Source organism: Paraburkholderia sp. BR14374 (assembly GCF_040948685.1).
Taxonomy (GTDB): Bacteria; Pseudomonadota; Gammaproteobacteria; order Burkholderiales; family Burkholderiaceae; genus Paraburkholderia; species Paraburkholderia youngii.
In genome coordinates this window covers 1-56,388 of the sequence record NZ_JBFPKF010000021.1, presented here as the reverse complement: position 1 = coordinate 56,388, position 56,388 = coordinate 1, and the positions used below count along the sequence as shown (strand labels likewise).

The window sequence follows — 56,388 nt, the reverse complement described above, 5'->3', positions numbered from 1 at the left end:
AGGCTGCTTATACGGAATCCTCTGCAGCATGTCGCTGATGATGTTCAGCCGCGCGCGGCGCTTGTCGTTCGAGTTCGCCAGGTACCACGAGGCGAAGTCGGTGTCCGACGCCGCGAGCATCTCATCGCGGGCGCGCGAGTAGTCATACCAGCGGCTATAGGATTTCAGGTCCATGTCGGTCAGCTTCCAGAGCTTGCGGCCGTCGTTGATGCGTGCTTCGAGCCGGCGGGTCTGTTCGTCGGGGCTGACCTCCAGCCAGTATTTGAGCAGGATGACCCCGGAATGAACGATCGCCCGCTCGACGAGCGGCACCGCCTTGAAGAAGTCCTGCACGTCATCTTCGGAGCAAAAGCCCATCACGCGCTCCACGCCCGCGCGGTTGTACCAGCTACGGTCGAAGATGACGACCTCGCCCGCGGCCGGCAAGTGCGGCACGTAGCGCTGCAAATACATCTGGCTTTTTTCGCGTTCGCTCGGCGCCGGGAGCGCGACCACGCGGAACACGCGCGGACTGACGCGCTCGGTCATCGCCTTGATCGTGCCGCCTTTGCCCGCGCCGTCACGACCCTCGAACACGATGCAGATCTTCGCTCCGGTTTGCACGACCCATTCCTGCAGCTTGACGAGCTCGACATGCAGATCGAACAGCGCCTTGCGATACTCCTTGTACGACAGCGACCTGTCTTGCACGGGCTGCCCGTTTTCCGACTTCGTTTTGGCCATACTATTCTCCCCAGCGCGGACTGTTCCAGGGTACTGCGCAATGATCCATTCCCAAGGTAGAGCGCGGCGCGAAGCAGGGCCATACGACCTTGGTCCAATATCGTCGGTAGAGGGCGCGCTGTATGCTCTGGGCGTCTGCTCGCGCGAGCCCGATCCGACTGTCCTCGCGGTACCTCGTCCATATGCCGGCAAGGCGCGCGGGATAGTTCGACGCCATCGCCACGGGAGGCCTCATGGATGCCACCGGTCACACGGAGCGGGAAAACGTCGGCGACAGGGAGCCGGTCCTCGATGTCGTCGATCGAGTGTGCGAGTTGTGTTTCGGCCTCTTCATGGCGCTGACCTTCGTCGGTACCGTCTCGGCCGTTGGCGCGGGCGCGGATGCGGGGCACAAGATGTTCTACACCGCGCTCGGCTGCAATCTCGCGTGGGGTCTCGCGGACGCGGTGATGTTCCTCGTGCGCACGCTGGTATCTCGCGGCAGACGTATGACGGTTGCGCATTCCGTGCGAAGCGAGCCGGATGCGGCCGCGGGCGTTCGGGCGCTGCGCGATGCGATGGCGGCATGGCTCAAGCCGCTGATCGGCGACACGGAGCTCGAGTCCATCCGCAGGCGTGTTGCCGCGCGTCCGGATTTGCCGCAGCGCGCAGTATTCGTTCGCGACGATTTCATCGGCGCCGCGGCTATCTTCGTGCTCGTGGTTGCCGCGACGTTCCCGGTCGCGTTGCCCTTCGTGCTGTTCACGCAGGTGCCGACGGCGCTGATCGTCTCTCGCGTATTGACCATCGTGATGTTATTCGGCAGCGGCGTGGCGCTGGGCCATTACGCGGGATTTCGCGGCTGGCACGCCGGCCTTGCGATGGCGGTGGTCGGCGTGCTGCTGACCATGGCGATAATCGCGCTCGGCGGATGATCGATGAGCTCTGGCTTCGCGTTTCGCCCAGCATCCACACTGCGCTACCTGTAAGACCAAGGTCCGATTCCGCAGCGGTTTCAGCGTGACATCATGTATCTGCAAGCGTTGTAGTCGTCGCTCCGGTTACTTAAGAGCGACGCTTCCAATGCTCGCTACATGCGCTCGAAAGATCGACGCGCGGCGGTGGCATTGATGGTTCCTTGGGCGGCGATGCCGCTTCACGGCAGAGAAAAAAAGATCGAGGCTTCCAGACATCACGACTGGCGACTCGGATCGTAACCAGAACGGAGTCGAAAGTGAACAGACGGAACTTTGTGCACACGCTCGCGCTAACATCCATGGCAGCGAGTCTGGCTTTGGCGGGTTGCACGACGACCGGAGGCAGTGGCGAAAGCGCCACTACCGACGCCGCCAAACGGCAGGAGATCGACGCGGCCGTGAACGGTGCGCTGTCGAAATTGTTCGATACGGTGCAAGGCTCGCACGAGCTCGTATCGAAAGCGCAGGGCGTGCTGGTGTTTCCTTCGGTGAAGAAGGCGGCGTTCATCGTCGGTGGCGAGTACGGTGAAGGCGCATTGCGCGTCGGAGGAGCGACGGTCGGCTATTACAGTACCGCCGCGGCTTCGTTCGGATTGCAGGCCGGCGCGCAGTCGACCGCCGTGTTCTTCCTGTTCATGACGCAGGCTTCGCTCGACAAATTCCGCAACTCGAAGGGCTGGTCGGCGGGCGCCGATGCGTCGGTTTCGCTGCTGAAAGTCGGGGCTAACGGCGCGATCGATACCTCGTCGGCGACCGCCGAGGTCGTGGCGATGGTCTTGACCAATACGGGCTTGATGGCCGACGTGTCGGTGGCTGGCACCAAGGTTACGCGGATGAATTTGTAACCGGACGCGGCAAGCAGCGGCATTCGATCGATCGTCATGACGCCGTCATCGAGCGGCGCGTCGCATGCTTTGGCATGGCGACGCGCCGGTTATGGTTTTTGGCGGACCCATCTCAGCTGAGCTCCCTATCATCCCTCCCGGTGTTCTCACGAAACGCTGCGAACCAGATGCGCTCTTGCCTCGCGGCGACGCTGCCTTTGATCTGCACTGACCGTCCTGCTTATTCAATACCGGTAGAAAAGACGACGTCAGTCATCTGTCTGGCATAGATTATTTTTCGCGGTTGCTTGAAAGCAAATGATTCACCGCAAGAATAGTGGCGATAAAACGTTGACTTGCATCAAAAACATATTTGCAGGAAATTAATTAAATTAGAGGGCTGGCATTGCGCATACCCACTGGGTCGGTGATTTGCATTGCATGAAAATCTTACCGTTGAAGTTTCCATTTGAAAGCGCTATCGCGCAGAGACAGTATTGCGCGGCCAAACGGCGATGTTCCTGGTTTGCTAACTTTTGCCTCACGCCGCAATAATTAACTGCCTAACAAACTCAGTCGCCATTTGCCGGTTGATGGCGGACAATGCAAAAAACCGATGAGTATTTTCCCGAGTAAGTGGCATAAATTACGGTCTCCTGTCGGTAATTGATTCTGGATATCCTATACTGACTTCCAGCCACCAGAAGTGCGAAGTACCGATTGTGAAGTCAATTATTTGGTTCGAAGCCCAACGATAAAGACGTCGCAGTTGTACAGAATCCGTTCGCACTGGACCCGGAGGTACCAATGATTAATCTGATCGCGCATGGCAGACACCTGGCGATCGGGGTAGCGGGAATCCTCACGGCACTGCACGCGCAACCGCGCCACATGGGCCAAAGCAACCCGTCGCAGTTCGACAATGCGCGCAACGACGGTCCCCCACTATCCGGGCACGACCGTTCCAGACAGTCTTCACCTCGGCATCACCGGTTTCAGCGCACTCGCGGTATCACCGGCGTGTCGAGCCGGCAGAGTACCCGCGATCCCCACGAGCCGCCGTACGGGTTGCCGGTGTGGCGGCGCTATGCCGCCGCTTGCTCGTCATGGTTGCGAGGCGAAGGCGATAGCGGCACGCGGCGCATGCTCGACGCGAGAGTGCCGCTGTGCGAGACACTCGAAATGTTGCCGGTTCCGATCGTCGCGATCGATCAGCGGGACCAGATCATCTTCGCGAACGCGCGGGCGGCGCAACTGTTCGGCTACACGGCGGAAGAGCTGATCGGCGCGCCGAGCGCCAAGCTGTTTCCGATCGACGGGTTCAACGCCGATCGGTCGGGCCCGGGCAATCGTGGCGCGAAGCTGCAACTCGGCGTCACGACCACGCAGAGTCTGATCGCGCGGCGGCGCGATGGCGGCGGCTTTCACGCGGAAGCGCAAACCACCCGGTGCCGCGTGCTCGATCAGGAATTGCGGATCACCGCGATATCGGATTGCAGGGCGTGCGGCGAAGTCGATGGAAATACGAGGGATCTCGCGCATCTCGCGCGCGTTTCTTCATTGGGAGAACTCGCCGGATCGCTCGCGCACGAGTTGAAGCAGCCGCTTACCGCGATCCTCTTCAACGCGCAGGCCGCACGCAAATTCCTGGATTCGGAGACCACCAACGCGGTGGAGCTGCGCGAAGCGCTCGAAGACATCGTGGCCGACAATTGCCGCGCGAACGACGTGCTGCAGAAGATCCGCGCGTTGGTGCGCAAAGGCGATGTCGAATTGCAGTTGCTGGACGCCGGCAACGTCGTGCGCGACACCGCGATGCTCGTGCATAGCGATGCGTTGACACGCGGCGTGCAGACGAGCTTCGACATTCCGGAGAATCTGGCGCTGATTTGCGGCGACAAGGTTCAGCTTCAGCAGGTGATCCTGAACCTGCTGCTGAATGCTTTCGACGCGGTCAAGGCTTGCCCTGCCGCGGACCGCCGCGTCGAAACGACGGTGCGCGAGGAAGCGGACGGGATGATACGGATAACGGTAAAAGATTGCGGCCAAGGCCTCGACGTCGACAGCATGGAAAGGATTTTCCGGCCATTTTTCACCACCAAACCGCAGGGGCTCGGGCTGGGCCTGTCGATCAGCCGCACGATCGTCACGGCGCATCGCGGCCGGCTGTGGGCGGAAAACAACGAGGGCAAAGGGGCATCGTTTCACGTCACGCTTCCCGTCGCGACCGATATCCGACAGAGGCTCGTGCCCTGATCATCATGAACCAGACCAACACTCGCGTCTTCATCGTCGACGACGACGGCAGCGTGCGCAGCGCGCTCGCCCGCTTGCTGCGCGCGTCCGGCTACCAGGTCGAATGCTTCGACAGTCCCGAGGCCTTTCTCGAACGAGCCGATTTGACGAGCATGCCGGCCTGCCTCGTTCTCGATCTGCAGATGCCGGGAATGACGGGACTCGAAGTGCAGCGCAAGCTCGATCAGCTGCTGCCGATCGTCTTTCTGACCGGCCACGGCGACATCGGCTCGAGCGTCGACGCGATGAAAGGCGGAGCCGTCGACTTCCTGCCCAAGCCGGTGCGCGACTCGCTGTTGCTCGCCGCGGTGGATCGCGCGCTCGCGCGCGCATGTGTGGAAAGCAGGCGGCGCCACGAACGCGAGGAAATAGAAGAGCGCATGCGGCATCTGACCCGCCGCGAGCGCGAAGTGATGGAGCTCGTCGTGACCGGCCGTCTGAACAAACAGGTTGCGAGCGATCTGGGCGCGGCCGAAAAAACGATCAAGATTCATCGGGCCCGCGTGATGGAGAAGATGAAGGCGCGATCGATCGTCGAACTCGTTCATCTGCTGCGAAAGGGCGGCCTTTGTACGGCCGACGAAGAATAATCGCCCGGCTCCCGCGTTGCGCCGTCACTTTCAGCGGCGCTGACCGACACCGCTAGTGGACCAAAGTCTTATATCTCATTGGGGTTTCAACCAGTACGCTAAGGCATCAGAGGTCCCCTTTCCGGAGCGGCCGCGCGTTCGCGCTGTCATATGGTCAACCCTAACCAATTCGTTGCGGTGGTCGACGATGACGAGTCGGTGTGCCGAGCTATCAAGCGTTTGCTGCATTCCGAAGGTATCAGGGCGGAGACGTTTTGCAGCGGTGACGAGTTCTTGAATGCGCTTGCGGCAATTCCGTCGTATCGGCCTGCCTGCGTGATTCTGGACGTCCAGATGCCGGGAACCAACGGCCTGGAAGTCCAGCGTCAGCTCGCGCAAATGGGCGTGCCGGTCATCATGATTACCGCCTACGAAGATCTCTCCGTCCGCCAGGCCGCGCTCGCGGCCGGCGCGGCCGCATATCTGCGCAAGCCTTTCACCAGCGCGATTCTGTTCAAGGCGGTCGAGGTGGCCATCGGCGGTCCGCCGCCGACACCCTGAACGCGCGCCTTCGCACCGGAAGATATGAGACCAAGGTCCGATTGCCGCCGTTTCTTCGGATCACCAAACTGAACTCAGTCCAAGCGTCGAACCGAACGCCGGCTGCGCCGCGCGGAGCGCTGCAGCGTTCAGGGATAAAAGCGGGAGCGCAAGTGATGAAATCAATTTCGGTTTGTCTCGCGATTCTTCTCGGTGCCGCCGCGATGCAGGTGGACGCGGCGGACTTCGACGGCAGCAAGCGGCTGATGTGCGCGACGATCGACGCGCACGCCTGCGATCCGGGGATCGCCTGCACGCGCGCGTTGCCCGCGGATCTCGGTCTGCCGAAATTCCTCACGCTCGACTTCGACAAACGCGCGGTCGTCGGCCCCGCGCACACGACGCCGATGCTCTCGGTTACCAAAGAGGCGGATCAGCTCGTGATGCTTGGCAATGAGATGGGCTTTGGCTGGACGCTGGCCGTCGATTCGACGGACGGCGAGATGACGCTGATGATCGCGAACAGAAACGATGCCTTCGTGCTGTTCGGCAACTGCACGCCTTTGTAATCAGGCGGAGTGCGCGATGAAAACCGTACCCGTATGTTTGGCCTCGCCGCGGCCGGATTCTCGCGGCCCTCTCCCGTTGCTCGCCGTCGTCGCGGCACTGACGCTGCTCACGCTGCTCGCGTCGTGCAAGAAGGAAGCGCCACCGCAGGTGGCCGCCGTGCCGGAAGTGACCGTGATGACGGTCGTCCAGCAGGACACGCCGGTCGACTTCGAATTCACCGCGCAAACCCAGAGTTCGCGCGAAGTCGAGATCCGCTCGCGGGTGGACGGCTTCCTCGACAAACGCATGTACACCGAAGGCACGTTGGTCAAGACGGGACAGACGCTGTTCCAGATGGACCGCAAGCCGTTCGAGGCCGCGCTGCAGACCGCGAAAGGGCAACTGGCCCAGCAGCAGGCGCGTCTCGAAGTCGCCAAGGCCAATCTCGCGCGCGTGCAACCATTGGCGGCGCAGAACGCGTTGAGCAAGAAGGATCTCGACGACGCTGTCGGCAACGAGAAGCAAAGCGCCGCGGCGGTCTTCGCCGCGCAGGGCGAAGTCGATACCGCGCAGCTGAACCTCGGCTACACGACGATCAAGTCTCCGCTGAACGGGCTGTCGAGCTTCGCGCGTCAGCAGGATGGCAGCTACGTGACGGCAACCGGCAACAGCAGCTTGCTGACCTACGTGTACCAGCTCGACCCGATGTGGGTGAACTTCAGCATCTCCGAGAACGAGCTGCTGAAGTACCGCGACGAAATCGCGGCCGGACGGCTGCGCTTTCCGCCGAACGACAATTTCTCCGTGCATCTGATTCTCGCCGATGGCACGCCCTATGCCGAGCAGGGCCAGATCGACTTCGCGAACCCGGCGTTCAACACGGAAACGGGAACCTTCCTCGTGCGCGCGACCTTCGCCAACCCGAAATACACCTTGCGTCCGGGGCAGTTCGTGAAGGCCCGCGTCGGCGGTGCGATCCGGCCCAACGCGACGCTGGTGCCGCAGCGCGCGGTGTTGCAGGGCGCGAAGAGTCACTTCGTGTGGGTCGTGGGTAACGATGCGAAGGCGCATCAGCGGGTCATCGAAGTCGGCGAGTGGCAGGGCGACAACTGGTTCGTGTCCGATGGACTGAAGGCGGGCGAGCGCATCGTCGTGGATGGCGCGCTGCGCGTCACCGCGGATTCGCAGCTGAAGATCGTCAAGGAGCTGCCGGCGGCCAAGGACTCGGCGGCCGTGGCGACGGCTGCATCGCAAAGTGGCGCGGCAGCGGCGCCCGCCGCCGAGTGACGGGGCGCCCACATGAACATCTCGCGCTATTGCATCGACCGGCCGATTTTCGCGTCGGTCATCTCGATCGTCATTACGCTCGGCGGCGCGATTGCGATGTTCGCGCTGCCGGTCGCGCAATATCCGGACGTCACGCCGCCGCAGATCACCGTGTCCGCGACTTACCCGGGCGCGAGCGCCGAGGTCGTCGCGAACAACGTCGCCGCGCCGATCGAGCAGCAGGTCAACGGCGCGGACAACATGATCTACATGAACTCGTCCAGTTCGTCGACCGGCAGTTTTACGCTCAACGTGTTCTTCAACATCGGCACGAATCCCGAACTGGCCCAGGTCGACGTGCAGAACCGCGTGAATCTCGCGCTGCCTCAACTGCCGAGCTCGGTGCAGTCGCAAGGCGTTCAGGTCCAGAAGAAGTCGTCGGCATTCATGATGGTGATCGCGGTCTATTCGCCCACCGACCGCTACGACGCGACCTACATCGCGAACTTCACGAACATCTACGTACTCGACGCGATCAAGCGGATTCCCGGCGCGAACCAGTCGTCCATATTCGGTAATCCAGACTACGCGATGCGAATATGGTTGAAGCCGGATCGAATGGCGCAACTGGGCGTGACGGCCGCCGACGTGCAGAAGGTCGTCGCGAACCAGAACCAGCAGTTCGCGGTCGGCAGCATCGGGCAGTCGCCAACGGGCTCGGCGGTGCAGCAGTCGTTCGCGGTCACGACCACGGGGCGCCTCGCCGAGCCGTCGCAGTTCGACAACATTATCGTGCGCGCGGCGAGCGGCGGCGCGGCGATCGTGCGATTGAAGGACATCGGCCGCGCCGAGCTGGGCCAGAAGGACTACTCGATTCGCAGCCGCTTCCAGGGCAAGCCGGCCACGGTGTTGGCCGTGTATCAGCAGCCGGGCGCCAATGCGCTCGAAGTGTCGAAGCAGGTGCGCAAGACGCTCGCGGAGCTGAAGAAGTCGTTTCCCGAAGGCATGACCTACGAGATCGCGATGGACACGACCGAGTTCACGCGGGCGTCGATCTCGGACGTGATCCACACGTTCTTCGAAGCGCTGGTGCTCGTCGTGATCGTCGTGTTCGTGTTCCTGCAAAGCCTGCGTGCGACGCTGATTCCGATCGTCGCGGTGCCGGTGTCGATCGTCGGCACCTGCATGTTCATGCTGCTGGTGGGCTTTTCGATCAACATGCTGACCCTGTTCGGCATGGTGCTCGCGATCGGCATCGTCGTCGACGATGCGATCGTGGTGATCGAGAACGTCGAGCGCAACATGACGGTGCACAAACTGTCGCCGAAAGAAGCCTCGAAAATGGCCATGGACGAAGTCGCCGGACCGGTCGTGGCGATCGTGCTGGTGCTGTGCGCGGTGTTCGTGCCGGTTGCGTTTCTCGGTGGCATCACCGGGCAGTTGTACAAGCAGTTCGCGATCACGATCGCGATTTCGGTGGTGCTGTCCGGCATCGTCGCGCTGACCTTGTCGCCGGCGCTCGCCGCATTGCTGCTGAAGAGCGCGCACCACGAGAAGAAGGGCTTTTTCCGCTGGTTCGACAATCAGTTCGCCCGCATGACGGCGGGCTATACGCGCGCGGTCAAAGTCATTATCAAGCGCTGCATCATGGGGCTCGTGTTCTTCGTCGCGTTGATCGCGCTCTCGGTGCTGATGGTGCGCTCGATTCCGTCCGCGTTCCTGCCGCCCGAGGACCAGGGATATCTGCTCGGCGCGGTCATCATGCCGGACGCCGCGAGCCTCGACCGCACCGGCCAGGTATCGCAACGCATCACCGACTACTTCAAGGAGCGGGAAGGGGTCGGCAGCATCACCACGATCGATGGGTTCAGCCTGCTCGACAGTCAGAACAAGAACAATGCCGGCACATTCTTCGTCGGCCTGAAGAGCTTCGACGAACGCTACACGCGGGCCAACATCAGGACGCAGAATGCGCGCGCGCTTCTGCTCGACGCGTATAAGTACTTCTCGAACGTGCAGGAGGGCATCGTACTGCCGGTCAATCCGCCGTCGATTCCGGGGCTCGGCACGACGGGCGGCACGGAGGTGTGGATTCAGAGCAAGGGTGACGGCAACATCTCGCAGCTCGCGGGCGTGGTTGAGCAGTTTTTGCAGAGAGCGCGGGCGCGCAAGGAACTGACTCGCGTGACCTCGACTTTCAATGCGTCGTCGCAGCAACTGATGGTGAACGTCGATCGCGACAAGTCGGAGACGCTCGGCGTGCCGGTCGAAGACGTCTATAGCGCGATGCAGACGATGTTCGGCTCGCTGTACGTGTCGCAGTTTAACCGCTCGGCCCGACTGTGGCAGGTGATCCTGCAGGCGGAGCCGTCATATCGGCTGAAGCCGACCGATCTCGATCAGATCTTCGTGCGCAGCACCAACGGCACGATGGTGCCGATCAAGGCGTTGGCGACCTACCGCTATGTGACGGGCCCGGACCTCGTCACCCGCTTCAATAACTTCCCGGCCGTCAAGATCACGGCGAATGCCGCGCCGGGCTATAGCTCCGGGCAGGTGATCTCCACGCTCGAAGAGCTCGCCGCGCAGATGCCCGACGGTTACGACGTCGCGTGGAGCGGCGAAGCGTTCGAGGAGCGGCAGTCGGGCGGCACCTCCGGGCTCGTGTTCGTGTTCGGTCTCGTGATGGTGTTCCTGATCCTCGCCGCGCAGTACGAGAAATGGACGCTGCCGTTCGGCGTGCTGATGGCGGTGCCGTTCGCCCTCTTCGGCGCGCTGCTCGCGATCATGCTGCGCGGGCTGTCCAACGACGTCTACTTCCAGATCGGGCTGACGATGCTGGTCGCGCTCGCCGCGAAGAACGCGATCCTGATCTTCGAATTCGCGGTGCTCAACCGCGAGGGCGGCGCATCGGTCCTCGACGCGACGATGACCGCCGCGGAAGAACGGCTGCGTCCGATCGTGATGACCTCGCTCGCGTTCATTCTCGGCTGCGTGCCGCTCGCGATCGCGACCGGTGCATCGGCGAACAGCCGCCATTCGATCGGCACGGGTGTGATCGGCGGGATGCTGGGCGCGACGGCGATCGCGGTGTTCTTCATCCCGATGTTCTATTACCTGCTCGAATCGATGTCCTCGCGCTCGAAGGGAGGCAAAAAGTCGAAGCCGGACGCGCAGCACAGTGGCGGCGCGGGACGGGAGCCCTCGGCGGTGGCCGGGCCCGGTGCGTCGAGCGAGGCGCCGTCCGCGCCGCGGCAAGGTGAATGACATGCGCGGCGCGGCACCGACCCGTCTGCTCGCCTGCGTCATGCTGCTCGCGCTGAGCGGATGCCTGCTAGGCCCCAACTACCAACGCCCGCCGGTCGAGGTGCCAGCCACCTATCGCTTCGCCCAGGGCGAGGCCGCGGGCATCGCCAACGCCGTATGGTGGGAGCAGTTTCAGGACCCAGTGCTCGATCAGCTGATCGCCACCGCGCTGCAGGACAACCGCGACGTGAAAGTCGCGGCCGCCCGGGTCGACGAGTTTCGCGGGATGTTCGTGACCACGCGTTCCGGGCTGTTCCCGCAAGTCTCGGCAGGCGCCGAGGCGTCGCGCCAACGCGTCTCGCAGGTCGAAGCCGTGACGGTGCCCAAGGGCGTGAGCCCCGTCTACAACCAGTTCGAAGCGACCCTGGCGGTGTCCTGGGAACTCGATCTGTTCGGCAAGGTGCGCCGCGAAACCGAGGCGGCGCGCGCGAATCTGCTCGCCAGTGAAGAGGGCCGCCGCGCGACGATTCTGACGCTGGTCAGCTCGGTCGCTTCGGCCTATATCAATCTGCGCAGTCTGGACCGGCAGCTCGAGATCGCGAAGGAGACCGTGCAAAGCCGCGCGGAATCGGTGCGCGTGTTCGAGGCGCGTTTCCGCTACGGCGAGGTCTCGCAGATGGAACTCGCGCAAAGCCAGTCGGAGTATCAAGCCGCGCTGGTCACGGTGCCGCAGCTCGAAGCGCAGATCGGCCAGCAGGAAGACGCGTTGTCGGTGTTGATCGGCAGGAATCCCGGCGCGATTCTGCGCGGCCGTGAGCTGGCGCAGATGGGCACGCCGCCGATTCCCGCGGGGCTGCCGTCCGAACTGCTCGAACGCCGTCCCGATCTGCTGGAGGCCGAGCAGACGCTGGTCGCGCAAAACGCGCTGATCGGCGCGGCGCGCGCGTTGTACTTCCCATCGATTTCGCTGACCGGGCTGTTCGGTTCGGTCAGCGCGCAGTTCTCGAATCTGTTCACCGGACCGGCGCGCGCGTGGTCGTTTGCGGGCAGCGTCACGCAGCCGATCTTCACGGCGGGCAACATCACCGGCCAGGTGCATCAGGCCGAAGCGCGCCAACAGGAAGCGCTGTACTCGTATGAAAAGGCGATCCAGGTGGCGTTTCAGGAGGTCGAGGACTCGTTGCTCTCCGTGCAGAAGACACATCAGGCACTCGATGCGCAAAACCTTCAGGTCGAAGCGCTGGTCACGTATGCGCACCTCGCGAGGCAGCGTTACGAAGGCGGCTATACGAGCTATATCGAAGTGCTCGATGCGGAGCGCAGCCTGTTCAACGCGCAATTGAGCTATGCGCAGACACAAGGCGCGGTGCTGGCCTCGTACGTCACGCTCTACAAGGCGACGGGCGGCGGCTGGGTGGCCGAGGCGGAAAAAATGACTGCACCGCCGACCGCGCCGCAAGCGTCGCCAGCGATGGCGCCGGTCTCGCAGAACTTGACCGCGCCGGGTGGAACGTCGGGTGCAGTGGAGGCGAGATGACGGGCAACGAGCTGATCGCGTGCGAAGAGTGCGACCTGCTTCAGCTCGGCGCGCCGCCCGCCGCCGGCAATGCGTTGCGCTGCCAGCGTTGCCGCGCGGAGCTCAGGCGCGGACGCTCGAACGGGCCCGAGTATGCGCTCGCATTCTCGTGCGCGTCGGCGGTGCTGCTCGTGATCTCGAACGCGTTTCCGATCGTCGGTCTGTCGCTGAACGGCAATATCGTACAGACGACGCTCGCGGGTTCGGTGCGCATGCTGTACACCCACGGCGCGTGGCCGCTCGCGTTGCTGGTCGGCCTCACGACGATCGTCACGCCGGTGCTGCAAACCGCGGCGATGCTGTGGCTGCTGCTGCCGCTGCACTTCGGGCGCGCGCCGTGGCGCCCGGTCGAGTTCTTTCGCGTGTTTCAGCTCGCGCGGCCGTGGGGCATGACCGAGGTGCTGATCCTCGGTCTGCTGGTCGCGCTGGTCAAGCTCGCGCATATCGCGAAGGTGGTGCCGGGCACCGCGCTGTGGTCGTTCATCGCGCTGATGCTGCTGCTCGCGGCTGCGGCGGCGACGTTCGATCCGCGCGAGGTGTGGTCGCGCATCACGGCGGCGCATGGCGCGCAAGCTTGGCAATTGCCGCCGATCCGCGTGCGCCGCAACGCCATCACGGCGTCTGCCTACGGGCTCGTGCTGTGCGAAGAATGCGGCCTGCTGCTCAAGCAGCCCGGCGGCGCGGGCAAGCATGTCTGCCCGCGCTGCAAGGCGCCGTTGCATCAGCGCAAGCCCGCGAGCCTGTCGCGGACCTGGGCGTATCTGGTCGCCGCGATGGTGCTCTATATTCCGGCCAACGTGCTGCCCGTGATGGACACGAGTTCGCTGTTCGGTTCGCAGAAGGACACGATCCTGAGCGGCGTGGTCTATCTGTGGGTATCGGGCTCGTGGCCGCTCGCGGTGCTCGTATTCATCGCGAGCATCGCCGTGCCGATGCTGAAGATTCTCGGCATCGGCTATCTCGCGTTGTCCACGCAGCTTCGTTGGCAATGGCTGCCCGGGCAGCGCACGCGGATCTATCGGCTGATCGAGCTGATCGGGCGCTGGTCGATGCTCGATATCTACGTGATCACGATGCTGGTCGCGCTGGTGCAGTTCCAGGCGCTCGCGACGATCAAGGCCGGCCCGGCGGCGGTCGCGTTCGGCGCGGTCGTCGTGCTGACCTTGCTCGCCGCGATGGCCTTCGATCCGCGCCTGATGTGGGACGCTATGGAGACCGAACGTGTCCACTCCGACTGAAGAGCCCGAGCTGCCCGCCGCCGAGCCGGTACCGCGCTCGCGCTGGCGGATGCAACTGGTCTGGCTCGTGCCGATCGTCGCGATCCTGATCGGCGGTTGGCTCGCGGTGAAGGCGGTGATGGAGCGCGGCGAGCAGATCAGCATCAGCTTCAAGACCGGCGACGGTCTCGAAGCAGGCAAGACGAAGCTCAAGTTCAAGGACGTCGACATCGGCGTGGTCGAAGCGGTATCGCTGACGCCGGACCACAAACGCGTGGTGGCCAAGGCCGAGGTGACGCGTGACGTGTCGGACCTGCTCGTCGACAACACGCGCTTCTGGGTCGTGCGTCCGCGCATTTCGGGCGGCACGGTGTCGGGGCTCGGCACGCTGCTGTCGGGCTCGTATATCGACGTCGATGTCGGCAATTCGCCGAAAGCACGACGCAGTTTCGTCGGCCTCGAGGAGCCGCCCGCGATCGCGAGCGACGTGCCGGGGCACGAGTACACGTTGCACGGAGTTGGACTCGGCTCGCTCGACGTGGGCACGCCGGTCTTTTTCCGCAGAATCCAGGTGGGCCAGGTCTCGTCGTTCCACCTGGACCCGGACGGCCGTGGCGTCACGGTGAAGGTGTTCGTCAACGCGCCCTACGACCGGTTCGTGAGAACCGACACGCGTTTCTGGCACGCGAGCGGTGTCGACATGTCGTTCGACAGCAACGGCTTGCGCCTCGAAACGCAGTCGATCGTGTCGATCATCATCGGCGGGATCGCGTTCGAATCGCCGCCGGGATCGCAGGTGGAGACGAGCGCCGATAGCGGCACGCGGTTCGAGCTGTACCCGAGGCGCGCCGACGCGATGGAGCAGCACGATCGCATCGTCGACAAGTACGTGGTGAATTTCACCGATTCGGTACGGGGTCTGACGGTCGGCGCGCCTGTTGATTTCCGCGGTGTCGTGATCGGCGAAGTGACGGCGATCTACACGCGCTTCGATCCGAAGACGCGCCAGTTCAGCATTCCGGTCGAGATCAATCTCTATCCGGAGCGGTTCACGTCGCGCTATCGGAACGACGGCGCTGGCGACGGCGGACGGCTTGCCGCGGACCCGCGCGCGCTCGCGGACTTCCTCGTCGAGAGAGGCTTGCGCTTCCAGTTGAGAAGCGGCAATCCGCTGACGGGCCAGCTCTATCTCGCGGTGGATTTTTTCCCCGACGCGCCGAAGGCGTCGATCGACTGGACCAAGACGCCGCCCGAAATGCCGGCGACTCCGCGCACGCTGCAATCGCTGCAGGACTCGGTCACGCGTCTGCTGACCAAGATCAACAACATCCCGTTCGAGGATATCGGCAAGGACGCGCGCTCGACGCTGCGCACCACCAACGCGATGCTCGGGCAGCTCCATACCCAGATCGTGCCGAAAGCGTTCGACACGCTGCTGTCGGCGCAATCCACGCTCGATTCGGCGAATGCCGCGCTGCAGCCGGATTCGTCGCTGCAGCAGTCGACCGAGGACGCGATGCGTGAACTGACGCGCACCGCGGCGTCGCTGCGCACCTTGTCCGACTATCTGGCGCAGCATCCGGAGTCGCTCGTGCGCGGCAAGTCGGAGGGCAAGAAGCCATGACAGATGCGACGGTCCGCTTTTTAGCCCGCCTCACGGCCTGCCTGATGCTCGCGCTCGCCGCCGCTCTGCTCGGCGCCTGCAAGTCGCCGGCGACGAACTTCTACACGCTGAGCCCCGAGGAATCGCTGAGCGGCACCGGCGTGAGCCGGCCGATCGCGGCCGTGATCGGTCCGGTCACGATTCCCGAGATCGTGGACCGGCCGCAGATCGTCACGCGGATCGGCAACAACGAGGTCGAGGTCAACGAGTTCGACCGCTGGGCGCAGCCGCTCGGTGGCGACATCGGCCGTGTGATCGCGGCCGATCTCGGCGCACTGCTGAACTCGCAGCAGATTTCGGTGTTCGATGCGGTACGCGATCCGTCCGTCGTCTGGCGCGTGCGGATCGACGTGATGCGCTTCGAGTCCGTGGCGGGGCGCGACGTCACGGTCGACGTGCTGTGGTCCGTACGGCCGCCCGGCAAGCTCCGCGCCGTCACCGGTCGCTCGGTCGCTCGCGAGAGCGTGTCCGGTCCCGGCTTCGAGCCGATCATCGCCGCGCATGATCGCGCGCTCGCCTCGGTGAGCCGCGATATCGCCGCCGCAGTGCAGGCGAGCCCCGCGCAATGACGCGTCGCGCTGCGTCACTTCGACACGCACAGCGCCCGAACCCGGGTGCAGCGTCGGGTCGCGCGCATAATAAGACCTTGGTCCGATTGCCACAGGCCAGGGCCAAATCCACGATTCAATCGATGCACGGCGCGTGCGTCCGCAGCGATCGTGACGCGCACCTTTCAGGAGTCTTCCGATGGACGCTGAAACGCTGTTGTCACAAAGCCAGGACATTGCCTCGAAAATCACCCGCGTGCTGCAAAAGCGCACACAAATCGCGCAGCAGCATCTGAACGAACGGGTCACCGAAACGCTCGGCCTCGATCACGATGGCGCACCGACTGCAAGCGCGATGCCCGCGCCATTCGATCCGCTCAGCGCGTGGCAATACACGGTGGATGCCGCACAGCGTTCGCTGCTCTTCTGGGACACGCTATACCGGCGCGGCAACGAATTCGTCGAACGCAGCGTCAGCGGTCCGACGCCGGTGCTGCATTTCGAGTACGACATGCTGCTCGACGGCCGCACGTTCGAGCGGCCGGTCAACTATGCGCTGCTGCAACTTCGTCCGCTCGAAGGCGTGGGCGTCGACGTGCGCAAGCGCCCGTATCTGATCATCGATCCGCGCGCGGGCCACGGCCCCGGCATCGGCGGCTTCAAGGACGATTCGCAGGCGGGCATCGCGCTGCGCGCGGGCTATCCCGTCTACTTCGTGGTGTTCTTTCGCGACCCCGAACCCGGTCAAACTCTGCTCGACGTGTGCAATGCCGAGCAGCGCTTCGTGCGCAAGGTGCGGGCGCTGCATCCGGACAGTCCGAAGCCCGCGATCATCGGCAATTGCCAGGGCGGCTGGGCGGCGATGATGCTCGCCAGCTCCGACCCCGAGGAGACCGGCCCGATCGTCATCAACGGTGCGCCGATGTCGTACTGGAGCGCCGCCTGGAGCGAAGGCGAGGGCGACAACCCGATGCGCTATTCGGGCGGCATGCTGGGCGGCGCGTGGCTCGCGTCGTACGCGGCGGATCTCGGCAACGGCAAGTTCGACGGCGCGTATCTGGTGCAGAACTTCGAGAACCTGAACCCCGCCAACACGTTCTGGGACAAGTACTACCACCTGTACTCGAACGTCGATACCGAACCGCCGCGCTTTCTGGAATTCGAGCGCTGGTGGGGCAGCTACTACCTGATGAATCGCGAAGAGATCGAATGGATCACGCGCAACCTGTTCGTCGGCAACAAGCTGTGGTCGGGCGGTGTGACGAACAGCAGCGGCCAGGCGTTCGATCTGCGTGAAATCCGCTCGCCGATCATCCTGTTCGCGTCGATGGGCGACAACATCACGCCGCCTCAACAGGCGTTCAACTGGGTGGCGGACCTGTACGGCAGTACCGAGGAGATCAAAGCGCGCGGCCAGGTGATCGTCGGTCTGACGCACCAGAACATCGGGCATCTGGGCATTTTCGTGTCCGGCAAAGTCGCGAAGAAAGAGCACAGGCAGATCGTCTCCGTGCTCGAGACCATCGAGACGTTTCCGCCGGGACTCTACGGCATGGCCATCAACGAGACCCGCAACGCGGCCGGAGAGCTCGATTACGAAGTGGAATTTCATGAGCGGCGGCTCGAGGAGATTGCCGCGCGCTTGAACCGCTTCAGCCGCATCGACGAAAAGCCGTTCGAAGCGGTCGCGGCGGTGTCCGATATGAATCAGCGCATGTACGAACTGTTCGCGCAGCCGTTCGTGCAGGCGATGTCGAACGAAACGAGCGCCCGCATGCTGCGCCAGTTCCATCCGTTGCGCTGGCAGCGCTGGGCCGTTTCCGCGATGAATCCGTGGCTTGGGTGGCTGCCGGCGGCGGCGCAATCGGTGCGTGAGAATCGTCAGCGGGCCGGCGCGGATAACCCGTGGAGCAAGCTCGAACACAACGGCTCGCAAATGATCAGCGCGTCGCTCGACTATTACCGCGCGATGCGTGACGCGGCGACCGAGGCCAGCTTCTTCAGCGTGTACGCGAATCTGTATGCGACGTACCTGAGCAAGCCCGCGGCCGATGGCGCGCCCGCGCAGGCCGGCGCGATCGATCCGCGCGAGCTGCCGTTCGTGCGCACGGTGTTGGATGCGATCGGCGACGGCGGCTACACGGAGGCGCTCGCGCGCGCGGCCTTCCTGTTGTCGCGAAGGGGCGAATCGTTGCCGCTCGCGCGCTACGAGCTGCGCAAGGAGATCGCCGAAAGCTACGCGGAGTACCTGCCTGACATCAGTAGCGATCACTGGCGGCGCATCCGGGGCGAGCAGGAAATCATCGCCAGCCTCGAACCGGACAAGGCGATTGCGACGCTGCCTAAGCTGCTTTCCCATAGCGAGGACCGCGAGCGCTTTCTGCAACTGCTCGACAAGCTGGCGAGCGATGAGCGCGTGTTGAACGCGTCGCCCGACGCCGCGCAAAAGGACGCGTTCGAACGCATCCGCGCGGTGCTGGGTTCGCGGGTGAATCGCAAGCGCGACGCCCGTTTGCCTGACCCCACGCGCATGTGAACGAGCGGCGCGTTGCGCGGCCGGACGCAAGCGTGACGCAACGGTAAGCACGGCGCAGGTAAGCCGGGCGCATCGCGCGTCACGAATCTAACGGGTTGTACACACGAGGAATAAGCCGATGGAAAAGCACGCGAAGTATCAGCGCCTGATCGAGTTCTGCCAGACGCTGCCGGCGATGCCGACAGCGGTCGCGCACCCGTGCGACCAGAGTTCGCTGCAGGGCGCCGTCGAAGCGGCGAGCATGGGCCTGATCGAGCCGGTTCTAGTCGGGCCGCGCGTCCGTATCGAAGCGATCGCCGCCGAGCACGGCATCGACATCTCGGACTTCACGATCGTTGATGCAGCGCATAGCCATGCCGCTGCCGCCGCAGCCGTACAACTGGTGCGCAAAGGCAAGGCCGAGGCCATGATGAAGGGCAGCCTGCACACCGACGAACTGATGGCCGAGGTGATTCGCCGTGACACCGGCCTGCGCACCGAGCGGCGCATCAGCCATTGCTTCGTGATGGACGTGCCCGCGTACGAGAACGCGCTGATCATCAGCGACGCCGCGATCAACATCGCGCCGACGCTCGAAGAAAAGGTCGACATCCTGCAGAACGCGATCGATCTCGGGCACGCGCTGAAATTTGAAGAAGTCCGCGTGGCGATCCTGTCCGCGACCGAGAGCGTCAATCCGAAGATTCCATCGACGGTGGAAGCGGCGGCGTTATGCAAGATGGTGGACCGCGGGCAGATCACCGGCGGTCTCGTCGACGGTCCGCTTGCACTCGACAACGCGATCAGCCTCGAAGCCATGCGCATCAAGAAGATCGAATCCCGGGTGGCGGGACGCGCCAATGTACTGGTGGTGCCGGACCTCGAAGCGGGCAACATGCTGGCGAAAAGCCTGTCGTTTTTGGCCGGCGCTGACGCGGCGGGCATCGTGCTCGGCGCGCGCGTGCCGATCATTCTGACGAGCCGCGCGGATTCGCTGTCGACGCGTCTCGCGTCGTGCGCGGTCGCCGCACTGGTGGCGAAGGCAAGGCGCGAGGCCGCCAAGGTGGTCGGGTGACGCCATGTCGGATGTGATCCTCGTATTGAACGCAGGCTCGTCGAGCCTCAAGTTCCGAGCCTTCGACGCGCAACACGCGCAACTCGAGCTGATTCTGCGCGGCCAGATCGAAGCGCTTTACACGAACCCGCGTTTTCGCGCGACCGATCGCGACGGCAACGTCAGCTCGCACGAATGGGGCGACGGCCATCGCCTCGGCCATCAGGGCGCGATCGAATATCTGGGCGGCTTCTTGCGCGAGCACGGCAGCGGCAATCAACTGAAGGCGGTCGGGCATCGTGTCGTGCATGGCGGACAGCGCTTTACCGGCCCCGTTCTCGTGACCCCCGAGGTCATCGACCAGCTTGACAGCCTGAGCCCGCTCGCGCCGCTGCATCAGCCGCATAACCTCGCGCCGATCCGCATCCTTGCGCAACTGCGTCCCGACCTTCCACAGGTCGCGTGCTTCGACACCACGTTTCATCGCACGCAGACCGAGACCGCGCAAGCCTATGCGCTGCCGCCGTCGATTACCGACCACGGCGTGCGGCGCTACGGCTTTCACGGGCTTTCGTACGAATACATCGCGAGCGTGCTGCCGCAGATCGCACCGGACGCGGCGGCGGGGCGCACCGTGGTCGCGCATCTGGGCAACGGCGCGAGCATGTGCGCGATGGTCGCGGGCAAGAGCGTGGCCAGCACGATGGGCTTCACGGCGGTGGAAGGCCTGCCGATGGGCACGCGTTGCGGCAGCCTCGACCCCGGCGTGATTCTTTATCTGCTCGACGAGCTGAAGATGGATTCGCAGGCGATCGCGGACCTGATTTACAAGGGCTCGGGGCTGCTCGGCCTGTCGGGCATCGGGGGCGACATGCGCGTGCTGCTCGACAGCGACGACCCGCGCGCGCGCTTTGCCATCGACGTCTACACCTACCGCATCGGGCGCGAACTCGGCAGTCTCGCGGCGGCGATGCAAGGTATCGACGCGCTGGTGCTGACGGCCGGCATCGGCGAGCACGCGGTCGAGATTCGCGAGCGCATCGTGCGCGACGCCGCGTGGCTCGGCGCCGAACTCGACGACGCGGCCAATCGGGCGAACGGGTCGCTGATCACGACCGCTTCGAGCAAGCTGGCGGTGTGGGTCGTGCCCACCAACGAGGAACTGATGATTGCCCGCCATACGCGCGCTATCGCCCCATAGAGGAGTTTCGCCATGTCTATCGAGCAACCGCGTTTGATTCTCGAAGGTGCGAAGGCCCTCGTGACCGGCGTCGCCAACGAGCATTCGATTGCCTATGGATGCGCGAAGGCGTTTCGCGAGCTCGGCGCGAGCGTCGCGCTCACCTATGCGAACGACAAGGCGCTTCCTTATGTGGAACCGATCGCCAAAGCACTCGATGCCGAGATCTTCATGCCGCTCGACGTAACGGGCGAGGACGAAATGGAGGCCGTGTTCGACCGGATCGAGAAAACATGGGGGGAGCTCGACATTCTCGTTCACGCCGTTGCATGGGCGCCCAAAGCGGATCTGCAGAGCGGCTTGCTGCAATCGTCACGCGAGGGCTTCCTGAGCGCGATCGATATCTCGTGCCATTCGTTCGTGCGGATGGCGCGCCTCGCCGCGCCGCTGATGAAAGACGGCGGCACCATGCTGACGATGAGCTACTACGGCGCGAACAAGGTGGTGCCGAATTACAACCTGATGGGCCCCGTCAAGGCGGCGCTTGAAGCCTGCGCGCGCTATCTGGCGTTCGAGCTGGGACCGAGGGGCATCCGCGTGCACGCGATTTCTCCGGGACCGCTGCAGACTCGCGCCGCTTCGGGCCTGAGGGATTTCGAGCTGCTGCTCAACGAAGCGGTGCAGCGCGCGCCGCTCGGCGAACTGGTCGACATCATGGACGTCGGCTATACCTGTGCGTTTCTGGCCACGCCGTATGCGCGGCGGGTGTCCGGTTCCACCTTGTATATCGACGGCGGATTGAACATCGTTGCTTAGGGGTCTGGAGGAGCAAGCATCATGGCTGAACTGTTTCTTGGAAACGTCGAGGAAAGCGTCTCCGACGAAGAGATCGGCGAGTTCCTGATTCGCTACGGATTCCCGCGCTTCAGCTCGATCCAGCGGGTGCCCGGCACGGGTTCGCGTCCGGGTGCGGTGGTCGTCTTCGACGACGTGCCCACGGACGGGCTGCGCATACTGCAAAGCCGCGTGCATAACCTGTTCTGGAAGAACCACACGATCGTCGCGCAGCTGCTGCCGGAGCGCGACGAGTCGTAACGGGCGACGGGAGCCGGAGATGGGTCTGTTGTCGTGGCTGACGAAGCGCACCGCTGCCCAGGAGAGCGACGATCAGCAGGCGCAGGAAATCGTCGAGCGGATCGTCGGGCTCTGTCCGTCGTTGCGGCTCGCGCGCAACTATGCGTCGCGCCTGCGGCCCGCCGTGCAACACACGCTCGCCTATCTGGACCGGCTCGCCGATGAAGTGCCCCCCGCGCGCGAAGCGAGCGCGGCGGCGTGGGCGACCGACCCATACATCCACGCCTTTTTCGCCACACCCGACGACGTCTGCCCGGTATTCAACCGCTCCCACGAGCTGAATCAGTTCTTCAGCGACCATCCCGTCGCCGATCCGGTATTCGCGGTGCTCGGCATGGCCTTCGACGAGCGGCGCGTTTTCGGCGTCGGCCAACGAGGCGAGACGACCCAGACCGACCTCGCGCAGACGACCCTCAACTTCAGCGATCACCAGGTGCGCGTGTGCGGCGAGTCCGAAGCCGCGTTGCGGCATGAAATCCTGTTGCGGATCGTCGATCAGCTCGTGCTAGAAGGCCTCGGCAAGATCGAGGCCGAGACCTCGCGGCAGGACGCATTGGAACGCGAAAGAGCGCTGCTGAAAACGCGTCTGACGATTCTCGAACGGCAAGGGGCGGGCGTGCGCTCGCTGCTGGGTAGCGACGCGTCGTCGAATTACGCGGAGGTGGCGAAGCTGCAGGCGCAGATCGAAGAGAACGATCAGGCTCTAGCGCAGCTGGGCCTGAAGACCGAGGCGCTGGAGCGGCATCTCGACGTGATGTGCGGTGTACTGCAGGCGCCGGACGCGCATGTCTACGTGCGCAAGAGCAAATACCGGCTCGACCGGATGAACGTCGTCGTGGAAGAGGGAGATACACGGCCCGCGCATGAAATCGAGTTTCGCCTTGCGCACCTGCCGGCAAGTCCCAATGCGATGCGGGTTTTCTCGACGGTGCGTTTCCGACGCGCTGATTTTTCGCCGCCCCTCAGCGACCTCGCGCAAGCGCACCGCCTGATCTGACGCTTGCCGTACCTGCTATTTGCCTGCAACCGGCTCCACGGCGATGGCCACGGCCTCGGTATAGACCGCTTGCATCTGGTCGCCTTTCTTGATCCGCTTCAGCTGTTCAGGGTCCTGCACGACCAGATCCACCAAATTGCCTTGCGGGCCTTTCAGCGTGACCACGCCGCTCTGGTGATCGACCGCGATCACGTTAGCCATGATCGTGACCTGGCGTGAGGCCGAGCCGCCGGGTTTCGCGCCTGCCGGTGTGCGATCGAGCGTCTGCGTTTCGTTGGCGGTCAGCGGCGCGTTGCCTTTTTTCAGCATGAGGGTCAGCGCCTGCGAATACTCGGCCTTGACCACGTCGCCGACCTTGATCTGATCGAAGTTGCGCGCTTGCTCGCCGACCACGACCTGCACGACCTTGCCCTTCGGGTCCTTCAGCAGGACGGTGCGCGTTTCCGGCTCGATGCCGACGACCGTCGAGGTGGTTTTGACCGTCCCCGACACCGTGACTTTGCCGGGCTCGCTCTTGACCGTGACCGGTGCCTCCGTCTGACCGAACCCCGTATTCGCGACACACACGAGCGCCGCCGCGATGATCAGTTTGCGGTTAATCATTCTGTTCCCCTTGCGTGGTCAATTGACGGTGTAACCCCGGCCCGACATGCATGCGGCGAAAGCGCGATTGAACGTGTCCATCGCGCCCTGTGTTTGCGCCTGCGAATTTGCCGCGGCCGCGCGCCGGTTCTGCCGCGCGCGCGATCCGCCGACCATCGTGCCGGTCGCCGCGCCGATCGCCGCACCCTTGCCGGCGTCGCCCGCAATCGCGCCGATGATCGCGCCGCCGGCCGCGCCGCGCGCGGCGCCCTGCACGCGCTCGCCGCCTCCCACCGCGGGGCCGGAAGGCGGGGGCGGGGCGTTGGCGACCTGGGTCGGATCGATGCCGGTATTGTTCTTCGCCCACGCATAGCAGGCCCCTTCGTCCTGCTGCTGTTGCTGCGGGCTCTGCCCTCTGGCCGGATACGCTATCGGCCTCGATTGCGCGATGCCTTCGAGCGATAGCGACGCAGTCAACGCGGCAATAACGGCATATTTCGTCGATTTGTTCACGACAGCTCCTTGCGTGGGCACACGCGGGTGCGAGTCGCCGGCTGCCTCTGGTTCAGGCGTGAGGGCGCAACCGGCACCCGTGAATGGGAATTCTGATGGGACCGGTTGCCGCGCGGTGGATGCGCAGCAATGGCAGGTTCGCTTTCATCATGCTGTCGCGCGCCTGTCGCGCGCAATCGGACCAAGGTCGTATTTGCAATATCGTTTGTGATTTCCAAACTGTATTCATGCAACAGGTGCAGGTCGTTTCCATTGCTTCGGAGAACTGTCTGTCGAAGATTATGGCCGTGGACTGCCGCGTAGCGATGCAGCCCGAGGCCGCTGACGAAGCGCAAGGGGAAGCATCGATGGACCGCGATTCGCGTGCGCGTGCACGCACCATCCCGTTTGCAACGGCGCTCGACGACGAGCCGAGGCGCGCGCGACGCGTCAGCCATGTGCTGGGCGCCGCGCTTCTGGCGTGCTGCGGCGCGTTCTCCACTACGGTGTCGCTGGCGCAGGCGCCGGCCGCGAACGCCCCCGCGAACGCGGCCAACGTGCCCATTCCCGCGGCGACGCTCGACAAGCTCGTCGGACCGATCGCGCTGTATCCGGACGATCTGATCGCGATCATCCTGCCTGCATCCACCTATCCGGTGGAAATCGTGCAGGCCGACCGGTTTCTCGACCAGTACAAGAACAACAAGTCGCTGAAGCTCAACGACGCGTGGCACGATCCGGTGAAGGCGCTGCTGAATTACCCCGACATCGTCAAGAACATGAGCACCGATCTCGACTGGACGATCGATCTCGGCGAAGCCGTGGTGGCCGATCAGGGCTCGGTGCTCGAAGCGATTCAGCGCTTCCGGCGCCAAACGCAGTCGGCGGGGCATCTGAAATCCGACGACAAGCAGGTCGTGGTCGTCGAGAAGGAGGTGATCAAGATCCAGCCGGCCGATCCGCAGGTGATCTACGTGCCGCAGTACAACCCGCAGACCGTCGTGGTGGCCAGTGCACCCGTGACCTACGCGTATGCGCCCACGCCATATCCGGCCTACTACTATCCGTACGCGCCCGGCGCCGCGCTCGCGACGGGGCTGATCTGGGGCGCGGCGATTACCGCCGCCTGGAACGGCGGGCACTATGAAACGCATTACGGGGGCGGCGGCAACAACAACATCAACATCAACCGCGAAAGAAACGTCGAGCGCGGCGATAGAACCGTTAACCGGGGCGACAGGAACGTCGAGCGCGGCAATATCAACAGCGGCAATGTCAACACGGGCGACATCAACCGCGGCGGTGGTCGCGGGCAGGGAGGCGGTACCTCCGCGTGGACCCCGGACAAGAAGCCGGGTCAGGTCAGCGGTATCTCGGATCGTTCGGCGCGCACGCAGCGGGTCGGCGATCCGCCGTCGCGCGGCGGCGGCGCGGGTGCGGGTGCGGGCGGTGGGTTGGCAGGCGGCAACCGCGGCGGAGCGGGCGGCGTTGCCGGTGCGAACTTTGCCGGCGGCGGTGCTGGCGGCGGTGCCGGCGCCAACTTCGCAGGTGGCGGCGCTGGCGCGCAAGGGCGGCCGCAGCCGTCCCAGCGTCCGACCGCGTCGACGGGCGCGCGCGGCGGCGATGCGTTCAGCGGCTACGGCTCGGCGCGCGACGCGCAAGCCAACAGCGCGCGCGGCGCGGCGAGCCGCCAATCGGCGGCGCGTGGCGGCGGAGGCGGATACGCCGGTGGCGGTGGATTCGGCGGCGGTGGCGGCGGCGGATTCTCAGGCGGCGCGCGCGGCGGTGGCGGATTCACGCCGCGGGCCGGTGGTGGCGGCCGCGGCGGCGGACGGCGATAAGGAGCAGCCATGAGCGGGCAGAGCATCACCGGAAAGCGCGCACGCGACGTTTCGCGGCGACGCGTGGCCTCATCGCGGCGGCTGTGCGCGATGGTGCTCGCGCTGTCGGTTCCGTTGGCGGCATTCGCCGCAGGGCAGCGCACTTTCGCCACCCCGGAAGACGCGGTCGCCGCGCTGTCGAGCGCGCTGAAGACCGACGACGAAGCGTCGCTCGTCGCGATCTTCGGCGAAGCGCACAAGAGCCTCGTGGTGTCGCCGGATCAGGCGGAGAACGAGGCGAACTGGGCCAAGGCCAGCAAGGAGCTCGACGCCTATCACGTGCTCGACGACAGGGGACCGAACAAACGGATTCTGCTGGTCGGCGACGAGGCGTGGCCGATGCCGATACCGATCGTCAAGGAGGGCGGCGGCTGGCGCTTCGCGACCGAAGAGGGCGAAGAAGAACTGATCAATCGACGGATCGGCTCCAACGAACTCGAAGCGATCCGGGTGCTGGAGGCTTATCTCGACGCGCAGCGCCAATATGCGTCGCGCGACCGGAACCACGACGGCCTGCACGAATACGCGCAGAAACTGGCCAGCACGCCGGGCAAGCAGGACGGTCTCTACTGGCATACCGACGAAAACAGCGACGAAGAGGAAAGTCCGTTCGGCCCGCTCGTCGCGGCCAGCTCCGAATATCTGAAAGGCCACGCGGCGGGCGATCCTTACCGGGGCTACCACTTCCGCATTCTGACGCGGCAAGGCAAGAACGCACCGGGCGGCGCGTTCAGCTACGTGATCAACGGCCACATGATCGCGGGGTTCGCGATGGTCGCTTATCCGGCGCAGTACGGCAAGAGCGGCGTGATGACCTTCGTGGTCAGCAACAACGGCGTGATCTACCAGAAAGACCTTGGCCCGCATGCGCCGCCGGTGACCGAATTCAACCCGGATCACACGTGGCAGCGCGTCAAGGATTCGCTTTGAGCCGCCCGGGGTCGGAAGTGGCCATGCCCGCGCCGCGCGCCCGTGCTTCCGTCGGCACCGCTTTCGTACTCGAGGCGCTACGTTGAACCACCCACCTGGCGTCACCGGCCTCGCGTCAGCCACGCCACCCGCGCGCGGGTGGCGCTCCGCGTTTCCGCCCGCGCAATGGCTGCGAAGCTATCAGCCGCGCTGGCTCGCGAAAGACGCGGTCGCCGGTGTGACGCTCGCGGCCTATGGGATTCCGGTATCGCTCGCGTATGCGTCGCTCGCCGGCGTGCCGCCGCAATATGGCATCTATGGCTATCTGGTGGGCGGCCTCTGTTACGCGCTGTTCGGTTCGTCGCGCCAGCTCGCGGTCGGCCCGACCTCGGCGATCTCGATGCTGGTCGGCGTGACGGTTGCGACGATGGCCGACGGTGATCCGGCGCGCTGGGCTTCGATCGCCGCGCTCACGTCGGTGCTGATCGCGTGCATGTGCGTGATCGGCTGGCTGCTGCGCCTGAGTTCGCTCGTCAGCTTCATCAGCGAGACGATTCTGCTCGGCTTCAAGGCGGGAGCCGCGCTGACGATCGCGATGACCCAGTTGCCGAAGCTGTTCGGCGTGAAAGGCGGCGGCGAATTTTTCTTCGAACGGATCGCCGTGCTGTGGGGGCAGCTTCCGCTGACCAACGTCAGCGTGTTCGCCTTCGGCCTCGTTTGCATCGCGTTGCTGCTGCTCGGCGAAAAGCTTCTGCCGGGGCGTCCGGTGGCGCTCGCCGTGGTCGCTGCGTCGATCGTCGCGCTGTCCGTCACGTCGCTGGCCAGCCGCGGCTTTACGCTGGTGGGTGCGCTGCCTCAGGGCTTGCCTGAATTCCGTCTGCCGGGGCTGCGGGTAAGCGATGTCGATGGCATCATCCCGCTCGCGTTCGCGTGCCTGTTGCTCGCCTATGTCGAGAGCGTGTCGGCCGCGCGCGCGCTCGCGCAGGCACATGGTGACGAGATCGACGCCCGCCAGGAATTGCTCGGTCTCGGCGCGGCCAATCTTGCCGCGGGATTGTTCCAGGCGTTTCCGGTCGCGGGCGGGCTGTCGCAATCGTCGGTGAACGACAAGGCCGGCGCGAAAAGCCCGCTGGCGCTGGTCTTCGCGTCGCTGGCGATCGGCTTCTGTCTGATGTTCCTCACCGGGCTGCTCGCGAATCTGCCCAACGTCGTGCTGGCGGCGATCGTGCTCGTGGCCGTGAAAGGCCTCGTCGATGTCCGCGAATTGCGTCATGTGTGGCGCGTGAGCCGCTTCGAATTCGCGATTTCGATGGTCGCGTTCGCGGCGGTGCTGCTATTGGGCATCCTGAAGGGCGTGATCGTCGCGGTGCTGGTGTCGATGCTGCTGATCATCCGCCGCGCCGCGCATCCGCATGTCGCGATGCTCGGGCGTATTCCCGGCACGCGCTATTTCTCCGATCTCGAACGTCATGCCGAGAACGAGACGATTGCGCATGTGCTGGCGGTGCGGGTCGAGGCGTCGCTGCTGTACTTCAACGTCGAGCACGTACGCGAGACGATCTGGCGCATGATCCGCGCCGCGCCCGAGCCGGTGCGGCTCGTGATCTGCGATCTGTCGGCGTCGCCGGTCGTCGATCTGGCGGGCGCGCGCATGCTCAAGGCGATGCACGTCGCGCTGCAGGCGGCGGGCACCGGGATGAAGGTCGTCGGCGCTCACGCGGACGTGCGCGACCTGCTGCGCGCCGAGGGGCTCGAGGTTCGTGTCGGCCACATCAGCCGACGCGGCTCGGTGGCCGACCTCGTCGACGCATTCCAGCAAAACGGCGATCTCGCGGACGAAGCGGGTCGCGGATGATCTCGAGGAGAAAACCAGATGTCACGTCAATTGCTTCCCGGCGCGCGCGCGCTCACACACGACGCCGTGCACCCCCTCACGATCACGCAGTGGTTGACGGCAGCGGCGCTGCTCGCCAGCCCCGTCTTGTGCCATGCAGCGAACCTGAACTTTCTGAAAGACACGCCCGTCACCTACATGCACGAGGCCGACCGCAAAGCGCTCAACGATGCGGCGCAAAAGGCGCTCGATACGAAAAAGGATGGCGAATCGTACGAGTGGAGCAATGCGGGCACCGGCAATTCCGTTTCGATCAAGGGCACGGTGACGCCGCAGGATACGACGAAGGACGGCGATCGAACCTGCCGGACCGCGACGCTGACCGCGATTGCGAAAGGACAGACGCAAACCTGGACGCCGATCGTCTGCAAAACCGGCGATGGACCGTGGAAGGTACTGAAGAGATAAGCGCCTGCGCGTCACTCGATACGAACCATTTGCGCTGTTGATGCATAATTTGCCCAGCGTTTCGCGGCTCATGCACAAGGCAGACACATGGAACACTCTTACGCTCACGACGATACCGGCAATCTGATCCTGCTCGAACACGTCAACCTGAAAATCCCCAACCAGATTCTCGCGACCGCCTTCTACGTCACCGGCCTCGGGCTCACGCGCGATCCGTTCGTGATGACCGGGGTCGAGAATATGTGGATCAACATCGGCCGCTCGCAGATTCACTTGCCGCACGGGGCGGCGCAACGTTTGCGCGGCAGTGTCGGTCTCGTGGTGGGCGAACTCGACGCGCTGGTGAAGCGTTTGCGCTCGGTCGAGCCGCTGCTCGCCGGCACCGGGTTCGGGTGGACGGAGCGCGCAGGCAGTGTCGAAGTGACGTGTCCCTGGGGCAACCGCTACGAGTGCCTCGATCCCGTCGATCGAGCCGCGTCGGCACCGTGGTCGCAAATCGATCTGGGCATCGCGTTCGTGAAGATGGATGTACCGGTCGGCAGCGCGCTGCCTATCGCGCGCTTTTACCGCGATATGTTCGATGCGCCCGTCGACATCGAAGAGAAGCATGGCTTGCACCGCGCGATGATCGACATCGGCACGCATCAGCAACTGCTGTATGCGGAAACGACCGAGCCCATTCCTGAATACGACGGACACCACATCGCCATTTACACGGCGGCTTTTTCGGAGCCGTTCAGGCGGCTCGCCGAAAAAGGCCTCGTATATGGAGAGGAGCCGCATCAATACCGGTTTGCCGACCTCGTCGATCTGGCGTCCGGAGAGCGTTGCTTCAGGCTCGAGCACGAAGTGCGCAGCCTGCATCACCCGCTTTACGCGCGACCTCTGGTTAACCGCAATCCGGAACAGACGAACCGGGACTATCTGCCGGGTGCCGATTGGCGCGGCGGGCGGTTCTGATCGGCTCAATGAGCGGTCTATTCAGTGATAAAACTCATGAGCGTATTCGCCACGCCGCCTGTTCCGTTTCGACGCGTAGTCCACGCATCGCAACGTAGGTGAAAACGATGACCAGGGCGGCAGTGACTGGCGACAACGGTGCGCGCCGATCGCTTGCCACTCCTTACCGCTTTACTCTAGAAAATCCACAACACATCGGCTACCCTTAATCGAGCCGGTTTGCCGCGGACCCGTGCATCACTTCTCCCCCTCTGCGAAGCCGACCCGTCCTGACAGAGCTGAACAACGATTCGAAGCCGTACGCTTTTGTTGTCTGCGAGGGTTGCGCCACCGTGTTCTTTCACGCTGTCGTCCGCGTGGATCCATGTCGCACTCCTGCGCTGCAATTCATAGGAATCTAAAAAGCTAGGAGACGCTCATGCCATTCAACCGTATTCAGGGAATTGTCGGCCTGCCACTGCTCGCCATCGCGTTCGGCTTGCCCGCGGCTCATGCCGCCGACGAAGTACAGAACAGCACGACCATCACCGCGGCGCCGGTACCTTCGACGCTTCAGCCCGTCACCCAGGATCAGCTCGATCGCGCCGGCAGCATGACGGCGGTCTGGCTGCATTCGAACGGCTCCTATGCGCAGACGCGTTATTACCCGGGCTCGCAGATCAACAGGACGAACGTCGCGAAGCTCAAACCGGTGTTCATCTTCCAGACGGCTGTCAACGAATCGATGGAAACGGCGCCGATCGTGAAGGATGGCGTGATGTTCCTGACCACGTCGTTCAATCATGTGTACGCGATCGATGCGAAGACGGGCAAGGAGTACTGGCATTACAAGCACAAGATGGGTCCGGTCACGACGTTTTGTTGCGGACCCAACAACCGGGGCGTCGCGATTTCGGGTGACCGGCTCTATATGGGCACGCTCGACTCCAAGCTCGTCGCGCTCGACGCCAAAACCGGCAACGTGCTGTGGCAAACCCAGATCGCCGATCCCGACCAGGGCTACTCGGAAACGATGGCACCGGCGGTCGTCGACGGCAAGGTGCTGATCGGCACGAACGGCGGCGAGTACGGCATTCGCGGCTTCGTGAAGGCGTACGACGCGAATTCCGGCCAGTTGCTGTGGACTTTCTACACGATTCCCGAAACCGGCCAGGAAGGCGTGTGGGCGACCAAAGACGCGACCGGCCGCGACGAGAAGCGCGACATCGACGCAGAGAAGAAGCAGTTGGCCGACAAGGGCGGCGACTTCTACAAGACGCTCGGCGGCGGCGTGTGGATGACGCCGGCGATCGACCGGAAAACGAACACGGTGTACTTCATGGTCGGCAATCCGTCGCCGGACCTGTATGGCGCGATCCGGCCGGGAGACAACCTCTATACGGACTCGCTCGTCGCGATCGATCTCGACACCGGCAAGTACAAATGGCACTACCAGTACGTGCCGCACGACGTCTGGGACCTCGACGCGGTGAGCCCGCCGGTGCTGATCGACGTGCGCGACAACGACGGCAAGATGATCCCCGGCATCGTGCATGCGGGCAAGACCGGTCACGTGTACGTGCATGATCGTGCGACCGGCCGTCTGATCCGCTTCTCGCAGGCGATGATTCCGCAGGAAAACATGTGGACGCTGCCGACCGCGGCCGGCGCGCGCATGTTGCCGGGCGCGAACGGCGGCGTCGAATGGTCGCCGATCGCGTTCGATCCGCAGACGCGTCTCGTCTACGCGGCCAACCTACATCAGCCGATGACGTACCAGGTCGAGGACGCCGCCTATCCGGGCGGCAGCAAGCTGTGGCTCGGCGGCGCGTTCAAGGTGATCCCGTCCGAGGCGCAATGGGGCAAGCTGTCGGCCGTCAACGTCGACACCGGCAAGGTCGCGTGGGACTACAAGACAGACCAGCCGCTGATCGGCGGCGTACTCGCGACGGCGGGCGGCCTCGTGTTCAACGGCGAGGGCAACGGCCTGTTCCGCGCGTTCGATGCCGCGAACGGCAAGAAGCTGTGGGAGTTCCAGTGCGGCGCGGGCGTCAACGCGCCGGCCGTGTCGTACACGCTCGACGGCAAGCAATACGTGGCGGTCGCGGCGGGCGGCAATACGCAGCTCGACTACAAGCGCGGCAATAGCGTCATCGTATTCGCGGTGCCATGAGGGGGCCGGCGCCGCGGGGAGCGCCGGGTGGGGCGCGCGCTGCATGGGTGGCGCTGCTGTGCGGCGGATTGATCGCCGCATGGCTGCCGTCGGGCGCGCACGCCGACGCCGAGGCGGGCAAGGCGAAAGCGCAGGTGTGCGTGGCCTGTCACGGGCCGATGGGCAATTCGACCAATCCGGACTATCCGATTCTGGCCGGCCAAACCGCGCGCTATATATATCTGGAACTGAAGGACTTCAAGCAGGGACGGCGCAGCGATCCGCGCATGTCGCCGATGGCGGCGAACCTGTCGGCCGCGGACATGCAGGACCTCGCCGACTACTTCGCCGCGCAGAAGCCCATATTGGTGCAGTTCAAAGCGGATGGCGCCAGCATAGAAGCGGGCAGCAGGAAGGCCGCCGAGGTGTTGTGCACGATGTGCCACCTGGGCGGCTTTTCCGGGCAGAACGAGATTCCGCGCGTCGCGGGCCAGCATTATCAGTACATCGTCAAGGAGTTGCAGGACTTTCGCTCGCACACGCGCACCAACGATGCGGGCAACATGACCAGCGTGACGCGTAATCTGACCGACGACGACATCCATCATCTGGCCGCCTATATCAACAATCTGCAGTAGCGGGGGAAGACACGATGACAGACATGATCACTCGGCCACTTGTGGCCGCCGTTCTGCTCGCCGCCGCGTTCGGCGCTTGCGTGCCCGTGCTCGCGCAGGACCAGGGGGAAATCAACCGCCAACTGCTCGCGGCCGCGAAGGACGACGATCAGCAGTCGGTCGTCGCGGCGCTGCAGCGCGGCGCGTCGGTCGATGCGATGAACCGGATCGGCGACACCGCGCTCGTCACCGCGTGCAAGAAGGGCGATACGGCGATGGCGCGCACGCTGATCGAGCGCGGCGCGAACGTCCAGCATGCGAACGCGCCGGGCGATACACCGCTGATGGCCGCCGCCTACGGCGGCTTCGACGAGATCGTCGCGCTGCTGCTCGCGCATGGCGCCGATCCTCTCGCGACCGATCGCGTCGGCAAGACCGCGATGGAATATGCGGCGGGCGAGGGGCACACGAAGGTCGTCGGTCAATTGCTCGATGCCGGCGTCGACGTGAACCGGACCTACAAGAACGATCTGACTGCGCTGATGTGGGCGGCCGGCTACGATCGCGCGGAGACCGCCCAGCTGTTGCTCGCGCGCGGCGCGAACCGGTCGTTGAAGGACAACCGGGGAATGACGGCGAAAGACATCGCGGTGCAGACGAAGTCGGCGCGGGTCGCGGGGTTGTTGTCGGCGAGTTAGCGGCTGGAATCAAGCGCGCAAGGCCGGCCGCGCTTGCGCCAGAATCGCCGGCAACGCCTCGAACGAATCGATCAGCGCGTCGCAACGCGGCATGTCGGCGCCGCTCGCGCTGCCATAGCCATAGCTGACGATAAAGACCGGCAGACCGGCCGCGCGCGCCGCCGCGACATCGACCGATGAATCGCCGACCAGCACGCAACGTTCGGGCTCGGCGTCGAGCAGCCGGCACGCGTGCCAAAGCGGTTCGGGCGACGGCTTCATGCGCGCCACGGTGTCGCCCGCGACCAGCCCGTCCAGATGAGCGGCGAGCCCCGTTTTGTCGAGCAGCGCCGCCGCCAGCGCCTGCGGCTTGTTGGTCACGCACGCGCAGCGGTACCCGTGCTGCCGCAACGCGTGCAGCCCGGCCATCACGCCGGGATATACCCGACCCAGCTGCGCGTTGGTCACCGCGTAATGCCGCTCGAATACGTGCTGCGCGTGCTCCAGTTCGACATGCTGGCCGAGGCCCGCCGCGTTCAGCGAGCGTTGCACGAGCTTGCGCACGCCGTTGCCGATGAAGCCGGTCACCATGCCTGACGGCAGCGGCTCGGCGCCGAAGTCTTTCAGCATCAGGCCGGTGGCCGCGACGATGTCCGGCGCGGTATCGACCATCGTGCCATCCAGATCGATCAGGACAGCATGGTAGCCGCGGTTCATCGCCATGACGCGCTCGCGTTCGCGTTCGCCTGGTCCGCGTTCAGTGCGCCGCGCGCGGCCGAATCGGGACGCCGCGTGGCGTCTTCATGCCAGCGACGCAGTGTCGCCAGATCCACCCAGCGATGCCATTCGCCGCGCACCATCGGAACGATCGGCGCATGCGGATCGCCGAGATGAGGCAACACGGCCAGCGCGCCATCGAAGTCCTCATGCGCGGTAAAAGTGCTCGGCGTGACGACGACCGGCACGCGCGCGGCGCGCGCCGCGAGAAACCCATTGCGCGAGTCCTCGAAGGCGAGGCAGGCTGCGGGCTGCAAGCCGAGCTGTTCGAGCACGTGTCGATAGACGTCGGGGGCGGGCTTTTTCGCCGGCGTGGTGCCGGCGTCGCCGATCGCCGCGAAGCGATGGCGCCAGCTGGCGCCGAAATGCGCGTGCAATAGCGCGTCGAGGTTGGCGGGCGTCGTGGTCGTCGCGATCGCCACGCGCAGGCCAGCCTCGTTCGCCTCGTCGATCAGACGCGCGATGCCGGGTCGCAGCGGCACGCCGCGCTCGCGCACGCGCTCGGTGTAGTGGCGCGTCTTCAGTGCGTGCAGCGCGTCGACGGCCTCTCGCGCTCGCGGGCCCGCGGCTTCCTCGCAGTCGACCGTGCGCCAGTAATGCAGCAGACGCTCCTTGCCGCCCGCCACTTTCAGCAGGCCCGAATAGAGCGCTTCGTCCCAGAACCAGTCGAGGCCCGCTTCCGCAAACGCGGCGTTGAACGCTTGCAGATGAGCGGTCTCGGTGTCGGCGAGCGTGCCGTCGACGTCGAAGATAAGGGCTTGCATCGTGCGGTCCTCGCGAGGGTGGGTGCCGTTCAGACACGCACCACGATAGCCGAGCCATCCACCGATTCAAATTCAGAGATTCTTTCGCCGTCGATAAGCATTGCATTAGGTGCCGACGAGCACGCCGCAACCTGCGCGCCGCGCCGCGTCATTTGCCCAGCTGCGGATCGGTCACGAAGCCCAGCTTCGTCAGCCCGCCGCTTTGCGCCGCCGACATCACGATCGCGACCCGCTCGTACGGCACCTTGCGATCGGCGCGCAAATGCAGCTCCGGCTGCGGCGTCGCGAGGGCAGCTTGCGCGATGCGCGCGCGCAAGCCGTCGTCGGTCACGGGCTGACCGTCCCACAGCACCGTGCCGTCCGCTTGCACCGCGACGTCCACATGCGCGGGCTTGACCGCTTCCGGCTGACTGCTCGCATGCGGCAGATCGATCCTGACCGCGTGTTGCAGCGCCGGAATGGTGACGAGAAAAATGATCAGCAGGACCAGCATTACATCGACGAGCGGCGTCATGTTGATCTCGTTCATCAGACCTTGATCGTCGTCGTCGGAGAAAGGGCTCATTGCCATTCGAGGTCTCCGTCGCGGGTTGCGCTCGTCGCGTTGGTGCCGCGCGGCACCACGCGCATCTGCGGCCCGGCGCTCGACGGCAATTGCGCACCGGTCACGAAGTACGCATGCAAGCCGTGCGCGAAGCGCTTCAGGCGCGCGACGATCGAGCGGTTCGCGCGCGTCAGGCCGTTGTAGCCGAGCACGGCCGGTATCGCGACGAAGAGCCCGAACGCCGTCATGATCAGCGACTCGCCGACCGGGCCGGCAACATGATCGATAGAAGTCTGACCGGTCTCGCCGATCACGATCAGCGCATGGTAGATGCCCCATACGGTGCCGAACAGCCCGACGAAAGGCGCGGTGCTGCCGATCGAAGCAAGAATCGCGAGGCCGCTTTGCAGACGTGCGATCGTTTCGTCCATCGTGTCCTGCAGACGCCGGGTGATCCAGTCGGACACATCGATGCGGTCGTGCAACTGCTGCTGCGTCTGCCGATGATGTGTCGCGGCTTCATGGCCCGCCAGCGCGAGCGCGAGCAGCGGGTTGTCGTGCGCGCTCGAATCCGGGTAGCCGAGGGCGTGCAGTCCGTCGTCGAAGCGGTCCGCGCTCCAGAAGCGCGCGTCGCTCTGGCTGGTCACGCGCCTGAGGCGGACCACTTGCCACAGCTTCACGATGATCACCGTCCACGACAGCACCGACATGATCACGAGCACACACAGAATGCCGCGCGTGACGAAATCACCCGAATCCCATACGTTTGCGAGTCCGTAATGTTGCATGGCGAGTTCCTTCGGTTGGTGTCGGTGGTCTGTTTGGCGGTCCGGTTACGTTTGTTCGGTCACTCGGTCAGTCCGAATACGAACGACTGCGAGTACGCGGCGCGCACCGGCGTGCCGTTTTCGGTGTAGGGCTGGCAGGCGCCCGCATGCACGGCGGCGAGCGCCGCGTCGTCGAGTCGAGCCGAGCCGCTGCTGGCTTGCAATTGCGCCGTTTCAATATGCCCGCTCAGACCGACGACGAAGCGCACGATCGCCGTGCCATGCTCGCCGCGCCGCTTCGCGACGTCGGGATAGTCGGGCTTCGGAATCGAGCAGTCGACGTGCGACACGTTGCGCGGCTCGGTCGACGCGGGCGCAGCCGGATGAGCGGCGGGAGCGGATGCGGCCGACGGCGCGGCGGCCGTTGGCGCGGCGGGCATGGCGGCCTGCGGCGCCGCCGATGGCGCGGCGGTTTGCGTGACGGGTTGCGTGGTGCTTTCGCGTGTCGGAGAAGGTGTCGGCACAGGCTTTTCCACACTATGCGTCACCTGCGCGCGCGGCGGCGGCGCCGGTTTGGGGTGCACGGCGGGATGCGTGACGGCTGGCGTGGGTGCCGGCGGGGCGATAGCGGCGGGCGGGGGCGGCGCGGGTGATGAAACAACCGGAGCGGGAGGCTCGGGGCTCAGCAGCAACGCGGTGATCGTGCGTGGCTCGACCGGACGCTCGACGATCCGGTTGCGTGCGCTCAATGCGATGGCAAGCAGCAGCAGATGCGCGACGATCACGGCGCCCAGCACGATCGCCGCGCGACGGTAGCCGGCCGCGGGATTCGCAGAACTTGCTGGGTGCACCACGGCAACTTGCAGCATCATCGCCACCTCCGCGGTCATTGTCCTCCGTGGACCCCGCTTTTCAAACCCGCGACGGCCGGCGCGAAGCAATTCGGGAAAATCTCCCGCCGATCCGCGTTGTCAAACAATCACCCGGTGGGCTACCTTGAAACGATGACGCGAACCATCGCGGCGCCGCCATATCAACACGGAGTACAACGATGCTGGAGACACGGATTCCCCCCCGACCGCCACGCCGTTCCCTCGCGCTGGCTTGCGCGCTCGTGCTGGCCGCGAGCGCCGCGCATGCCACGGCCGCGCCGCTTGCCTACGTGACGAGCGAGAAGGCCGGCGTCGGCGTGATCGATCTCGACCAGATGACGCTTGCACAGACCTTTCCGGTCGGCGCGGACGGCCCGCGCGGCCTGAGCCTGAACGCCGACGGCACGCGTCTATTGGTCGCCAACAAGAACACCAACGATCTCGCGGTGATCGACACCGCCACCGGCAAGGTCGTCAAGCGCGTGAGGATCGGCAAAAACCCTGAATATGTGCGGGTGCGCAACGGCTACGCGTACGTGACCTACGAGCCCGGCGAGGACGGCGGGCCGCCGGGAGCGAAACCGGAAGGCAAACCCGACGCGAAAGGGGACAACAAGCCCGAAGCGAACGCGGGCGGCAAGCCCGGCGCGGACGACGACGCGAACAAGCCGCCCGCTGAAATCGCGATCATCGATATGAAGAGCTGGCAGGTGATCCGCTCGGTCACGAGCGGCCACGAAACCGAAGGCATCGAATTCTCGCGCGACGGTCAGATGATGCTGGTCACCAACGAAGGCGACGATACGGTGTCGATCTATCATGCACGAACCGGCGCGCCGATCAGAACCGTGAAGCTCGCGGCGGGTGGCCGGCCGCGCGGCATCCGGCTGTCACCCGATGGCAAGCACTATGTGGTCACGCTGGAGTCGCTCAGCAAACTCGTCGTGATCGATGCTCACACATTCGAAGTGGTCAAGACCGTCGACACCAAACTTGGGCCCTATGGCGTCGCGTTCGGGCCGGACGGTCAGCGGCTTTTCGTGGCTGCTGCGCGCGACAAGGTGGTGCAGGTGTTCGACGGCCACACCTTCGAACATGTCGCCGATGTGCCGGTCGGCCAGCGCTGCTGGCATTTCAGCTTCACGCCGGACGGGTCGAAGCTGATGGTCGCGTGCGGCCGCTCCGACGCGGTGTACGTGCTCGACGCGAAGAGCTATCAGCCGCTCAAGCAGATCGGCGAGCTGCCGCTCGCGTGGGGCATCGTCACTTATCCGCATAGCGACGGGTCGATCGAATCGCATTGAGCGAGATGCTGGCGAAGAGGCTGTTGCAGATCTTTTCGAGGTCTGTTGGCTTTGCGTTGCTGAGTTGGTATTGACTTCCTGTCTTGTACCGCTGTACGAGAACGGGCACAAATGAGCCGCCTGAGATGGGCGGCTTTTTTACGTGTGCTGGGCATGCTCAACAACTCGGGGGGCAAGTCTCCTGTCCTGACTAAATCCCGATTCCGCACACGCAGAAATATGCAATAGAAACGAGTTATCCGAAACCAATAGCGTCAATTTTTGTAAAAGCGGGCTTATCCCGAATTAAAGTCGTTGACCGCGGTCCGTTTCGATGGTTAATTCTCGTAGCAATGCCAGAAAAATCATGAGGAGTGCAATGGAGGAGCAGATGCAGCAAAGCAATGGGACAGATTGGACAGTCGAGGAAGAATGCGGAGTTTGCAGCATTATCTTTTCTATTTATTCCAAGTTCCCGCCGATGCCGTCCGCACAGGCCTTGAACATGGAAACCGGTGAGTTCTTTCCGTTTGAGAGGGTTCGTAAGCTGAAAAGCGGGTATGCCATGGCCGAAGCGCTGGGCGTTGCATGGGCGTGCAATTGTCGCGAACGATCAAAGAAGCGTTTCGATGAACAGTTCACGCTTCGGGACCCGAACGGGCGCGCGCTTTCCGATACTCTCTATACGGTCCGATTCCCATCGGGCGAGTTGAAGATGGGGTCACCGATCACGCGGGACGTACACAGCGGCACAAGACGGACGGCGCGCAAGCGGTGCGAATCTATCTTGGACATCGCCAGTCAGCGTAACAATTGTCTATCACGGTAACTCATAAAATGGGGTAAAAATGGCTGATCCGCTGCACGAATGCGTGACCAATACAAACGCTAATTCAAACGTCAATGTTTATGTGACACGCTACTGCAAGCCATGGAAGTTATCGGCCGGAGGTATTGAATTTCTGAAGGGCTGGGAGAAATTCAGTGCGGTCATATATGACAAGGATGGAAGCGGAAAAGGCAATGCGACTATCGGTTATGGTCATCTTGTTCATATGGGGCCGATATCAGGAGCGGTATCTGAGAAGCCATTTTTAAATGGAATTGCGGAGGCAGATGCCGATAAAATGCTCCGCGCTGATGTTGAAAAGGCTGAGCGAATTGTCAATAACTGGATCAAGGTCCCTTTACACCAGTACGAGTACGACGCCCTGGTGTGTTTTATATACAATCTACAAGGCCATGGCGCCAACCTCCTCGATTTCGTTAACACTGGTGATTATGACAAGGTTGGCGACAAGATGAGAACTTACAGCCATGACCATTAGGGTCGCTTAGTTAAAGGTTTGCTCAGGCGTCGTCACCGTGAGGCAGAAATGTTCGAGGCAGGGATCTATGACTCATCACACTAAACTTATCGCGGCGATTGCATTCTGGCCGATCTTCTCGATAGCGGCCACCGTTTATTCGGGGAAGTTCGATTACAAGCAGATCCAATCATCGGCCGCGTATTTCTCCGGCCACTCGGAAAAGGAAATTGATCGTTTGTGCAAGAGCGGAGAGCATGCGACGAATGATGATCTAGCTCAATGCCAACACAGGGAATTTGAGCGTGCAAAGGTGCGGCTGGATGACAAGCTTAAAGCTGTTACGGCGCGATTTGAGAGGGGAGATAATTTTTTAAAAACCTATGATGAGAAACCATTGGCGATGCCATATTTCGTTTCGGCGCAAGTTTCCTGGATGAAGTTTCGTGACAGTCAATGTTATGCCGAAACATATATGATGGGCGAGGCGGCAGAGCGCGATATATATTTTTGGGGATGTATGACTGACATTACGCAAACGCGCGTAAACGAGTTGGCTAAATTGCTCAAGGATTGGAGTGTTCGCTAAAAATCAGTTCCGTTTCGGCGAAGCTATTTGAAACGGGAATTTATGATGCGCGGCACTAGGGCGAACTGGTTGCTTTATAGCGAAGACGACTGGTCCGCGCCGGTTTGCCGGCATTGCGCTCGTGCAGAACCCCCAAGCGCCCGCAAGACCGAAGCCATCCGATCCCACCACGCAATCCACCACTACTTCCACCCATATCTCATCCCCACCCAAAACCCCCTCGGCGCCCCCGGCCCGAGGAACTGCTCGTTGACCGGATTCGCGCCGTTGAACGTATTTCCCGGCCCGGTAAAGAAGTTCGCCCCCAGCGCGCCGAAGCTCGCATAGCGTTTATCGAGCAGGTTCGACACCGATGCGAAGACCTGCAACTGTTTCGTCACCTGATACGAGGTGTCCATATCGATCAGCAGATAGCCGGAGATCTTGCCGTTCACGTCCTGATTGTTCTCGTCGCCCTGCGCGTAGATGCTGCCGCGCCACGTCAGGTTCGTGCCGATTCGCCATTTCGAGGTGGTCGCGTAATCGAGCCGTAGTTTGACGGTCGTCGCCGGAATGCTCGGGATGTGGTCGCCGGGATGCACGGTGATGTTGCCGTTCGCGTCGGCGCTCGAATTGCTGCGGCTGCTTTCGACCCATGTCGACTGGTAGGTCGCGTTGACGTAGCTATAGCTGCCGGTCACCGTGAGCGGACCATATTTCGTCTGCCCTGCCAGTTCGACGCCTTGCCGGCGCGTGCGCCCGACGTTCTGGAAAAAACCCTGCGAACTGCCCGCACCGTTACTGCTGATGAACTGGATGTCGTTGTCGAGCGTCGTGCTGTAAGCGGCGGCGCTCCATGTCGTGTTGCCGCCGATCCTGCCGCGCGCCCCGACTTCATAGGTCTTCGAAATGACCGGCTGCAACGGCGGATCGGAGATGAACTCGTTCGGCAGCGAACATGGCGCGTTCGGATCGGCGCAGGCCAGCTCGATCGCGGTCGGCGAGCGCATGCCCTCGTTGTAGGTCGCATAGGCGGTGAAGGCCGGCGTCGGATTCCAGTTGATGCCGACCGCCGGATTGAAGCGCGAGAACGTATGGTGGCCGTTGAGCTGCGGCTGCGTGCCGGATTCGTCGCCGATCGTCGCATCGGCCCAGTTGTAGCGGCCCGACAGCGTCAGCGACCACTGCGGCGTCAGCGACAGTGTGTCCGTCAGGTAGATGCCGTAGTTCGTGTTGTGCGTGTTTGCGTTGGTTTGCGGTTGGAAATTGCCGATGCCGACCGTCGCGCGCGAATCGGTGAACATCGCGTCCTGAGACGACTGCGTGAAGTGCGAATTGGCGGCATCGACGGCCATGCCCGCGATGAACTGGTTCTTCATGCCGCCGAGCTTGCCGAGCAGCGTCAGTTGCAAGCTCGCGCCGTAGCTGTCGGTCGTCACGGTCGATTGCACGTTGGTCGCCTGCAACGTATCGACAGCGCCGTCGTCCCCGATCTCGCCGAAGTTCTCGTTGACGTTGCTGCTGGTGTTGGCATTGCGAAAGTGCCGGTAGTACGCGTTGCCGCTCAGCTCGACGTTGTCGTTGAAGTAATGATCGCCCGACAGCGTCAGGTAGCCGACGCTATTCTGATTCCGGTCGGGATACGTGTACGGTTGCTTCGGGTTGTTGAGGAACGAGCGCGGAATGGTTTGCACGCCGTGCAGATCGTTGTCCGCGCCACCGGCCGACAACGACAGCGTGGTGTCGGCGTTGGTATAGCGCAGCTTGCCGAACGCCTGGCGGATGCGGCTCTCGTTCTGCTCGGCCCAGCCGTTGTCGTTCGCGGCGTTGGCGGTGAAGTAGTAATCGAGGTTCTGGCCGATCGTGCCGCCCTGTTCGATCTGCGCGGCCTTGCGTCCCCACGAGCCGCCCTGTATTTCGGCCTCGCCGACCGGGTTGTCCTTGCCGTTTTTCGTCGTGATCGCCAGCGCGCCGCCGAGCGTGTTGAAGCCGAAGGTCGGATTGGAGCCGGGGATCAGCTGCATCGTGTCGATTGCCTGTTGCGGTATCAGGTCCCAGTTCACGACGTCGCCGAACGGCTCGTTCACGCGCACGCCGTCGACGAATACCGACAAGCCCTGCGGCGTGCCCAGCAGCGGCGATGCAGTGAAGCCGCGATAGAACAGGTTCATCTGATACGGATTGCCCTGAGCGTCGGAGATCGAGACGCTGGGCAGATTCGCCGCGAGGTAGTCGGTAAGCGTCTGGCGTCCCTGCCGTTGAATATCGGCCGCATGGACCGTCTGCACGTTGGCCGGCACTTGCGTAAGCGGCGTGCCGATGCCGAGCAACGGCGTGGTGCCTACGACGACGATCGGTGCGAGGGTCGTGGTGGGTGTCGTGTTGTTGTCGGCGTTGTCGTCGGCGGCCTGGGAAGGGGCAGCGGAAGACGCCGAAGCCGAAGCCGGCGCCGACGCCGACGCCGCGACCGGCGGCTCGGCTTGCCCCTGCGCCCATACGCCCATGGACAAACCGGCGAGCGCGCCACCCACACAGAAGGTGATGCCGGCGCGCCGCTGAAGCCGGCGTTTGCGGCGTGCTTGAGATCGCATGCTCATCGTTGTTGTCTCCTGCCGGCTTGTTATGCGCGCGTGTCGCGCGTTGTTCGACGTTGGTGTAAAGCTTCGCATACGCGTCTGTAAGCCGCGCGGGAGCTTTTCCCGATCTGCCGGGGAAGCGTTCCCAAACTCGCGCGAAACCCGCTGCGCGTGCCGTCGCTGAGTAGAATGCAAGCGTCATGTCAAGCGAACCGATCCATTCCTCCTCTGCTGGCCGCCCACCGCCCTCGTCACCGATATGGCGCGACCTCGGCTGGGTCGTCGCCGTGACCGTGCTCGCGGCGGCGCTCGGCGCCGCCTTCGATCTGAGCGAAAAGATCTACCGGTTCACGCGCGGCATGGAGCGCTTCCAGCTCGACGAGTTGCCGGGCACGCTGTTCGTGCTTTCGATCGCGCTCGCATGGTTCGCGTGGCGACGCTACAGCGATGCGCGCCGCGAAGCGCGCCATCGCCGCATGCTCGAGGAACAGGCCGAACGACTGCTCGCCGACAACCGGCGCCTCGCCAGTCAGGCGCTGCAGGCGCAGGAACTCGAGCGCCGCCATATGGCGCGCGAGCTGCACGACGAGCTGGGTCAATACCTGAACGCGATGGCGCTCGACGCGGCGCGCATCCGCGATCTATCGGGCGAGCGCGAGCCGGAGATTCATCGCATCGCGCTCGGGCTGATACAAAGCGCGACGCATGTGTACCGCGAGATCGGCGGCATGATCCGCCGCCTGCGGCCGATCGGTCTCGACGAATTCGGCTTGCCGACCGCGCTCGAACATTGCGTCGACGGCTGGCGCGAGCGTTTGCCCGAGGCGTCGTTCTCGGTCACGATCGAAGGGGATTTCAGCGGCCTCAGCGATGCGCTGACGATCACACTGTATCGGCTCGTGCAGGAAGGGCTGACGAACGTGTCGAAGTTCGCGCGCCGCTCGCGCGTCGAACTGTTCATGGTGCGCGCGCCGCGCGAAGACAACGGCACGCAGATCGACGAGATTGTCGTCACGATGGCCGACGACGGCCCCGGCACCGATCTGACGAAGCCGCGCAGCGGGCTCGGGCTGATCGGCATGCGCGAGCGCGTCGAGGCGCTCGGCGGCGAGTTTCACGTCGCGAGCGAGCCGCAGCGCGGTTTTCTGTTCTGCGCGCGCGTATCCGCTCAAGCGGGGCTGGCCGAGCCCGTGAACTGAAGTCCGAGGCGACTTGCCATCTGCGCGAGCTGTACGCCGTTGTCGGCGCCGAACTTCTGCCGGATTACCGATTGATGGTTGGCCACCGTCTTTTGACTCAAGCCGAGCTTTTCGGCGATGCTCGGCAGCGTGTAGCCCTGCACGAGCAGCCGCAGCACTTCGAACTCGCGCGCGGACAACTGACGCCCCGGCGGCCCTTCGTTGAACGCGGTGCGCAGCGCGAGCGCCTGCGAAATGTCCGGGCTCAGATAGCCGGCGCGCCGGGCGATCGAGCGCACCGCTTCGACCAGCACGTCGGGCGCGCTCGCCTTGGTCACGTAGCCGAGCGCGCCTGCGTCGAGCGCGCGGCGCACGAAGATCGATTCCTCGTGCACGCTGAAGATCAGCACGCGCGCATCGGGCTCGCGCGCGAGCATGCGCCGCATCGCTTCGATGCCGCTCGCGCCCGGCAGCGACACGTCCATCACGACCACATCGGGCCGCAGCGCGCAAAAACGCTGGTAGGCCTGCGCGGCGTCGGCCGCTTCGCCGCACACCTCGACGTCGTCGTTCAGTTCGAGCAGACGCCGGTAGCCTTCGCGCACGACCGCATGATCGTCGACGAGCAGAACGGAGATGGTGTCGGCACTCATGATTGGGCTCCGGGTGATGCTCGGTTGTCGCCGGCGGCGTCAAGCTCGCGGGCCGCCGCCGCGAGCTTGCGCGAGTTGGCGTCGTTGCGGAACAGGATCGGCTGTTCGCGCGCCGCTGCTGTCGCCGCGGATTCCGACGCCGCGTGCCGCACGATCTTGACCACGTTCTCGTGAAACGGCGATTTGTCGCAGACAGGGTCGGCGTTGGCCGCATCGCCGGTCAGCAGGTAGGCCTGGCAGCGGCAGCCGCCGAGGTCGTGCTCCTTTTCGTCGCAGCTGCGGCACGGCTCCTTCATCCACTGCAAACCGCGAAAGCGATTGAATGCGTCGCTGTCGTACCAGATCTCGCGCAACGGCATCTCCTTCACGTTCGGCAGCGTCAGGCCGGGCAGGCCGCGCGCAGCGTGACACGGCAGCGCGGCGCCGTCGGGCGCGACGCCGAGGAACACCGCGCCCCAGCCGTTCATGCAGCGCTTCGGGCGGCGCTCGAAGTAGTCGGGCACGACGAAGAAGATCTTGCAGCGCTCGCCATGAGTCTGGCGATAGCGCGCGACTACCGCTTCGGCTTCTTCGAGCTGCTCGCGCGTCGGCATCAGTTGCGCCTGGTTCTCGCGCGCCCAGCCGTAGTACTGCGTGTTCGCCAGCTCCAGATATTCGGCGCCGAGTGCCAGCGCCATCTCGATGATCTTGTCGACGTGCGGCAGGTTGTAGCGATGCAGCACGCAGTTCATCACCATCGGAAAGCCGTGCCGTTTGAGCGCGGCGGCGACGCGCTGTTTCAGCTCGAACGTGCGCGTGCTGCTGAGGAAGTCGTTCAGCTGCTGCGTCGAGTCCTGGAACGACAACTGGATGTGATCGAGCCCGGCGGCCTTAAGGTCGCCGAGGCGCTGATCGGTGAGACCGACGCCCGACGTGATCAGGTTCGTGTAGAAGCCGAGCCTGTGCGCTTCTTCGACCAGTACTTCGACGTCGTCGCGCACCAGCGGCTCGCCGCCGGAAAAGCCGAGTTGCACCGCGCCGAGCGCGCGCGCCTCGCGCAGCACGTCGAGCCATTGGCCGGTGGTCAGTTCGCGGTTGTGATCGGTGTAGTCGAGCGGGTTGTAGCAGAACGCGCAATGCAGCGGACAGCGATAGGTCAGCTCCGCGAGCAGCCACAGCGGCGGCGGCACCGCGGCGGCCGCGCTGCTTTGCGGTTGCCCGCCGGGTTGAGAGCCTGGTTGAGAAAGATCGGTCATCGCACTACTCCAGCCAGCCGCGCCCATGCGCGTCGGCGATGAAAGCCCGCACCTCGTTGCCGATGCCGGTCGCGTTGAACGCCTGTTCGAGCTCGGCGATCAGCGTATCGATGTCGCGTGTGCCGTCGCAGCGCTTGAGGATTTCTCCCGCGCTTTGGTTGAGTTTCACCATGCCTTCCGGGTAGAGCAGCACGTGCGCGTTCTGCGCGGGCTCCCATTGCAGGCGGAACGGCTTCGCGATCGTGAGCGGCGTGGCGGGGTCGGCGCGTGTGGTGTCGTTCATTGCGGAAACGCCTTCTCGATCGCGTCGAGCATGGTCCACAGAATGTCGAGCTTGAACTGCAGGATTTCGAGCGCGCGTTCCTGCTGATCGCGTCGCGTGAAATGCGCGAGCGTGACTTCGAGTCCGTGCTGCACGTCGCGCTGTGCGAGCGAAATGCGCGAGCGGAAGTACGCGAGACCCTCGGGTTCGATCCACGGATAGTGCTCGGGCCAGCTCGCGAGCCGGTCGCGATGCACCTGCGGCGCGAACATCTCGGTCAGCGACGAGCACACCGCTTCCTGCCACGGCGCACGGCGCGCGAAATTCACATAGGCATCGACGGCGAAGCGCACGCCCGGCGTCACGTGTTCGAGCGACCACAATTCGTCGCGCGTGAGGCCGACCGCGTCCGCAAGACGCGCCCAGGTTTCGATGCCGCCTTCCGCGCCTTCGTAGCCGTCGTGATCGAGAATGCGCAGCACCCAGCGGCGGCGCGTCGCGCGGTCCGGACAGTTCGACAGCACGGCCGCATCCTTGAGCGGAATGTTGATCTGATAGTAGAAGCGGTTCGCGACCCAGCCGCGAATCTGCTCGCGCGAGCAGCCGCCGCTATTCATCTTCACGTTGAACGGATGGTGGATGTGATAGGCGGTGCCCTTCGCGCGCAACTGCGCTTCGAATTCCTCACGGCTCCAGGCGGGTCGCTCGATGAGCTGGGTTCCCGCTGCACTTGCGTCGCGTGTCGGTATCGTGTCCTGAATGTCTTTCGCGTTCATGCCGTCCGTCTCCGTTTTATCGTCGTTCACAGCCGCGCCAGGCTACCTCATCTCTTCGCACTCTTTACTGCGCACTTCAAAGCTCGAAGCTCATTCCGTCGTACGCGACCTCGATTCCATGCTCGCCTAGCATGCGCCGCTCGGGGCCGTCTTCGATCAGGATCGGATTCGTGTTGTTGATATGGATCAGCACTTTGCGTTTCGCGCCGAGCGAATCGAGCGTTTCGATCATGCCGCCCGCGCCGCTCTGCGGCAGATGGCCCATATCCGCCGAGGTCTTCTTCGACAGGCCGAGGCGGATCATTTCGTCGCCGGTCCACAGCGTGCCGTCGACGAGCAGCAGATCGGCCTCGCGCATCGCCGCGAGCACGTGCGGCTCGATCGCGCCGAGGCCCGGCGCGTAGAACACGCGCTGGCCCGATTGCAGGTTCGTCAGCACGAGCCCGAGGTTGTCGCCGCGCTCGGGCGCCTCGCGATGCGGCGAGTACGGCGGCGCCTTGCTCGATAGCGGCAGCGCGTCGATGCGGATGCCGGGCAATGCGTCGACGGCGAGCGGCGCGCCGTCGAGCGCGATGCGGCGATGCTCGACACCGCAGTAGTGCGACAGGATCGGCGCGACCGGAAAGCCGGAGCGCAGGTCTTGCCAGACCGCATCGGTCGCGTACAGCGGCAGCGGTGTGTCGCGTTCGCGAAGCATCAGAAGGCCGGTCACGTGGTCGATCTGCGCGTCGATCACGAGTACCGCGGCAATGCCGCTGTCGCGCGCGCGCCGCGCCGGCTGAAGCTCGGGATGCGCGGCGATCTGCGCGAGCAGATCGGGCGACGCATTGACGAGCAGCCAGTCCTCGCCGTTCGCGCTGACCGCGATCGACGACTGCGTGCGGCGCGTCGCCTTCACCGTGCCGCGACGCACGCCGTCGCAATTGCGGCAATTGCAGTTCCATTGCGGAAAACCGCCGCCCGCCGACGAGCCGAGTACCTTGATCTTCATGCCGCGTGACGCATGCTGCTGCGCTCCTCGTCGATGGTGGGAATGAACATCGCGGCGAGCGCGCTTGCGACGCGTGCATGCAGTGCGGGGTCGCTCGCCAGATGGCCCGCCGCGCTCACGGACTCGACACGCGCGGAAGGAACCGCGCGCGACAGACGCCGCAGATTGCGGTGCGGACACACCGGATCGCGCGCGCCATGCACGGCCGCGATCGATACGCCGGCCGTGGCCGCCTGCCGCGCGAGCGACAGCAAACGCGTTTCGCCGAGCCAGCAGCGATGCGCGAGGTAGTGCGCCTGAATCCGGTATTTCCCGATCAACTTGCGAGCGGCATGGCGTTCGGAATCGTGTGCGTTTCGCTGGGCCCCGCGTTGTTGTGCCGCGGCGCCCCGCGGCGATGCACTCGCCAGCACCGCGTTTTCATAACCGCGCCAGGCCAGCGCGACCGCACGTTGCCGCGCTTCGCTCGCGCCGTATTGCAAGCCGGAGCCGCATCGCGCGGCCAGCGTTGCGGGCTCGTCGCAGCGGGCAGCGGCACGCAGTCTCGACCACGCACGCGGCGCGCGCTTGCGCGACGCGATGAACAAACCGCGCACTTCGCGCGCGGATGTTAGAAACAGGCCGCGCAGCACGACGCCCGTGACCGACTGCGGACACTGTCCCGCATACGCGAGCGCGAGCGCCGCGCCCCACGATCCGCCGAGCACGCCCCAGCGCGCGAAGCCGAGCCGCACGCGAATCGCTTCGAGATCGGCGATCAGATAGTCGGTGCGGTTGTGGCGCACGCTGCCGTGCGGCATCGACGCACCGGTGCCGCGCTGGTCGATCAGCACGACGCGAAAACGTTGCAGATCGAAGAGCCGCAGCACGCCGGCCTGACTGCCGCTGCCGGGGCCGCCGTGCAGCACCGCGACCGGCACGCCGTCGCGCGCGCCGGCGAGCGCATACCACACGCGATGGCCATCGCGCGTGCGCAGCGTATGCACTTCGAGCGCCGCGGCTGCCTGCGTGGGGTGCGACGAGCTTCGCATCGTCATGGCAGCATCCTCGCGAGCAGGTTGTCGCGATCGATCCACTGATGCTTGAACGCGCCCGCCACGTGCAGCACGATCAGCGCGATCAGCGCGATCAGCGCATAGCCGATCGCATGATGAAGGCCGAAGAACAGCTCGCGCAGATGCGCGTCGTCCCAGCCCCACTTCGGCAGCGGGATGCCCCAGAAGCGCGTGCCGTAGCGGTTGAACGACGAGCCGAGATACCCGGCGAGCGGCATCGCCACCATACAGACGTATAAAAGACCCTGCGTAGTGCGCGCGGCGGCGCGTTGCCACGGTGGCATCGGCGGCAGGGCAGGCCGATGAAGGACCACCCGCGCGACGATGCGCAAAAGCACCAGCAGGAAAACCGTCAGTCCGAGCGACTTGTGCAGATTGATCAGCGTCGCTTTGACAGGCAAGCCCTTCGGCAATCCGACCATATAGAGGCCGAGCGCGAGCAGACCGATGATGCCGAGCGCGATCAGCCAGTGCAGCGCGATCAGCAGCCCGGCATAGCGCGGGCCGCCGGCGCTGGCAGTTGCGTTGACGTTAATATCAGGCTTCGCGTTTCGAGAATCCGCTGTCGTCATGCCCTGTCTCCATGCAACATCGTGGCGGGACGTTTCTTTTTTGCCGAATAGCGTTTCAGTCCTGGGCGACATAGCTGCCTCACCCGGCGATCAGTATTTCGCCGCGGCCGTCGACCGCGAGGTCGCCCGTAAAACGAACCGGCAGACGGTCCGCGCGCCACTGCGAAAACGGCGCGATTTCGGCCGCGAGGCTGCGTATGAGCAATGACCAGAATACGTCGAAACCGTGTCCGCCGCCGGTGAACGTGGGGGGCGGCAAACCCTCGGGTCGTTGCGCGAGCAGCAGCGTGCCGCGCCTCATCGCATACGCATAGTGTGCGCCCAGTTGCCCCGCCACGCCGACGGTCCCCGCCACCAGCCGCGACGCCGCGAAGTCGCCCGCGTTGCCGCCGACCAGCACGAGGCCGCGGCGCATCCGGTCGGCGAGCCGCGCGCCCGCGTTGCCGTGGATCGTCAGCGTGCCGCCGCTCATGCCTTCCATGTCGCCCGTCAAAGCGCCGGCCGCGAAGTCGCCGCTGTCGCCGCGCACCGTCACGCGTCCGCCGCGCATTTCGCAACCGGTGAAGTGCCCCGCGTCGCCGTCGATTTCAAGCAAGCCGCCGCTCATCCTGAAGCCGCTGTAGTCGCCGACCGGGCCGCGCGCGACGAGCCGTCCCCCGTCCATCTGCGCGCCGACCCGGTCGAGCCACCGCGCGGCGCCGTCGATCAGCAGCGTCGCCATGTCGTCGCCGGATGCGGGCGCGTCATCGCGCGAAACCTCGAATACGTCGCCGACCACGCAGCGCTCGTTGCCGGCCGGCAGCACGATGCGCTCGATCTCGGCCACGCTCATGCTCGCCAGCGCCGCCGGTGACAGTGCGGCCGCATCGACGCGAAAGCCGGGCGGTGTTTTCACGCGCAACGTGGTCGTGCTCATGCGCGGCTCCCGTCGAGTCCCGCCGCCAGCTCGTGCAGATGAAAGTGGTACGGCCCGAGCTTGCCGCCGTAGTTGCCGGCCGAAATGCGCAGCACGCCGGCCGCGCGCCCGAGTCCGGTCGCCGCGCCGATACCGGCCGTCATCGCCGCTCCGACGTCGGCGTCGGTCAGACCGTCGATCACGATCTCCAGCACGCAGCCCACGTCCGCGCTCAACTCGCTGCGCGATGCGAGGCCGATCAGGCTCGGACAGAACGCGTCGTTGGTCGATGCGGTCGCGCCCGCGTACTTCGAGCCGATCTTCGAGCCCGACCGCACGATGCCGCCGGGAAACGGCATGATCACGTTCGGCAGCCGGCGCATCGCGGCGACCGCGGCTTCGGCGGCGGCGAGCGCCGCGCCCTGGTCGCGCGCGAGCAGCAGCAGGTTGCCGCCGCCGACGGCCTTGACCGTCGCCGCCGTGTCTTCGCAGACGAACTCGCCGTCCATTACCGGCACGCGCCAGTAACGCGTGGGGCCATTTCCTGTGTCGATCATCTTCGCGATCTGCCAACCGTCGCCGAAAAAGCGCAGCCCGCTGCCGAGCGGCGCCGGGTCCGATAGCGGCGCGCGGCTCGTGGCCGGATCGATGCCGCTGTAGACGGCCGTGCTCGGACAGGTGAGCACGCACTGGCCGACACGCCGCCCGATCTGCTTCGCCAGTTCCTTCGTCGACACCGCGAACAGCAGCACCGCCACGCCGGGCCGGCCGTCGGGCGTTGCCTCGGGCGCGAGCGTGCGCTCGATGCCCGCCTCGCAGCCGCAGCCGATCACCGAGGTCGCGAAGCCCGACAGCGAGTTCGCCGCGTGCATCGCCCACGTTGGCGTGTGCGCGGTGATTACGAGCCGGGTGGCCTTCATCGGGAAGGCTTCGGCGAAGGTCGCGTCGATCGCGGTGCCGTTGATTTCGAGCGGGGCCGGAGCGTTCATCGTGGCCGCGTCAGGTTAGACATTCGACGGGCAACAGCCGGCCGCCGCGACAGCAGCGGCAGGCTTCGTCGTCGCTGATCGCGGCGTGCGCGAAGTTGCTCGCGAGATTCGCGTCGCTATACGCGCGCAGCGTTTTCTCGATACCGCGATCAAATTCGGGCGCGACGAAATGGATGCCGCCCGTCGGCGTCGCGACCAGCGTGCCGTCGCGCGCGACCAGTTCGCCGTCCTTGAACACATAGGCGGGCGACGTGAACATCCGCTCGCGGTCCGGCTCGTCGCGATAGACGGCGATATCCGCCGCCGCGCCCGCGCCGAGATGGCCGCGATCGCGCAGACCGAGCAGCCGCGCGGGACCGGCGCGCGTGATGATCGCGATCTCGTACAGCGAGAATTCGCGCTTTAGTTCCGGCAGCGCGCTGGCGACCTGCGCTTCGGGATGCAGCTTCGCAAGCTGCTCATCGCGAAACGCTTTATCCATCAGCAGGCGGATCAGATGCGGATAGCTCGTGAACGGTCCGCCGTTCGGATGATCGGTGGTCATCGCGACGCGCCACGGGTCGTCGACGAGCAGGAAGATTTCGAGGCCGATGATCCATTGCAGCGCGTTCACATAGCTCTGTTCGCGATAGCGGAACGGCAGGACGCCGCAGCCCGCGTCGCACTCGATATCGCCGACCACCCACTTGTGCGGCCGCGCGAGCGGCGCGTTGCGGAACTGCATCATCGTGTCACCGGAGGCCGTGACGGTCTGTCCGAAGATGATCTGGCCGACGTCGATCGACACGTTCGGCCGCGCGTTCACGGCCTCGGCAATCTGCCGTGCGCCCGACGAGAACTTGCGCGAGCCCTCGGTGCCATAGCTGTGAAACTGGATATGCGTCAGATGGATCGGCAGGCCGTCGGCGGCGTCCATCGTCGCGATCGTCGATGCGAGGTTGCCGGGCACGCCGAGGTTGCTCGTATGCACGTGCAGCGGATGCGGCACGCGCAGCTCGGTCAGCGCGCGCGTCAACGTGCGCAGCACGTCGCGCGGTGTGATGCCGTAGTGCGCGTGCGGTTCGTCGACGTTGAGCGAGCGCTGGTTGAACTTGAACGCGGAGATGCCGCCGGGGTTCACCACCTTGACGCCGAGCGCCTTGCTCGCGTCGATGGTCCAGCCGACGTAGTCGCGCAGACGTTCGAAGTCGTCGCGTGCGGCGAGCATTTGCAGGAATAGTTCGTCGTTGCCGAGCATCACGTACGCGCCGTGATCGATGATCGGCGTGTCGCCCATCTCGAGGTGCGTGTGGCGCGCGTTCGACGGCATCATCGCCGGTTCGAACGCGGCCGTGTAGCCCATTTCGGCGTAGCGGTAGCCGGTCGCGAGCGTGCCCGGCGCGCAGACGCCGCACGAAGGCAGACGCAGGTAGCGGCCGTTGTCGTCGCGCGCGGCTTCGTAGGCCGCCTCGCGCGGCGCATGGGCGCGATGGTCCTCGGGCAGCAGCAGGCGCGACAGATTGGTCTTGCCGCCGCCGATATGCGAATGCAGATCGATGCCGCCCGCCATCACGATCATCCCGGTCGCGTCGTATTCACGATCGACGGGTGTGGTGGACGGAACATCGACGATGCGGCCGTCGCGAAACGTCAGATCGCGCCGCTCGCCGTTGACGTTGTTGATCGGGTCGAACAGCGTGCCGCCCTTGAGCCGAACGAGAGTCATGGCTGATCCTCGCGCGGATTCAGTCGGTCGCTCACTCGTTCGTTCAACTGCGCGGCAATCGACGCCACCGTTTCCAGCGCCACCCCACGCGCGGCGGTGAGCGGCATCACGACGGTACCGTCGACGCGAAACAGATGCCCGCTGCTATCGATGCCCGGTGTCGCGACCGGCACGAACACGGTATTCGCACCGCGTGCCTTGGCGGGATTAGCAAGCGCCGGATGACCGAGCACGATCAGCGCAAGCGCGGGATCGAGCGACGCAGGCCACGCGTGCGGCGCGAAGCCCGCGATCCACAGCAGCGCATCGACTTCGCGTTCGGCGAGCAGCCGCATGGTCCGATAGCGGTACGGATCGTGATCGAGCGGCGCGGCGCCGGTGACGCGCGCCGGCATCGACACGCGCGTGCGCAGCGGCAAGCCTGACAGCCACGTGACGGTCTGATTGACCGTCAACGCGCCATCATCACCGCCGAGCGCAACACATGCCGCGCGCGTCGTGCGATTCGCGGCCTTGACGATCCGGTTCAGCGCTTCGATCAGCAGCGCCGCGTGCGGCGCGGGCAGTGCGGCCGGTTCATAGACGACCACCGTGTAACGCGCGCTGGCGATGCGTGCCTGAAGTGACGCGAGGGCGGTTGCCACGTTGGCGTGGTTGCCATTGCCGTGACTTAGCGCGGCCGCATCGCGTCCTTCGGCGAGCGCCGACCACAGCGCGAGCGTGTCATAGGGATCGGCGTCGTGCAGCAGCGAGTCGATGCGCGTTTGCGCGAAGCCGGCCGCCGCCGGGTCCGCTTCGCAGCCGACGAAGACCAGTTCGCGCGCGAGTGCGGTGCCCGCCAGCGCGCGCGTGAAGAAGCGCGGGTAGCGCCGCGACGGCTGACAGCCGAAGAACACCAGCAGGTCGGCGCGCGCGCGCACTTCGGAGAGCGTCGTGAAGAACGCGCCGCGATCCTGCAGCGCGAGCGTCGCGGGCGTCAGCGCATCGCCGTGCAGATGATCGAGTATCGCGCCGCAGGAGGCGGCAAGCGGATACAGCGCGCGGGTGCCGGCGACGTCGGTGGCGAGGCCGCCGAATAGCGGGCGGCGCGCGTTCGCGAGCAACTGTGCGGCGCTCGCCAGCGCGGTATCGATGTCAACTGCGCTGCCATCGACCACGCATCCGCATTGCGTATCCGCCGCGCCGTACTGCGCGAGTGCGTGCGCGAGCCGCGAACATTCGGTGTCCGGTACTTCGAGCGTGCCGTCGTCGTGGGAAGCGGCGACCAGGTCGTCGCACAGCAAAGGGCAGAACGGACAGATCCAGTCGCGTGTGAGCGTCGCGGCGCGCGTTGCGCTCGGGCCAGGGGTCGATGGATCGATGGCGGGACTATGCATGGGCCAGGTTTAGCAAGCTCCATGCCGATTTCTGGACGACGCATCGGCAGGCGAGCGCCGCGCTGAAGCGGGCCGCGCCTACCGTCATGCCGCTTTGCATTCAGCGGATCGACCTGCGTGAGGTACCGGCGACAAGCGTGCCCGATCGTGCGTCGGCGCTCGGCTCCAAAGCCCCGCTGCGCCATACAAAATGTGTGCCGTTCTGGAGCAGAGTGTCACACGCAAACTGTCCGGCTTGTGTTGCGTTTACAGACAGCGCTGTCAGAACGCGTGGCATGGAAATTGTATGGAAGGCCTACGCTGAATCGGAAGGCGCGCAGTCGATCTGCTGGTCGTGCAGCGCGGACGCCACCAGCCAGGCGCTTGCGCCGGTGGCGGCCGCGGCGGCCAGATCGGCCTGATTGCGGATGCCGCCCGCGCCGATCAGCGTGGTGTGCGCGGCGGCTTGCGTGCGCAGGCGCTCGAATGTCGCGAGATCGGGGCCGGCGTAGCTGCCGACCTGGTCGAGCGTCATCGCGATCACGCGCGACGGCCACCATGCCGACGAGCAATCGAGCGCGGTCGCGGCGAGCAGTTCGCCGGCGCGATGATCGAGCGACAGGATCGGCGCGAGGCCGGCGCGCTGCGCCGCGTGCACGGCATGGATTTCGCGAAGCGTCTCCGAGCCGAACACCGGCACGACGGTCGCGAGGTTGGCGAGGTTGCAATTGGCAGCCCGTCGGTCGGGTTGATCAACAGCAGCGTCGATGCGCTCGAACAGCGCGCGCATCGATGCGTAGTCCGCGAAACCCGCATCGAGCCACAGCTCGATGCCGGGCAGCGCGGCGCGCAACGCGGCGAGCGTCGAAGCATGCGCACCGCGCCGCAGGATCGCGCCGAGATCGGCGATATAGAGCGTGCGCGCGCCGCTGGCTTCGAGTAGCGCGCGGGCGGTAGCAAGTGGGTCGCTCGTCGCGACGAGGCGGGACTGGATGGGCCGATAGGCGCTCCGCTCGCCGCGTACCGCGCGGACGACCTGGCCGTCGAGCAGATCGAGAACAGGTATCACCTGCATAGAGGGGCGCTTTCCTTTGACCAAGATCTTTGTTTATGAGTATCTCACCGGCGGCGGCATCGACCCCGCGCTCGCCGGCACAGGCAGTCTCGCCGATTTGAGCGCGCTGATCGTCGAAGGACGCGTGATGCGCGACGCGCTGGTCGCTGCTCTGCATGAACTGGACGGCGTGCAGGTCACGTTCGCGACCTCGCGCTTCGAAACACCAGCGCCGGGCGACGCTCATTGTATGGCCGCGCCCGGCGAATCGATGACGGCGTTCGTCGCGCGCGTGGCGCGCGAGCACGACTACGCGTGGGTCGTCGCGCCGGAATGCGACGGCCTGCTGCTGCGCTTTCACGATGCGGTCGGCACTGCCCGGTGGCTCGGCTGCGCGAAGGAAGCGATCCGCGTCGCGTCGAGCAAGAGCGCGACCGCGGCATGTCTTGCCGCGCATGGTATTGCGACGACGCCGGCGCTCGAGCCCGGCGACCCAGCCGCGCAGCACGGCGGCCGCTGGGTCGTCAAACCGGACGACGGCGCGGGCGGCCTCGACACGATCGTCTACGAGCGCTTCGCCGATGCCTGCGCCGAGTACGAGGCGCGCGCGGCCGCGGCGCGCAATCCGGTGCTGCAGGCGTGGGTCGACGGCGAGCCGTTGAGCCTGTCGCTGATCTGCCGCGGCGACGCGACCAAGCTGCTCAGCATCAACCGTCAGCAGATCGGGCTGGGCGGCGGCGACGCATCGGGCGAGGTTGCGCGGATCGTCGAGTTCGATGGCGTGCTGGTCGATCAGATCGACCAGCAC

General features: G+C 64.8%; 52 protein-coding genes and 1 pseudogene (1 of these 53 only partly in view). 32 read left to right on the top strand and 21 right to left on the bottom strand.

Annotation, left to right across the window (positions count from 1 at the left end; translation table 11 throughout):
* Positions 1 to 723, bottom strand: the 5' portion of a protein-coding gene (gene ppk2 / locus AB3X86_RS32020) for a polyphosphate kinase 2 (protein WP_368599062.1). 93 nt of this gene lie to the left of the window's left edge; 723 of the gene's 816 nt are visible here — the first part of the coding sequence; the start codon lies at positions 721 to 723; its stop codon lies off the left edge, out of view.
* 233 nt (positions 724 to 956) lie between these two features.
* Here ppk2 and AB3X86_RS32015 point away from each other — a divergent pair, with 233 nt between their 5' ends.
* The 18 genes from AB3X86_RS32015 (at position 957) to AB3X86_RS31930 (ending at position 22,852) form a co-directional block, all read left to right on the top strand.
* Positions 957 to 1,637 carry a hypothetical protein gene (locus AB3X86_RS32015; protein WP_368599061.1) on the top strand — a complete coding sequence of 227 codons (681 nt, stop codon included), beginning with the start codon at positions 957 to 959 and terminating at the stop codon, positions 1,635 to 1,637.
* A gap of 341 nt (positions 1,638 to 1,978) precedes the next feature.
* Entirely contained in the window at positions 1,979 to 2,524 is a 546-nt protein-coding gene (locus AB3X86_RS32010; RefSeq protein WP_176120518.1) for a YSC84-related protein, read from the top strand.
* Positions 2,525 to 3,310: 786 nt separating this feature from the next.
* A complete protein-coding gene (locus AB3X86_RS32005; RefSeq protein ID WP_368599060.1) occupies positions 3,311 to 4,759 on the top strand; it encodes an ATP-binding protein in 1,449 nt (482 codons plus the stop codon).
* Between the two features lie 5 nt (positions 4,760 to 4,764).
* The gene (locus AB3X86_RS32000) at positions 4,765 to 5,388 is read left to right on the top strand and encodes a response regulator transcription factor (protein WP_368589109.1); all 624 of its coding nucleotides are present in this window, start codon (positions 4,765 to 4,767) and stop codon (positions 5,386 to 5,388) included.
* 150 nt (positions 5,389 to 5,538) lie between these two features.
* Positions 5,539 to 5,928, top strand: a complete 390-nt coding sequence (locus tag AB3X86_RS31995; RefSeq protein WP_018437393.1) for a response regulator transcription factor — start codon at positions 5,539 to 5,541, stop codon at positions 5,926 to 5,928.
* 155 nt (positions 5,929 to 6,083) lie between these two features.
* Positions 6,084 to 6,476 carry a hypothetical protein gene (locus AB3X86_RS31990; RefSeq protein WP_176368485.1) on the top strand — a complete coding sequence of 131 codons (393 nt, stop codon included), beginning with the start codon at positions 6,084 to 6,086 and terminating at the stop codon, positions 6,474 to 6,476.
* Positions 6,477 to 6,492: 16 nt separating this feature from the next.
* Positions 6,493 to 7,743, top strand: coding sequence for an efflux RND transporter periplasmic adaptor subunit (locus AB3X86_RS31985; RefSeq protein ID WP_176120522.1), 1,251 nt, complete (start codon positions 6,493 to 6,495; stop codon positions 7,741 to 7,743).
* A 12-nt stretch (positions 7,744 to 7,755) separates the two neighbouring features.
* Positions 7,756 to 10,989, top strand: a complete 3,234-nt coding sequence (locus AB3X86_RS31980) for an efflux RND transporter permease subunit (RefSeq protein ID WP_368599059.1) — start codon at positions 7,756 to 7,758, stop codon at positions 10,987 to 10,989.
* 1 nt (position 10,990) lies between these two features.
* Positions 10,991 to 12,505, top strand: a complete 1,515-nt coding sequence (locus AB3X86_RS31975; protein ID WP_368599058.1) for an efflux transporter outer membrane subunit — start codon at positions 10,991 to 10,993, stop codon at positions 12,503 to 12,505.
* Positions 12,502 to 13,782 carry a paraquat-inducible protein A gene (locus AB3X86_RS31970; RefSeq protein WP_368599057.1) on the top strand — a complete coding sequence of 427 codons (1,281 nt, stop codon included), beginning with the start codon at positions 12,502 to 12,504 and terminating at the stop codon, positions 13,780 to 13,782. Before AB3X86_RS31975 ends, AB3X86_RS31970 begins: the two co-directional genes overlap by 4 nt.
* Positions 13,766 to 15,385, top strand: coding sequence for an intermembrane transport protein PqiB (locus tag AB3X86_RS31965; RefSeq protein WP_368599056.1), 1,620 nt, complete (start codon positions 13,766 to 13,768; stop codon positions 15,383 to 15,385). Before AB3X86_RS31970 ends, AB3X86_RS31965 begins: the two co-directional genes overlap by 17 nt.
* The gene (locus tag AB3X86_RS31960; protein WP_368599055.1) at positions 15,382 to 15,993 is read left to right on the top strand and encodes a membrane integrity-associated transporter subunit PqiC; all 612 of its coding nucleotides are present in this window, start codon (positions 15,382 to 15,384) and stop codon (positions 15,991 to 15,993) included. The genes AB3X86_RS31965 and AB3X86_RS31960 overlap by 4 nt, the downstream gene beginning before the upstream one ends.
* A 178-nt stretch (positions 15,994 to 16,171) precedes the next feature.
* Entirely contained in the window at positions 16,172 to 18,508 is a 2,337-nt protein-coding gene (locus tag AB3X86_RS31955; protein ID WP_368599054.1) for a DUF3141 domain-containing protein, read from the top strand.
* Between the two features lie 118 nt (positions 18,509 to 18,626).
* Entirely contained in the window at positions 18,627 to 19,562 is a 936-nt protein-coding gene (locus tag AB3X86_RS31950; protein WP_368599053.1) for a phosphate acetyltransferase, read from the top strand.
* Between the two features lie 4 nt (positions 19,563 to 19,566).
* The gene (locus AB3X86_RS31945) at positions 19,567 to 20,742 is read left to right on the top strand and encodes an acetate/propionate family kinase (protein ID WP_368599052.1); all 1,176 of its coding nucleotides are present in this window, start codon (positions 19,567 to 19,569) and stop codon (positions 20,740 to 20,742) included.
* A gap of 12 nt (positions 20,743 to 20,754) precedes the next feature.
* Positions 20,755 to 21,537 carry an enoyl-ACP reductase FabI gene (gene fabI / locus AB3X86_RS31940; RefSeq protein WP_368599051.1) on the top strand — a complete coding sequence of 261 codons (783 nt, stop codon included), beginning with the start codon at positions 20,755 to 20,757 and terminating at the stop codon, positions 21,535 to 21,537.
* 21 nt (positions 21,538 to 21,558) lie between these two features.
* Positions 21,559 to 21,816, top strand: a complete 258-nt coding sequence (locus AB3X86_RS31935) for an RNA-binding protein (RefSeq protein WP_176107432.1) — start codon at positions 21,559 to 21,561, stop codon at positions 21,814 to 21,816.
* A gap of 19 nt (positions 21,817 to 21,835) precedes the next feature.
* Positions 21,836 to 22,852 carry a hypothetical protein gene (locus AB3X86_RS31930; protein ID WP_368599050.1) on the top strand — a complete coding sequence of 339 codons (1,017 nt, stop codon included), beginning with the start codon at positions 21,836 to 21,838 and terminating at the stop codon, positions 22,850 to 22,852.
* Between the two features lie 15 nt (positions 22,853 to 22,867).
* Here AB3X86_RS31930 and AB3X86_RS31925 read toward each other — a convergent pair whose 3' ends face one another.
* Positions 22,868 to 23,455 (bottom strand): hypothetical protein, encoded by a 588-nt coding sequence (locus AB3X86_RS31925; protein ID WP_368599049.1) that lies wholly within the window; start codon positions 23,453 to 23,455, stop codon positions 22,868 to 22,870.
* Positions 23,456 to 23,473: 18 nt separating this feature from the next.
* Positions 23,474 to 23,947 (bottom strand): glycine zipper family protein, encoded by a 474-nt coding sequence (locus AB3X86_RS31920; RefSeq protein ID WP_176107434.1) that lies wholly within the window; start codon positions 23,945 to 23,947, stop codon positions 23,474 to 23,476.
* Positions 23,948 to 24,228: 281 nt separating this feature from the next.
* Here AB3X86_RS31920 and AB3X86_RS31915 point away from each other — a divergent pair, with 281 nt between their 5' ends.
* The 8 genes from AB3X86_RS31915 to AB3X86_RS31880 all read left to right on the top strand — a co-directional run bounded on the left by AB3X86_RS31915 (position 24,229) and on the right by AB3X86_RS31880 (position 33,423).
* On the top strand, positions 24,229 to 25,767 hold the full coding sequence (locus AB3X86_RS31915) for a DUF3300 domain-containing protein (RefSeq protein WP_368599097.1): 1,539 nt from the start codon (positions 24,229 to 24,231) through the stop codon (positions 25,765 to 25,767).
* A gap of 9 nt (positions 25,768 to 25,776) precedes the next feature.
* Positions 25,777 to 26,736, top strand: a complete 960-nt coding sequence (locus tag AB3X86_RS31910; protein WP_368599048.1) for a DUF2950 domain-containing protein — start codon at positions 25,777 to 25,779, stop codon at positions 26,734 to 26,736.
* A gap of 82 nt (positions 26,737 to 26,818) precedes the next feature.
* Positions 26,819 to 28,570 (top strand): SulP family inorganic anion transporter, encoded by a 1,752-nt coding sequence (locus AB3X86_RS31905; protein WP_368599047.1) that lies wholly within the window; start codon positions 26,819 to 26,821, stop codon positions 28,568 to 28,570.
* Positions 28,571 to 28,588: 18 nt separating this feature from the next.
* The gene (locus tag AB3X86_RS31900) at positions 28,589 to 29,017 is read left to right on the top strand and encodes an RT0821/Lpp0805 family surface protein (RefSeq protein WP_368599046.1); all 429 of its coding nucleotides are present in this window, start codon (positions 28,589 to 28,591) and stop codon (positions 29,015 to 29,017) included.
* Positions 29,018 to 29,104: 87 nt separating this feature from the next.
* Positions 29,105 to 29,977 (top strand): VOC family protein, encoded by an 873-nt coding sequence (locus tag AB3X86_RS31895; RefSeq protein WP_368599045.1) that lies wholly within the window; start codon positions 29,105 to 29,107, stop codon positions 29,975 to 29,977.
* 418 nt (positions 29,978 to 30,395) lie between these two features.
* Positions 30,396 to 32,129: a pyrroloquinoline quinone-dependent dehydrogenase gene (locus tag AB3X86_RS31890; RefSeq protein WP_368599044.1), complete on the top strand. Its 1,734-nt coding sequence runs from the start codon at positions 30,396 to 30,398 to the stop codon at positions 32,127 to 32,129.
* On the top strand, positions 32,126 to 32,746 hold the full coding sequence (locus AB3X86_RS31885; protein ID WP_368599043.1) for a cytochrome c: 621 nt from the start codon (positions 32,126 to 32,128) through the stop codon (positions 32,744 to 32,746). The genes AB3X86_RS31890 and AB3X86_RS31885 overlap by 4 nt, the downstream gene beginning before the upstream one ends.
* Positions 32,747 to 32,760: 14 nt before the next feature.
* Positions 32,761 to 33,423 carry an ankyrin repeat domain-containing protein gene (locus AB3X86_RS31880; RefSeq protein ID WP_368599042.1) on the top strand — a complete coding sequence of 221 codons (663 nt, stop codon included), beginning with the start codon at positions 32,761 to 32,763 and terminating at the stop codon, positions 33,421 to 33,423.
* Between the two features lie 9 nt (positions 33,424 to 33,432).
* Here AB3X86_RS31880 and gph read toward each other — a convergent pair whose 3' ends face one another.
* The 5 genes from gph to AB3X86_RS31855 all read right to left on the bottom strand — a co-directional run bounded on the left by gph (position 33,433) and on the right by AB3X86_RS31855 (position 37,126).
* Positions 33,433 to 34,125 carry a phosphoglycolate phosphatase gene (gene gph / locus AB3X86_RS31875; RefSeq protein ID WP_368599041.1) on the bottom strand — a complete coding sequence of 231 codons (693 nt, stop codon included), beginning with the start codon at positions 34,123 to 34,125 and terminating at the stop codon, positions 33,433 to 33,435.
* Positions 34,116 to 34,943, bottom strand: coding sequence for an HAD family hydrolase (locus tag AB3X86_RS31870; RefSeq protein WP_368599040.1), 828 nt, complete (start codon positions 34,941 to 34,943; stop codon positions 34,116 to 34,118). Before AB3X86_RS31870 ends, gph begins: the two co-directional genes overlap by 10 nt.
* A 148-nt stretch (positions 34,944 to 35,091) precedes the next feature.
* A complete protein-coding gene (locus tag AB3X86_RS31865; protein WP_176107445.1) occupies positions 35,092 to 35,514 on the bottom strand; it encodes a biopolymer transporter ExbD in 423 nt (140 codons plus the stop codon).
* Entirely contained in the window at positions 35,505 to 36,275 is a 771-nt protein-coding gene (locus AB3X86_RS31860; RefSeq protein WP_368599039.1) for a MotA/TolQ/ExbB proton channel family protein, read from the bottom strand. The genes AB3X86_RS31865 and AB3X86_RS31860 overlap by 10 nt, the downstream gene beginning before the upstream one ends.
* A gap of 59 nt (positions 36,276 to 36,334) precedes the next feature.
* The gene (locus tag AB3X86_RS31855) at positions 36,335 to 37,126 is read right to left on the bottom strand and encodes a TonB family protein (protein WP_368599038.1); all 792 of its coding nucleotides are present in this window, start codon (positions 37,124 to 37,126) and stop codon (positions 36,335 to 36,337) included.
* 179 nt (positions 37,127 to 37,305) lie between these two features.
* Here AB3X86_RS31855 and AB3X86_RS31850 point away from each other — a divergent pair, with 179 nt between their 5' ends.
* The 4 genes and pseudogenes from AB3X86_RS31850 to AB3X86_RS31835 all read left to right on the top strand — a co-directional run bounded on the left by AB3X86_RS31850 (position 37,306) and on the right by AB3X86_RS31835 (position 40,305).
* Complete coding sequence (locus tag AB3X86_RS31850; protein ID WP_368599037.1) at positions 37,306 to 38,430, top strand: beta-propeller fold lactonase family protein; 1,125 nt, start codon at positions 37,306 to 37,308, stop codon at positions 38,428 to 38,430.
* A 358-nt stretch (positions 38,431 to 38,788) separates the two neighbouring features.
* Positions 38,789 to 39,219 (top strand): annotated as a pseudogene (locus AB3X86_RS31845) (hypothetical protein).
* A 38-nt stretch (positions 39,220 to 39,257) separates the two neighbouring features.
* Positions 39,258 to 39,737 carry a lysozyme gene (locus AB3X86_RS31840; protein ID WP_368599036.1) on the top strand — a complete coding sequence of 160 codons (480 nt, stop codon included), beginning with the start codon at positions 39,258 to 39,260 and terminating at the stop codon, positions 39,735 to 39,737.
* A 67-nt stretch (positions 39,738 to 39,804) separates the two neighbouring features.
* Positions 39,805 to 40,305 (top strand): lysozyme inhibitor LprI family protein, encoded by a 501-nt coding sequence (locus AB3X86_RS31835; protein WP_368599035.1) that lies wholly within the window; start codon positions 39,805 to 39,807, stop codon positions 40,303 to 40,305.
* 182 nt (positions 40,306 to 40,487) lie between these two features.
* Here AB3X86_RS31835 and AB3X86_RS31830 read toward each other — a convergent pair whose 3' ends face one another.
* On the bottom strand, positions 40,488 to 42,881 hold the full coding sequence (locus AB3X86_RS31830) for a TonB-dependent receptor (RefSeq protein ID WP_368599034.1): 2,394 nt from the start codon (positions 42,879 to 42,881) through the stop codon (positions 40,488 to 40,490).
* Positions 42,882 to 43,060: 179 nt separating this feature from the next.
* Between AB3X86_RS31830 and AB3X86_RS31825 the strand changes: the two genes are divergently transcribed.
* Positions 43,061 to 44,059 (top strand): histidine kinase, encoded by a 999-nt coding sequence (locus AB3X86_RS31825; RefSeq protein WP_368599033.1) that lies wholly within the window; start codon positions 43,061 to 43,063, stop codon positions 44,057 to 44,059.
* Here the strand turns inward: AB3X86_RS31825 and AB3X86_RS31820 are convergent.
* The 12 genes from AB3X86_RS31820 to AB3X86_RS31765 all read right to left on the bottom strand — a co-directional run bounded on the left by AB3X86_RS31820 (position 44,029) and on the right by AB3X86_RS31765 (position 55,601).
* Positions 44,029 to 44,691 (bottom strand): response regulator transcription factor, encoded by a 663-nt coding sequence (locus AB3X86_RS31820; protein ID WP_013091038.1) that lies wholly within the window; start codon positions 44,689 to 44,691, stop codon positions 44,029 to 44,031. The genes AB3X86_RS31825 and AB3X86_RS31820 overlap by 31 nt on opposite strands.
* On the bottom strand, positions 44,688 to 45,926 hold the full coding sequence (gene pqqE, locus AB3X86_RS31815) for a pyrroloquinoline quinone biosynthesis protein PqqE (RefSeq protein WP_368599032.1): 1,239 nt from the start codon (positions 45,924 to 45,926) through the stop codon (positions 44,688 to 44,690). The genes AB3X86_RS31820 and pqqE overlap by 4 nt, the downstream gene beginning before the upstream one ends.
* A gap of 4 nt (positions 45,927 to 45,930) precedes the next feature.
* Positions 45,931 to 46,209 carry a pyrroloquinoline quinone biosynthesis peptide chaperone PqqD gene (gene pqqD, locus AB3X86_RS31810; protein ID WP_176107454.1) on the bottom strand — a complete coding sequence of 93 codons (279 nt, stop codon included), beginning with the start codon at positions 46,207 to 46,209 and terminating at the stop codon, positions 45,931 to 45,933.
* On the bottom strand, positions 46,206 to 46,964 hold the full coding sequence (pqqC, locus tag AB3X86_RS31805) for a pyrroloquinoline-quinone synthase PqqC (RefSeq protein WP_368599031.1): 759 nt from the start codon (positions 46,962 to 46,964) through the stop codon (positions 46,206 to 46,208). The genes pqqD and pqqC overlap by 4 nt, the downstream gene beginning before the upstream one ends.
* A 76-nt stretch (positions 46,965 to 47,040) precedes the next feature.
* Positions 47,041 to 47,955: a pyrroloquinoline quinone biosynthesis protein PqqB gene (gene pqqB, locus AB3X86_RS31800; protein WP_368599030.1), complete on the bottom strand. Its 915-nt coding sequence runs from the start codon at positions 47,953 to 47,955 to the stop codon at positions 47,041 to 47,043.
* Complete coding sequence (locus AB3X86_RS31795) at positions 47,952 to 48,992, bottom strand: alpha/beta fold hydrolase (protein ID WP_368599029.1); 1,041 nt, start codon at positions 48,990 to 48,992, stop codon at positions 47,952 to 47,954. The genes pqqB and AB3X86_RS31795 overlap by 4 nt, the downstream gene beginning before the upstream one ends.
* On the bottom strand, positions 48,989 to 49,654 hold the full coding sequence (locus AB3X86_RS31790) for a cytochrome b (protein ID WP_368599028.1): 666 nt from the start codon (positions 49,652 to 49,654) through the stop codon (positions 48,989 to 48,991). The genes AB3X86_RS31795 and AB3X86_RS31790 overlap by 4 nt, the downstream gene beginning before the upstream one ends.
* Before the next feature lie 7 nt (positions 49,655 to 49,661).
* Entirely contained in the window at positions 49,662 to 50,498 is an 837-nt protein-coding gene (locus AB3X86_RS31785; RefSeq protein WP_368599027.1) for a formylmethanofuran dehydrogenase subunit C, read from the bottom strand.
* Positions 50,495 to 51,466, bottom strand: a complete 972-nt coding sequence (fhcD, locus tag AB3X86_RS31780) for a formylmethanofuran--tetrahydromethanopterin N-formyltransferase (protein ID WP_368599026.1) — start codon at positions 51,464 to 51,466, stop codon at positions 50,495 to 50,497. The genes AB3X86_RS31785 and fhcD overlap by 4 nt, the downstream gene beginning before the upstream one ends.
* Before the next feature lie 10 nt (positions 51,467 to 51,476).
* On the bottom strand, positions 51,477 to 53,171 hold the full coding sequence (locus AB3X86_RS31775) for a formylmethanofuran dehydrogenase subunit A (protein WP_368599025.1): 1,695 nt from the start codon (positions 53,169 to 53,171) through the stop codon (positions 51,477 to 51,479).
* Positions 53,168 to 54,547, bottom strand: a complete 1,380-nt coding sequence (locus AB3X86_RS31770; protein WP_368599024.1) for a formylmethanofuran dehydrogenase — start codon at positions 54,545 to 54,547, stop codon at positions 53,168 to 53,170. The genes AB3X86_RS31775 and AB3X86_RS31770 overlap by 4 nt, the downstream gene beginning before the upstream one ends.
* A gap of 295 nt (positions 54,548 to 54,842) precedes the next feature.
* Positions 54,843 to 55,601 carry a HisA/HisF-related TIM barrel protein gene (locus AB3X86_RS31765; RefSeq protein ID WP_368599023.1) on the bottom strand — a complete coding sequence of 253 codons (759 nt, stop codon included), beginning with the start codon at positions 55,599 to 55,601 and terminating at the stop codon, positions 54,843 to 54,845.
* A gap of 16 nt (positions 55,602 to 55,617) precedes the next feature.
* On the opposite strand from AB3X86_RS31765, the gene AB3X86_RS31760 reads away from it, so the two are divergent.
* Positions 55,618 to 56,388: ATP-grasp domain-containing protein (locus tag AB3X86_RS31760; RefSeq protein WP_368599022.1), on the top strand; the 771-nt coding region annotated here is incomplete at its 3' end.

Excerpts from the sequence above, each read along its gene's own strand:
- AB3X86_RS32015 (WP_368599061.1), top strand. The coding sequence starts at position 957 with ATGGATGCCACCGGTCACACGGAGCGGGAAAACGTCGGCGACAGGGAG.
- AB3X86_RS32010 (WP_176120518.1), top strand. The coding sequence starts at position 1,979 with ATGGCAGCGAGTCTGGCTTTGGCGGGTTGCACGACGACCGGAGGCAGT.
- AB3X86_RS32005 (WP_368599060.1), top strand. The coding sequence starts at position 3,311 with ATGATTAATCTGATCGCGCATGGCAGACACCTGGCGATCGGGGTAGCG.
- AB3X86_RS32000 (WP_368589109.1), top strand. The coding sequence starts at position 4,765 with ATGAACCAGACCAACACTCGCGTCTTCATCGTCGACGACGACGGCAGC.
- AB3X86_RS31995 (WP_018437393.1), top strand. The coding sequence starts at position 5,539 with ATGGTCAACCCTAACCAATTCGTTGCGGTGGTCGACGATGACGAGTCG.
- AB3X86_RS31990 (WP_176368485.1), top strand. The coding sequence starts at position 6,084 with ATGAAATCAATTTCGGTTTGTCTCGCGATTCTTCTCGGTGCCGCCGCG.
- AB3X86_RS31985 (WP_176120522.1), top strand. The coding sequence starts at position 6,493 with ATGAAAACCGTACCCGTATGTTTGGCCTCGCCGCGGCCGGATTCTCGC.
- AB3X86_RS31980 (WP_368599059.1), top strand. The coding sequence starts at position 7,756 with ATGAACATCTCGCGCTATTGCATCGACCGGCCGATTTTCGCGTCGGTC.
- AB3X86_RS31975 (WP_368599058.1), top strand. The coding sequence starts at position 10,991 with ATGCGCGGCGCGGCACCGACCCGTCTGCTCGCCTGCGTCATGCTGCTC.
- AB3X86_RS31970 (WP_368599057.1), top strand. The coding sequence starts at position 12,502 with ATGACGGGCAACGAGCTGATCGCGTGCGAAGAGTGCGACCTGCTTCAG.
- AB3X86_RS31960 (WP_368599055.1), top strand. The coding sequence starts at position 15,382 with ATGACAGATGCGACGGTCCGCTTTTTAGCCCGCCTCACGGCCTGCCTG.
- AB3X86_RS31955 (WP_368599054.1), top strand. The coding sequence starts at position 16,172 with ATGGACGCTGAAACGCTGTTGTCACAAAGCCAGGACATTGCCTCGAAA.
- AB3X86_RS31950 (WP_368599053.1), top strand. The coding sequence starts at position 18,627 with ATGGAAAAGCACGCGAAGTATCAGCGCCTGATCGAGTTCTGCCAGACG.
- AB3X86_RS31945 (WP_368599052.1), top strand. The coding sequence starts at position 19,567 with ATGTCGGATGTGATCCTCGTATTGAACGCAGGCTCGTCGAGCCTCAAG.
- fabI (WP_368599051.1), top strand. The coding sequence starts at position 20,755 with ATGTCTATCGAGCAACCGCGTTTGATTCTCGAAGGTGCGAAGGCCCTC.
- AB3X86_RS31935 (WP_176107432.1), top strand. The coding sequence starts at position 21,559 with ATGGCTGAACTGTTTCTTGGAAACGTCGAGGAAAGCGTCTCCGACGAA.
- AB3X86_RS31930 (WP_368599050.1), top strand. The coding sequence starts at position 21,836 with ATGGGTCTGTTGTCGTGGCTGACGAAGCGCACCGCTGCCCAGGAGAGC.
- AB3X86_RS31925 (WP_368599049.1), bottom strand. The coding sequence starts at position 23,455 with ATGATTAACCGCAAACTGATCATCGCGGCGGCGCTCGTGTGTGTCGCG.
- AB3X86_RS31915 (WP_368599097.1), top strand. The coding sequence starts at position 24,229 with ATGGCCGTGGACTGCCGCGTAGCGATGCAGCCCGAGGCCGCTGACGAA.
- AB3X86_RS31910 (WP_368599048.1), top strand. The coding sequence starts at position 25,777 with ATGAGCGGGCAGAGCATCACCGGAAAGCGCGCACGCGACGTTTCGCGG.
- AB3X86_RS31900 (WP_368599046.1), top strand. The coding sequence starts at position 28,589 with ATGTCACGTCAATTGCTTCCCGGCGCGCGCGCGCTCACACACGACGCC.
- AB3X86_RS31895 (WP_368599045.1), top strand. The coding sequence starts at position 29,105 with ATGGAACACTCTTACGCTCACGACGATACCGGCAATCTGATCCTGCTC.
- AB3X86_RS31890 (WP_368599044.1), top strand. The coding sequence starts at position 30,396 with ATGCCATTCAACCGTATTCAGGGAATTGTCGGCCTGCCACTGCTCGCC.
- AB3X86_RS31885 (WP_368599043.1), top strand. The coding sequence starts at position 32,126 with ATGAGGGGGCCGGCGCCGCGGGGAGCGCCGGGTGGGGCGCGCGCTGCA.
- AB3X86_RS31880 (WP_368599042.1), top strand. The coding sequence starts at position 32,761 with ATGACAGACATGATCACTCGGCCACTTGTGGCCGCCGTTCTGCTCGCC.
- gph (WP_368599041.1), bottom strand. The coding sequence starts at position 34,125 with ATGGCGATGAACCGCGGCTACCATGCTGTCCTGATCGATCTGGATGGC.
- AB3X86_RS31870 (WP_368599040.1), bottom strand. The coding sequence starts at position 34,943 with ATGCAAGCCCTTATCTTCGACGTCGACGGCACGCTCGCCGACACCGAG.
- AB3X86_RS31865 (WP_176107445.1), bottom strand. The coding sequence starts at position 35,514 with ATGGCAATGAGCCCTTTCTCCGACGACGACGATCAAGGTCTGATGAAC.
- AB3X86_RS31860 (WP_368599039.1), bottom strand. The coding sequence starts at position 36,275 with ATGCAACATTACGGACTCGCAAACGTATGGGATTCGGGTGATTTCGTC.
- AB3X86_RS31855 (WP_368599038.1), bottom strand. The coding sequence starts at position 37,126 with ATGATGCTGCAAGTTGCCGTGGTGCACCCAGCAAGTTCTGCGAATCCC.
- AB3X86_RS31850 (WP_368599037.1), top strand. The coding sequence starts at position 37,306 with ATGCTGGAGACACGGATTCCCCCCCGACCGCCACGCCGTTCCCTCGCG.
- AB3X86_RS31840 (WP_368599036.1), top strand. The coding sequence starts at position 39,258 with ATGGCTGATCCGCTGCACGAATGCGTGACCAATACAAACGCTAATTCA.
- AB3X86_RS31835 (WP_368599035.1), top strand. The coding sequence starts at position 39,805 with ATGACTCATCACACTAAACTTATCGCGGCGATTGCATTCTGGCCGATC.
- AB3X86_RS31830 (WP_368599034.1), bottom strand. The coding sequence starts at position 42,881 with ATGAGCATGCGATCTCAAGCACGCCGCAAACGCCGGCTTCAGCGGCGC.
- AB3X86_RS31825 (WP_368599033.1), top strand. The coding sequence starts at position 43,061 with ATGTCAAGCGAACCGATCCATTCCTCCTCTGCTGGCCGCCCACCGCCC.
- AB3X86_RS31820 (WP_013091038.1), bottom strand. The coding sequence starts at position 44,691 with ATGAGTGCCGACACCATCTCCGTTCTGCTCGTCGACGATCATGCGGTC.
- pqqE (WP_368599032.1), bottom strand. The coding sequence starts at position 45,926 with ATGACCGATCTTTCTCAACCAGGCTCTCAACCCGGCGGGCAACCGCAA.
- pqqD (WP_176107454.1), bottom strand. The coding sequence starts at position 46,209 with ATGAACGACACCACACGCGCCGACCCCGCCACGCCGCTCACGATCGCG.
- pqqC (WP_368599031.1), bottom strand. The coding sequence starts at position 46,964 with ATGAACGCGAAAGACATTCAGGACACGATACCGACACGCGACGCAAGT.
- pqqB (WP_368599030.1), bottom strand. The coding sequence starts at position 47,955 with ATGAAGATCAAGGTACTCGGCTCGTCGGCGGGCGGCGGTTTTCCGCAA.
- AB3X86_RS31795 (WP_368599029.1), bottom strand. The coding sequence starts at position 48,992 with ATGACGATGCGAAGCTCGTCGCACCCCACGCAGGCAGCCGCGGCGCTC.
- AB3X86_RS31790 (WP_368599028.1), bottom strand. The coding sequence starts at position 49,654 with ATGTCGCCCAGGACTGAAACGCTATTCGGCAAAAAAGAAACGTCCCGC.
- AB3X86_RS31785 (WP_368599027.1), bottom strand. The coding sequence starts at position 50,498 with ATGAGCACGACCACGTTGCGCGTGAAAACACCGCCCGGCTTTCGCGTC.
- fhcD (WP_368599026.1), bottom strand. The coding sequence starts at position 51,466 with ATGAACGCTCCGGCCCCGCTCGAAATCAACGGCACCGCGATCGACGCG.
- AB3X86_RS31775 (WP_368599025.1), bottom strand. The coding sequence starts at position 53,171 with ATGACTCTCGTTCGGCTCAAGGGCGGCACGCTGTTCGACCCGATCAAC.
- AB3X86_RS31770 (WP_368599024.1), bottom strand. The coding sequence starts at position 54,547 with ATGCATAGTCCCGCCATCGATCCATCGACCCCTGGCCCGAGCGCAACG.
- AB3X86_RS31765 (WP_368599023.1), bottom strand. The coding sequence starts at position 55,601 with ATGCAGGTGATACCTGTTCTCGATCTGCTCGACGGCCAGGTCGTCCGC.